This window comes from Mucilaginibacter dorajii (assembly GCF_024808255.1).
Taxonomy (GTDB): domain Bacteria; phylum Bacteroidota; class Bacteroidia; order Sphingobacteriales; family Sphingobacteriaceae; genus Mucilaginibacter; species Mucilaginibacter dorajii.
In genome coordinates this window covers 238,586-296,256 of the sequence record NZ_JANTYS010000009.1, presented here as the reverse complement: position 1 = coordinate 296,256, position 57,671 = coordinate 238,586, and the positions used below count along the sequence as shown (strand labels likewise).

44 protein-coding genes and 4 tRNA genes (2 of these 48 running past the window's edge) are annotated in these 57,671 nt (G+C 44.1%); 24 read left to right on the top strand and 24 right to left on the bottom strand.

Annotated elements, in window-relative coordinates; all coding sequences use genetic code 11:
- Both FHS10_RS14895 and FHS10_RS14890 read right to left on the bottom strand, forming a co-directional pair.
- Positions 1 to 663, bottom strand: partial view of a helix-turn-helix domain-containing protein gene (locus FHS10_RS14895; protein WP_259091760.1) — the 5' portion only. 243 nt of this gene lie to the left of the window's left edge; 663 of the gene's 906 nt are visible here — the first part of the coding sequence; the start codon lies at positions 661 to 663; its stop codon lies beyond the left edge, outside the window.
- A gap of 579 nt (positions 664 to 1,242) precedes the next feature.
- On the bottom strand, positions 1,243 to 2,016 hold the full coding sequence (locus FHS10_RS14890) for an SDR family oxidoreductase (protein ID WP_259091759.1): 774 nt from the start codon (positions 2,014 to 2,016) through the stop codon (positions 1,243 to 1,245).
- A gap of 161 nt (positions 2,017 to 2,177) precedes the next feature.
- Here FHS10_RS14890 and FHS10_RS14885 point away from each other — a divergent pair, with 161 nt between their 5' ends.
- Both FHS10_RS14885 and FHS10_RS14880 read left to right on the top strand, forming a co-directional pair.
- Complete coding sequence (locus tag FHS10_RS14885; RefSeq protein WP_259091758.1) at positions 2,178 to 3,122, top strand: helix-turn-helix domain-containing protein; 945 nt, start codon at positions 2,178 to 2,180, stop codon at positions 3,120 to 3,122.
- A gap of 78 nt (positions 3,123 to 3,200) precedes the next feature.
- Complete coding sequence (locus FHS10_RS14880) at positions 3,201 to 3,644, top strand: cupin domain-containing protein (protein ID WP_259091757.1); 444 nt, start codon at positions 3,201 to 3,203, stop codon at positions 3,642 to 3,644.
- 52 nt (positions 3,645 to 3,696) lie between these two features.
- Here the strand turns inward: FHS10_RS14880 and FHS10_RS14875 are convergent, their stop codons facing one another.
- Positions 3,697 to 4,668 carry a zinc-binding alcohol dehydrogenase family protein gene (locus FHS10_RS14875; RefSeq protein WP_259091756.1) on the bottom strand — a complete coding sequence of 324 codons (972 nt, stop codon included), beginning with the start codon at positions 4,666 to 4,668 and terminating at the stop codon, positions 3,697 to 3,699.
- 397 nt (positions 4,669 to 5,065) lie between these two features.
- Here FHS10_RS14875 and FHS10_RS14870 point away from each other — a divergent pair, with 397 nt between their 5' ends.
- The 3 genes from FHS10_RS14870 (at position 5,066) to FHS10_RS14860 (ending at position 9,390) form a co-directional block, all read left to right on the top strand.
- Entirely contained in the window at positions 5,066 to 5,272 is a 207-nt protein-coding gene (locus FHS10_RS14870; protein WP_259091755.1) for a hypothetical protein, read from the top strand.
- Entirely contained in the window at positions 5,262 to 6,344 is a 1,083-nt protein-coding gene (gene gwsS, locus FHS10_RS14865; RefSeq protein WP_259091754.1) for a grasp-with-spasm system SPASM domain peptide maturase, read from the top strand. The genes FHS10_RS14870 and gwsS overlap by 11 nt, the downstream gene beginning before the upstream one ends.
- Before the next feature lie 73 nt (positions 6,345 to 6,417).
- The gene (locus FHS10_RS14860) at positions 6,418 to 9,390 is read left to right on the top strand and encodes a lantibiotic dehydratase (protein ID WP_259091753.1); all 2,973 of its coding nucleotides are present in this window, start codon (positions 6,418 to 6,420) and stop codon (positions 9,388 to 9,390) included.
- Here the strand turns inward: FHS10_RS14860 and FHS10_RS14855 are convergent.
- Positions 9,325 to 10,083, bottom strand: coding sequence for a LytR/AlgR family response regulator transcription factor (locus FHS10_RS14855; RefSeq protein WP_259091752.1), 759 nt, complete (start codon positions 10,081 to 10,083; stop codon positions 9,325 to 9,327). The two genes, FHS10_RS14860 and FHS10_RS14855, sit on opposite strands and share 66 nt — an antisense overlap.
- On the bottom strand, positions 10,061 to 11,146 hold the full coding sequence (locus FHS10_RS14850) for a sensor histidine kinase (RefSeq protein ID WP_259091751.1): 1,086 nt from the start codon (positions 11,144 to 11,146) through the stop codon (positions 10,061 to 10,063). The genes FHS10_RS14855 and FHS10_RS14850 overlap by 23 nt, the downstream gene beginning before the upstream one ends.
- A gap of 137 nt (positions 11,147 to 11,283) precedes the next feature.
- On the opposite strand from FHS10_RS14850, the gene FHS10_RS14845 reads away from it, so the two are divergent.
- Positions 11,284 to 11,427, top strand: a complete 144-nt coding sequence (locus FHS10_RS14845) for a hypothetical protein (protein WP_259091750.1) — start codon at positions 11,284 to 11,286, stop codon at positions 11,425 to 11,427.
- Between the two features lie 363 nt (positions 11,428 to 11,790).
- Here FHS10_RS14845 and FHS10_RS14840 read toward each other — a convergent pair whose 3' ends face one another.
- Positions 11,791 to 13,017, bottom strand: a complete 1,227-nt coding sequence (locus FHS10_RS14840; protein ID WP_259091749.1) for a C1 family peptidase — start codon at positions 13,015 to 13,017, stop codon at positions 11,791 to 11,793.
- Positions 13,018 to 13,396: 379 nt separating this feature from the next.
- Here FHS10_RS14840 and FHS10_RS14835 point away from each other — a divergent pair, with 379 nt between their 5' ends.
- The 3 genes from FHS10_RS14835 to FHS10_RS14825 all read left to right on the top strand — a co-directional run bounded on the left by FHS10_RS14835 (position 13,397) and on the right by FHS10_RS14825 (position 19,384).
- On the top strand, positions 13,397 to 16,390 hold the full coding sequence (locus tag FHS10_RS14835; RefSeq protein WP_259091748.1) for a SusC/RagA family TonB-linked outer membrane protein: 2,994 nt from the start codon (positions 13,397 to 13,399) through the stop codon (positions 16,388 to 16,390).
- An 11-nt stretch (positions 16,391 to 16,401) separates the two neighbouring features.
- The gene (locus FHS10_RS14830; RefSeq protein WP_259091747.1) at positions 16,402 to 17,937 is read left to right on the top strand and encodes a RagB/SusD family nutrient uptake outer membrane protein; all 1,536 of its coding nucleotides are present in this window, start codon (positions 16,402 to 16,404) and stop codon (positions 17,935 to 17,937) included.
- Positions 17,938 to 18,028: 91 nt separating this feature from the next.
- On the top strand, positions 18,029 to 19,384 hold the full coding sequence (locus tag FHS10_RS14825) for a glucoamylase family protein (RefSeq protein ID WP_259091746.1): 1,356 nt from the start codon (positions 18,029 to 18,031) through the stop codon (positions 19,382 to 19,384).
- A 312-nt stretch (positions 19,385 to 19,696) separates the two neighbouring features.
- On the opposite strand, the gene FHS10_RS14820 is transcribed toward FHS10_RS14825, so the two are convergent.
- The 4 genes from FHS10_RS14820 to FHS10_RS14805 all read right to left on the bottom strand — a co-directional run bounded on the left by FHS10_RS14820 (position 19,697) and on the right by FHS10_RS14805 (position 22,794).
- Positions 19,697 to 20,512 carry a hypothetical protein gene (locus FHS10_RS14820; protein ID WP_259091745.1) on the bottom strand — a complete coding sequence of 272 codons (816 nt, stop codon included), beginning with the start codon at positions 20,510 to 20,512 and terminating at the stop codon, positions 19,697 to 19,699.
- A gap of 76 nt (positions 20,513 to 20,588) precedes the next feature.
- Positions 20,589 to 20,804: a DUF2442 domain-containing protein gene (locus FHS10_RS14815; RefSeq protein ID WP_259091744.1), complete on the bottom strand. Its 216-nt coding sequence runs from the start codon at positions 20,802 to 20,804 to the stop codon at positions 20,589 to 20,591.
- Between the two features lie 127 nt (positions 20,805 to 20,931).
- The gene (locus tag FHS10_RS14810) at positions 20,932 to 21,657 is read right to left on the bottom strand and encodes a YebC/PmpR family DNA-binding transcriptional regulator (RefSeq protein WP_259091743.1); all 726 of its coding nucleotides are present in this window, start codon (positions 21,655 to 21,657) and stop codon (positions 20,932 to 20,934) included.
- A 186-nt stretch (positions 21,658 to 21,843) separates the two neighbouring features.
- The gene (locus FHS10_RS14805) at positions 21,844 to 22,794 is read right to left on the bottom strand and encodes an NAD-dependent epimerase/dehydratase family protein (RefSeq protein ID WP_259091742.1); all 951 of its coding nucleotides are present in this window, start codon (positions 22,792 to 22,794) and stop codon (positions 21,844 to 21,846) included.
- Positions 22,795 to 23,086: 292 nt separating this feature from the next.
- On the opposite strand from FHS10_RS14805, the gene FHS10_RS14800 reads away from it, so the two are divergent.
- The 4 genes from FHS10_RS14800 to FHS10_RS14785 all read left to right on the top strand — a co-directional run bounded on the left by FHS10_RS14800 (position 23,087) and on the right by FHS10_RS14785 (position 30,434).
- Complete coding sequence (locus FHS10_RS14800) at positions 23,087 to 24,334, top strand: YdcF family protein (protein WP_259091741.1); 1,248 nt, start codon at positions 23,087 to 23,089, stop codon at positions 24,332 to 24,334.
- An 11-nt stretch (positions 24,335 to 24,345) separates the two neighbouring features.
- Entirely contained in the window at positions 24,346 to 25,221 is an 876-nt protein-coding gene (locus FHS10_RS14795) for a hypothetical protein (RefSeq protein ID WP_259091740.1), read from the top strand.
- 378 nt (positions 25,222 to 25,599) lie between these two features.
- Positions 25,600 to 28,881 carry a SusC/RagA family TonB-linked outer membrane protein gene (locus FHS10_RS14790; RefSeq protein WP_259091739.1) on the top strand — a complete coding sequence of 1,094 codons (3,282 nt, stop codon included), beginning with the start codon at positions 25,600 to 25,602 and terminating at the stop codon, positions 28,879 to 28,881.
- A 23-nt stretch (positions 28,882 to 28,904) separates the two neighbouring features.
- A complete protein-coding gene (locus tag FHS10_RS14785; protein WP_259091738.1) occupies positions 28,905 to 30,434 on the top strand; it encodes a RagB/SusD family nutrient uptake outer membrane protein in 1,530 nt (509 codons plus the stop codon).
- A gap of 50 nt (positions 30,435 to 30,484) precedes the next feature.
- Here the strand turns inward: FHS10_RS14785 and FHS10_RS14780 are convergent, their stop codons facing one another.
- Positions 30,485 to 33,496, bottom strand: a complete 3,012-nt coding sequence (locus tag FHS10_RS14780) for a ligand-binding sensor domain-containing protein (RefSeq protein WP_259091737.1) — start codon at positions 33,494 to 33,496, stop codon at positions 30,485 to 30,487.
- A gap of 657 nt (positions 33,497 to 34,153) precedes the next feature.
- Here FHS10_RS14780 and FHS10_RS14775 point away from each other — a divergent pair.
- From FHS10_RS14775 to FHS10_RS14760, 4 genes are all read left to right on the top strand, one after another.
- Positions 34,154 to 34,230, top strand: a tRNA-Pro gene (locus FHS10_RS14775).
- Positions 34,231 to 34,303: transfer RNA gene (locus tag FHS10_RS14770), tRNA-Ile, on the top strand.
- Between the two features lie 71 nt (positions 34,304 to 34,374).
- A tRNA-Cys gene (locus FHS10_RS14765) sits at positions 34,375 to 34,448 on the top strand.
- A 9-nt stretch (positions 34,449 to 34,457) separates the two neighbouring features.
- Positions 34,458 to 34,528 (top strand) — tRNA-Gln (locus FHS10_RS14760).
- A 352-nt stretch (positions 34,529 to 34,880) separates the two neighbouring features.
- On the opposite strand, the gene FHS10_RS14755 is transcribed toward FHS10_RS14760, so the two are convergent.
- On the bottom strand, positions 34,881 to 35,288 hold the full coding sequence (locus tag FHS10_RS14755) for a hypothetical protein (protein ID WP_259091736.1): 408 nt from the start codon (positions 35,286 to 35,288) through the stop codon (positions 34,881 to 34,883).
- Between the two features lie 116 nt (positions 35,289 to 35,404).
- Here FHS10_RS14755 and FHS10_RS14750 point away from each other — a divergent pair, with 116 nt between their 5' ends.
- A complete protein-coding gene (locus tag FHS10_RS14750) occupies positions 35,405 to 36,403 on the top strand; it encodes a hypothetical protein (protein WP_259091735.1) in 999 nt (332 codons plus the stop codon).
- 389 nt (positions 36,404 to 36,792) lie between these two features.
- Here FHS10_RS14750 and FHS10_RS14745 read toward each other — a convergent pair whose 3' ends face one another.
- The gene (locus FHS10_RS14745) at positions 36,793 to 37,023 is read right to left on the bottom strand and encodes a DUF4287 domain-containing protein (RefSeq protein WP_259091734.1); all 231 of its coding nucleotides are present in this window, start codon (positions 37,021 to 37,023) and stop codon (positions 36,793 to 36,795) included.
- 106 nt (positions 37,024 to 37,129) lie between these two features.
- Between FHS10_RS14745 and FHS10_RS14740 the strand changes: the two genes are divergently transcribed.
- Positions 37,130 to 38,152 (top strand): nucleoside hydrolase, encoded by a 1,023-nt coding sequence (locus FHS10_RS14740; RefSeq protein WP_259091733.1) that lies wholly within the window; start codon positions 37,130 to 37,132, stop codon positions 38,150 to 38,152.
- Between the two features lie 49 nt (positions 38,153 to 38,201).
- Here the strand turns inward: FHS10_RS14740 and FHS10_RS14735 are convergent, their stop codons facing one another.
- A complete protein-coding gene (locus tag FHS10_RS14735) occupies positions 38,202 to 38,426 on the bottom strand; it encodes a helix-turn-helix domain-containing protein (RefSeq protein ID WP_259091732.1) in 225 nt (74 codons plus the stop codon).
- 290 nt (positions 38,427 to 38,716) lie between these two features.
- Between FHS10_RS14735 and FHS10_RS14730 the strand changes: the two genes are divergently transcribed.
- The 3 genes from FHS10_RS14730 (at position 38,717) to cls (ending at position 41,474) form a co-directional block, all read left to right on the top strand.
- Complete coding sequence (locus FHS10_RS14730; protein ID WP_259091731.1) at positions 38,717 to 38,872, top strand: lmo0937 family membrane protein; 156 nt, start codon at positions 38,717 to 38,719, stop codon at positions 38,870 to 38,872.
- Positions 38,873 to 39,001: 129 nt separating this feature from the next.
- The gene (locus FHS10_RS14725; protein ID WP_259091730.1) at positions 39,002 to 40,027 is read left to right on the top strand and encodes a metal-dependent hydrolase; all 1,026 of its coding nucleotides are present in this window, start codon (positions 39,002 to 39,004) and stop codon (positions 40,025 to 40,027) included.
- A 1-nt stretch (position 40,028) separates the two neighbouring features.
- Positions 40,029 to 41,474, top strand: a complete 1,446-nt coding sequence (gene cls, locus FHS10_RS14720) for a cardiolipin synthase (RefSeq protein ID WP_259091729.1) — start codon at positions 40,029 to 40,031, stop codon at positions 41,472 to 41,474.
- A 218-nt stretch (positions 41,475 to 41,692) separates the two neighbouring features.
- Here cls and FHS10_RS14715 read toward each other — a convergent pair whose 3' ends face one another.
- The 7 genes from FHS10_RS14715 to FHS10_RS14685 form a co-directional block, all read right to left on the bottom strand.
- Positions 41,693 to 43,099: an efflux transporter outer membrane subunit gene (locus FHS10_RS14715; protein ID WP_259091728.1), complete on the bottom strand. Its 1,407-nt coding sequence runs from the start codon at positions 43,097 to 43,099 to the stop codon at positions 41,693 to 41,695.
- 18 nt (positions 43,100 to 43,117) lie between these two features.
- Complete coding sequence (locus FHS10_RS14710; RefSeq protein WP_259091727.1) at positions 43,118 to 46,285, bottom strand: efflux RND transporter permease subunit; 3,168 nt, start codon at positions 46,283 to 46,285, stop codon at positions 43,118 to 43,120.
- Between the two features lie 42 nt (positions 46,286 to 46,327).
- The gene (locus FHS10_RS14705; protein ID WP_259091726.1) at positions 46,328 to 47,533 is read right to left on the bottom strand and encodes an efflux RND transporter periplasmic adaptor subunit; all 1,206 of its coding nucleotides are present in this window, start codon (positions 47,531 to 47,533) and stop codon (positions 46,328 to 46,330) included.
- Between the two features lie 138 nt (positions 47,534 to 47,671).
- Complete coding sequence (locus tag FHS10_RS14700; protein ID WP_259091725.1) at positions 47,672 to 49,264, bottom strand: hypothetical protein; 1,593 nt, start codon at positions 49,262 to 49,264, stop codon at positions 47,672 to 47,674.
- A 113-nt stretch (positions 49,265 to 49,377) separates the two neighbouring features.
- A complete protein-coding gene (locus FHS10_RS14695) occupies positions 49,378 to 49,506 on the bottom strand; it encodes a hypothetical protein (RefSeq protein ID WP_259091724.1) in 129 nt (42 codons plus the stop codon).
- Between the two features lie 373 nt (positions 49,507 to 49,879).
- Positions 49,880 to 50,332: a MarR family winged helix-turn-helix transcriptional regulator gene (locus tag FHS10_RS14690; RefSeq protein WP_259091723.1), complete on the bottom strand. Its 453-nt coding sequence runs from the start codon at positions 50,330 to 50,332 to the stop codon at positions 49,880 to 49,882.
- 36 nt (positions 50,333 to 50,368) lie between these two features.
- Complete coding sequence (locus FHS10_RS14685; RefSeq protein WP_259091722.1) at positions 50,369 to 51,952, bottom strand: DHA2 family efflux MFS transporter permease subunit; 1,584 nt, start codon at positions 51,950 to 51,952, stop codon at positions 50,369 to 50,371.
- A 257-nt stretch (positions 51,953 to 52,209) separates the two neighbouring features.
- Between FHS10_RS14685 and FHS10_RS14680 the strand changes: the two genes are divergently transcribed.
- Positions 52,210 to 53,577, top strand: a complete 1,368-nt coding sequence (locus FHS10_RS14680; protein ID WP_259091721.1) for a DNA recombination protein RmuC — start codon at positions 52,210 to 52,212, stop codon at positions 53,575 to 53,577.
- A 434-nt stretch (positions 53,578 to 54,011) separates the two neighbouring features.
- Here the strand turns inward: FHS10_RS14680 and FHS10_RS14675 are convergent, their stop codons facing one another.
- Together FHS10_RS14675 and thiL are read right to left on the bottom strand one after the other, a co-directional pair.
- Complete coding sequence (locus tag FHS10_RS14675) at positions 54,012 to 54,458, bottom strand: hypothetical protein (protein ID WP_259091720.1); 447 nt, start codon at positions 54,456 to 54,458, stop codon at positions 54,012 to 54,014.
- Positions 54,459 to 55,505 carry a thiamine-phosphate kinase gene (gene thiL, locus FHS10_RS14670; protein WP_259091719.1) on the bottom strand — a complete coding sequence of 349 codons (1,047 nt, stop codon included), beginning with the start codon at positions 55,503 to 55,505 and terminating at the stop codon, positions 54,459 to 54,461.
- Between the two features lie 216 nt (positions 55,506 to 55,721).
- Between thiL and FHS10_RS14665 the strand changes: the two genes are divergently transcribed.
- A complete protein-coding gene (locus FHS10_RS14665; RefSeq protein ID WP_259091718.1) occupies positions 55,722 to 57,155 on the top strand; it encodes a DNA/RNA non-specific endonuclease in 1,434 nt (477 codons plus the stop codon).
- A gap of 480 nt (positions 57,156 to 57,635) precedes the next feature.
- On the opposite strand, the gene nadA is transcribed toward FHS10_RS14665, so the two are convergent.
- On the bottom strand, positions 57,636 to 57,671 hold the end of the coding sequence (gene nadA, locus FHS10_RS14660; RefSeq protein WP_259091717.1) for a quinolinate synthase NadA. It continues 957 nt past the right edge of the window; only the last 36 of its 993 coding nucleotides appear in the window; the start codon falls outside the window, past its right edge; the stop codon is at positions 57,636 to 57,638.

Sequence of the window (57,671 nt, the reverse complement as noted above, 5' to 3'; positions counted from 1 at the left end):
AGCGGTACGCAGTTTCAGCTTCTGGTTTGGCGATTCGATGGGGAACTGCCTTTCCAAAAGCTCGATAAACAGCGACGATACCCTTGCCGACGCGGAATGGGAAGGATACAGGGTGGTAGCCGGCTGTAGCTTTTGGCCGTAATGGATAAGTTCGAGGATGTAATTGCGCAGCAGATCGTACTTGTACGCGTAGCTGGACGACAGCTCTTTATGCATCTTGGCAAAAATGGCGGCGATCTCGGTGGCTTCTTCATCGCCGACTTCAAAAATAGGGTAGCCACCGGGGCGGAAAATGGGCAGATCGTCGAGCACCACCCCGCTTTTGGATTGCACCAGGAACTCATCGGTAAAAATGCAGAAGTAACCGTGTTGCTGCTGGTCGTTGGCCGGGTAAAAGTTATAGGGGATCTGCGGCGTGGCAAATAGCAGGGCGTTTTGTTCAATGTTGATCACCTTATCGGCATACTCGACAGTACTATGGCCTTTAATAATGCTGATTTTGTAATAGGTGCGCCTGTTATAGGGCATTACGCCTTTTTTGCTGCGTTTGGCGGCCAGGTCGTCAAAACCAAACACGTTAAAATGGCCTATTTCCCGGTTAATATCCTCGGGGATCAGCGTGGCGGTTTGCCGGTAAAACTCATCTAAAGTGGTTACTTCCATTGTACCGAAGTTAAGCAAAAGAACTGTGATAAATAATTCTCACAAAGCCGCAAAGGCGCTAAGATTTTAAGTTGCGTACGTTCACGGGCCACTTGAAAAAGTGCCCCTGCGCAGTTATGGTTTTCTTCCCCCCGTAGCTACTGTGTGTACACATCTTTCTAAAAAAGAAAAATGTCATTTCGATAGAGCTAAGGAGGGGGGTGTGGGGGGCGCGAAAGAGAAATCTTCTACGAGCGACAAGCAAACGTAGCCTGTCGTATAAGATTTCTCACCCTTGCCCTGCAAAATCCCTCCCTCCAAGGGTTCGAAATGACAACGTTTTTGTTTAGTGATACGATTCCAAAAGATGTGTACACACAGTAGCCCCCGTTAGGGGGAAAAGCTTTGTAGAAAGAACGAAGAATGTCCTCTGTGCCGTAGGTACGGAACCTTATGGGGCTCATTTAGGTATGCCACAAAGCTTTTACTCCGATAGAGCAACCTGCCAGGCTCTTAACTAATAACATTGCCTGCTTACACAAGGAAGGAATTGCACAGTCCCCACCGTTCTTCTATCTCAAACTGTCCTGTCCGCACTCGTTATTTCATCAAATTAGCGCCAACCTTGCTGGTTTGCCCCAATAAAAATTCCGGCGCCAGGCGCGACATGAATTTGATCGCTTTTGCCAGGCCGGGCAAAATCTCGTACTTATCCTGTTGCAGGCCTTTAATAGCTACATCAATGAGTTTTACCGGGTCCATCATCGCGTTTTCGTTGAAACCATCAACCTGGGCAAACTTGTCGTTAAGCGGTGTTTTGGCACCCGGGGCAACCAGCTCAAATACTTTAATGCCGGTATGTTTCAGCTGCACCCTCAACGATTTGGTGTATGACCGCAAACCCGATTTAGTAGCCCCATAAACCGGTGAAACCGGGAACGGAACCAGCGCGATGCCCGACGTTACATTTACAATAGCGGCGTGCTGCTGCTGCTTTAAATGCGGTAAAAAAGCCTGCACCATGCGGATAGGCCCCATCAGGTTGATCTCCACCTCGCGGGTAATATTATACAAATCGATAGTAGCATCATGCAGGTTGATTTGGCGCATTTCGCCCGCGTTGTTGATCAGCATATTCAGCTTAGGGAACTGGTTGGTAACCTGCCGGTGTAAGCGTTCAATTTGCTCCGGATCGCTCACGTCACTTTGTATGGTATGGATGCCGGGCAGGGCTTTGCGGGTTTCATCAAGGCGGGTTTGGTTTCGGCCGGTAATAATAACAGTATTGCCCAGTTCAAGCAGCCTGCGGGCAAGTTCATAACCCAGGCCGCTGGTGCCCCCGGTTATTAATATAGTATTGTTTTTTAACAGCATTTTGCGTATCTTTATAATTAACAGCACAAAGATGCGGCGACACTTCACCCTGCCGTTTGTAAACATCAATCTATTGTTTATCAAATTCAAATAACAACAGAAAAACAAAAAAGCCAGCGCAAGATTTGGGCTAAATTTGGATTGAAGATTAAAAACCAACTATGGCAATCACAACATTAGATGATTTTTATAAGGAAGCTTCGGAATTTGTGAATTGCGAGGTAAACCCGCTTATGCCGGCAGGATTTAACGCCAAAGAGATAGGCCATTTTAACGTATTTAACCTGGAAACCCTGATGAAGGGCCTAACCAAACTGCCCGATACGATGCCTTACAGTCGCAAGGCCTACTATAAAATTAGCCTGGTACGCGGCCGGAACGTTGCAGAATACGCCGATAAGGTGATCAACATTGAACAAAACGCGCTCCTGTTTGCCACCCCAAGGATCCCGTATCACTGGATTCCGCAGGATTTGGATCAAAAGGGATATTTCTGCCTGTTTACAGATGAGTTCCTGGTACAATCCAAAAGCGGGGTGATCCTGGATGAGCTGCCTATTTTTAAACCGGGAGGTTACCCGATATTTCAACTATCTGATGAGGAGGCCGACGAGGTAGCCGCGCTCTTTAAAAAGATGCAGAACGAAACCCGGTCGGATTACCTGTACAAGTTCGATCTCATCCGTAATTTTGTGATGGAGCTGGTACACTACGGGCAAAAGCTGCAGCCATATGCACCCAACAGCGCTACGCACAATGCATCGGCAAGGGTATCATCACTGTTTATCGAGCTTTTGGAAAGGCAGTTCCCGGTATCATCGCCACAGCAAAAGCTAAGCCTGCGCACCGCTAAAGATTATGCCGACCGCCTGGCCATCCATAGCAACCACCTCAACAAGGTTTTAAAGGAAAACACCGGCAAAACCACCACCGAGCATATTGCAGGCCGGCTGGTACAGGAAGCAAGGATCCTGCTCAAACAAACGGATTGGAATATCTCCGAAATTGCTTACAGCCTGGGCTTCGAGCAGCTGTCGCATTTTTCCAACTTCTTTAAAAAGCAAACGTCGCTATCGCCAATAGCGCTCAGGAGCCAGGCCGGGTAGGCCGGTTTAACTAATATAAAACCATTTGGTATTCATATTTAAGAATAATTACCTTTATCACATACCTAACACCACTTAATGATGTTCCCCAATTTTAAAGAAACCATCCGCATGGGTAGCCTTGAACTGAATTTTTTGCTTGACGGCCAGGATACAGACGGCACGCTGGTTCAGTTTGAACTGGTTGTACCGCCAAGCACGAAAGTGCCCGCACCGCATTTTCATGTTGAGGTAGATGAAACGCTTTATATATTAGAGGGAACGCTTACGCAGCTCATTGGTACCGAAACCCGCGAATTGAAACCCGGCGACCATTGTTTTATCAAAAGAGGTGTGATACACGGCTTTAACAACCTGCACACCGAAACGGTAAGGGCGCTATGTTCACTATCACCGGCGAATATCGGGCCGGATTATTTCCGTGAAATTGCTGCGGTGATCAATGCCGGCGGACCGCCGGATATGCAAAAAGTACTGGCCATCATGAAATCCCACGGCCTGGAACCGGTAAAACCCGCGTAACAAAAAAGCCCCTGATCTATCGACAGGGGCTGATATAATTGAGGCTGTTCAATTAAGATGTTAACACCACTATTTTGCCTTTGCTTTGGTTACTTTCCATATAGGCGTGAGCCTCGGCAACGTCATCCAGTTGGAATGCTCTGTCGATGTTTATATTGATAGCTCCCTTGGCAACATCATCAATAAAAGCCTGTAAAAGCTCTTTATTTATATTATTAGCATCGCCCATATAAACGGTTAAGCGGCCTAAAGAGGGGATATCGCCCATGGGGGTAAACTCAGGCATGGTCCAGGAGCCGCCTAAAATGCCGGTCATACAAACGATGCCTTTAGGGCGAATGCATTGCAGGGAGTCTTTAAGGGTTGCAATGCCAATCAGTTCCAGCACTTTATCAACTCCGTTGGGGAACAGCGCTTTCAGCTTTATGCTGATGTTGCCGTCGTCGAGCAAAACATGATCGGCCCCGTTTGCAGTAAGATGATCGGTTTTATCGGGATTACGGGTGGTGGCAATTACGGTTAAGCCCATACTTTTGGCCAGCTGGCAGGCCAGCATCCCGATGGAAGATGTGCCGCCGCGGATCAATAAGGTTTCGCCAGCTTTAACTTCCAGGGCCTCATTCAATGAACCGGATACCGTTTGAAACATTTCGGGAATAGCGCCCAATACATCCCAGGGCAGGTTGCTCTCAAATGGAAAAACAATATGGATAGGTACCGCTGCGAATTCGGCGTAGCCTCCATCAAACTCGCGCCCCATACCGCCCATAATGGCGGCAACTTTTTGGCCGGGCTGATAGGTCCCGGACGGATCTTCGGCTATTTCACCCACACATTCGATACCCTGAATGCGCGGAAATATTACACCTGGCGAGTGGCCTTGCCTGGTAAAGATCTCTGACCGGTTAAGGCCAAAGGCTTTAATTTTAATGAGCACCCAGCCGTCCTTTACTATGGGTTTGGGCACTTCCTGTATTTGTATCACATCAGGCTCGCCGGCCTTGGTTGTTACTGCTGCTTTCATCACGCTGTAATTTGATGGAGCAAAGATGGTGGTTATGGAGCCGGATATCCTATAAGGTAGATTAAGAAATAGACTTAAGATAGATTAAGGGTAGCATAAAAAAATGCCCTCTGCCATATTATCCCTCCTCAATAATTCCGGATACCGGGAGGCCACTATTTCCGGCAAAATATCATACCGATGGGTTCATCATTTTTACCGTACTGACGAATATTGACGTTCACATAGACAATATCAACGTTGGTGTAATAAGCTGCAAGTCGGTCGTTTAAGGGTATTTTTATGCATATTTTCGATTCAGGATAAGCATCTACCGGTGTTTTTATGGGTGTTTTTAGCAGATGAGGGCGGCAGTTAAGGCAACCGGCATTTACACAAACATCAAAAACCATTACCCATGAAAAAGAGCTACAGGAACCGTTTTAAACAGTTTGTAAAAAATGACAAACGGCAAAAAAACACCCTGAGCACCAATCGTAGGTACCGGTACTATTTTAGGTTTAAAAACACCCGGCTTGCTTTAAAATCCTATACGGATGGGGTTTATAAACCATTATCCACCATTATTGATCTTAACTCAATTGTAATCAAACATGGGCGATAATTATTTTAACCTGCATCCCCACTGTATCCCGGTAAGGGGTTACAAGCGCAGTTCGATATGCGACCTGCAGCGGGAAGAGATTTATTATGTACCTAACGAGATTGCTGATATCCTGATGGCGGATGATGGCCTTCCGTTGCAACTGCTCTTTGAAAAACACAGCGATCATAAAGATTTGCTTGATGAACATATTCATTACCTGATTGAGCGGGGCCTGGGATCAATCACCCTAAACCCAGTTACCTCGCTCAATCTGGATATTACCAGCACCGAGGCATCTTACATATCCAATGCCATTGTTGATATTGATGAGCGGCACGAGGTAAATTTCAATGTGATTTTTAAGGCGCTAAGCCTGGTTGGCTGCCGGAACCTGCAACTTCGGTTTTTCAGAAAAAGCACCGTCGAAGAGCTAACTGAAATGATGGCGTTGCTTAACCCAACATTGTTCAAATCCATCGAGATCATTGTTGAATATGCGCGGCCCATCAAGGATAGTTTTTTTGAATATCTTACTGATAAGCACCCTAATATTAAATCGGTATTTATTCATTCCTCACCAACCACACGCATCCTTAGGGCTTTTGAAGGGGTAATGGGCAATATTTTATTTACCGAGCAGCTGATTAAATCAAACGCCTGTTGCGGCATTATTGATCCATTTACGTTTGCCGTTAACGCCAAAACCTTTACCGAAGCACAACAATTCAACACCTGCCTTAACCGTAAGGTGGGCATAGACACCAACGGCGACATCAAAAACTGCCCTTCATCCACAACAGTATATGGCAATATTTACCGGGATAACCTGGAAACTGCATTGAGGAACCATCCGGCTTTTGAAGCCATGTGGCACCTTAAAAAAGACGATTTTAAAGCCTGCCGGGATTGCGAGCACAGGTATGTGTGTATTGACTGCCGGGTTTTCCTGGCCGACCCAACCGATAAGTTATCCAAACCATTAAAATGCAGCTATGACCCGTACTCGGCACTATGGGAACATGAAGACTGTGCCGATGAAATGTTTGGATATGACACCATTGAACCTTTTTACCAAACCATAGCACGGTAATGAGCTCAGAAACCCATTTGTTTACCCCTGATCATAACTCAAAGTGGAAGATATAACTGTATCCCCCTATTTTATGTTGAGAACCCCGGTTTTAAACATAGCAGATTTTAACGAAGAAGCCATTAAACAAAAGCTAAACACCGATTACGTAAAGGCCGCTATTTTTATGGCCAGCATTTCGCTATGGGAAGAGCTTGAAAAAGCCGGCTGGGACTGGGTGGCTTTGACCGAAAAACAAAAGTTTACCATTTTAAAATACTGGAACAGGATGTGTTTCAGGCCAACACCTTTTGGCCTGTTTTCTACCTGTTACAATGGTTCATGGAGCAATGATACCAATCACCAAACAGTAATAACACCGGGCGTAAATAACCAGGTGCTTTTACTGCCTGATTTTGCCTTATTGAGCTACCTGGCCGATGGCTTGCCTGCGGATGAACCCGAGGATCTGATTTACCATCTTAACAAAACCCTTTACAAAACCAATAACGATTACAGGTACATTTATAACCCGCGGTTACCTTCAAAAGAGCCTGCCGAGATATTATCGGTAGAAAATAATTACTTTATTGAAGATCTAATCGGATTCTTCGATAAAGAGCGGACAGGAGCAGAGCTGATTGATTTTTTATGCGCCTACGATGTAGAGCCGGAGGCATTACTGGAAACCTTAACAGACCAACAAATTTTATACACCGAACTTAGCGCCAACATATCGGGCGAATTTTGGGGTAGCAGGCTGAAACAACACGATAGCTCTGCTTTAAACTGCATGTTAGATCTTTTTGGCAATATTGGCTATCAACCATCGCAAAAAATAGCCGTTGATATTAGCCGGCTTGTCCCTCAAAAAGAGTTCAGGGCCCTGCCTTTTTTCAGGCATAATTATTATGCTATTTCTAAATCCGCTACAGATGTTAAAGTATTTGAGGGCATTCAGCAACCGATCTTAACAGCGCTACACGCGTTAAATAAGCTGGATATTGAACAGGAGCCGGCTGCGTTGGCTTTGTTTAAACAGAAATTCATTGGCAAGTACGATCAAAAAAGCATATCGCTGTTATTAGCCCTCGACCCGGAATATGGCCTGGGCTATAGCTCTCTGGATGCCGATATTAATGTTTGCTCCATCATGAGCGAACTTACTTTTGAACCAAAACCAGAACAACAAACCCTTAAATGGACTAATGTTCACCGGCTTTTGGTTAACAAGCTGACACATGCAAAACAAACCATTGAGTTAACAGATCGCGACCTTGAAAACATTGAAGGTTCAAAAACCAGCCTACCGCCTGCATTTCAAATGGTGGCAAAAAAAGTAGGCGAGAAATTACTAATTGAAGAAGCCGGTGGAGCAAATGGCTTTTATTTATATTCGAGGTTCTCTATTGAAAACCCTTCTCTTCAACAAAACTGCGAACAAGTAGCACGGGAAGAGCAAACAGCAAACCCTGATGTTGTATTCGCCGAAGTTTCCTTTATGCCCGATGAGCATGCCGCAAATATCAATGTAAGGGCTTCCTTTTATGATTATGAGATCCCCGTGCTGGTACATTCGGCAAGACCAAAAGAACAGGTATTAAATTTGAATGACCTCTATATCCGTGTATTCAACAACCAAGTGATCCTGTTTTCAAAACATCTTAATAAAAGAGTTATCCCCAGGTTTAATTCGGCCTATAATTTTACCCGGTCATCAAACGCCGTAATTCGCTTCCTGGGCGATTTGCAATTTCAAAGTATAAAAGGCAGCTTAACCTTCAACTTTCAACAATTGATCCCCGGGCTTGCTTTTTATCCCAGGATTGAATATAAAGACACCATATTATCAGCTGCCTTGTGGGCAATTTCTGATGAGGACCGGTTATTACTGGCTTCGGACGTGAATACCATGCTGGCCAGGTTGCAGGAATTGCATATACCTAACTATTTTGCGGTAGTTGAGCACGATAATCATTTGGTATTTAACCAGGCCAGTGCAAACGACATGAAAATGTTTTTGAACGTTTGCAAGCAAAGTAAAAAGCTAACTATAAAGGAAGCTTTTGTTGATAACGCTCAAGCCGCTGTGGCAAATGAAAATGGTGATGGGGTAGTCAATCAGTTTGTTTTTAGCCTGCTTAACGGGCAAGAGGTTTATAAATCGCCGGCCGATTTAATCAAAACAACTATTCCTGCGGTTTCTCAGCGAAATTTCAACCCTGGCGAAGAATGGTTTTATGTAAAGCTTTATTGCCATAAAAACACAGCAAATGAATTTTTAACTATTGGCTTACCGTTAATACTCAACAGGCTTAAAAAACAAAAAATAGCAGACGAGTGGTTTTTTGTACGCTATAAAGACCCCGAAAATCATTTACGAATCAGGATAAAATCGAACCAAAGCGACCTGATTCTCAAGGAGTTTAACCAGGTTATTAATGCCGATAGGTTTAAAGATAAGTTCAGTTCGGTTGTATTGGAAACCTATAACCGCGAACTGGAAAGGTATAAGTTTATTGAGCAGGCCGAAGCGATTTTCCAGGCAAGCAGTAACCTGGTTTTGAGCTATCTTACCGGAAAAGAAAAAGAAAAAATCCGCCTTACCGATCTTCAGTTTGCCGCCGTAAGCTGCTCCTTTCTGTTAGAAAGCATGGGAATGGATGCCGACCATGAAACTCATTTTTTAGAAGATATCGCATCCTATTTTTTAAATGAAAGCGGAGGCTCTAAAAACCTGAAGGTTCAAATGGATAAGAAATACAGGCTGGAGAAACAAAATATCATGTACGCATTTGATGCCAATTTGACTTGTCTTGAAAAAGACATCGTCGCGCTAAAAAACACAACAAGTGCCTATTATGATCAACTTATTCATGCGGGATATGAAAACATGGATGGTTATTATTCAAACATTCTGCACATGCATTTTAACCGGTTATTTGCCGACGATCAGCGTAAAAAAGAAGGTGTTATTTATTACCTGATGCACAAGCATAAACTATCCCTCATCGCCAGGCAAAGGGTTGTTGTTGCTCAAAGTTCGGCCGGAACTAATCGTTTTTAACCGGATTTGTTCAAAAAAAGCGTCTTTATACATTAAGCCAATATTCAATTCAATTTTGGGTTTAATAATCACTTTGCCCCGCTCAATTGACGATATTTTATCCAGGTTAACGATATAAGATTTATGGATGCGCTTGAAGTATTTAGTGCCGATACCTGCCTCAATTTCTTTCATGGTTAAGTAAGTAAGGTATTTATTATCGTCGGTATAAATCAGAATGTAGTTTTGCAGCCCTTCAATATAGGTTATATCTTTTAGATTGATCCTGGTCATTTTGCCCTTAATGCCTGGGTTAATGTAAATATGATCACTTTCGGACACGGGCACCGGCTCTTTGGGCTGGAGTTTAGCTTTTACCCTGTTTACGGCCTTAATAAACTTTTCAAAGGAAATGGGCTTTAATAAAAAGTCAGAGACGTTTTTTTCGAAAACTTCCAGCGCGTAGTTGGCAAACGCGGTGGTAAAAACAATGGCGGTGTGTTTGTTGATCAGGTCGGCAACCTCAAGGCCCGATAGCTCGGGCATGTCCACATCTAAAAAAGTAATATCAATATTACCCGCCAATACTTCATTAAAACCTATTAGCGGGTTTTGGGCAGTGCCGATCAATTGCAGATCGGGGCTTTTTTCAATATAGCTCTTTAATATTTCAATGGCATGTAATTCATCATCAATTATGTAACATGTGGTCATTGGCGGTTAAATTGATAGTTAAACTCAAATCAAAAACGGAATCGCGCCCTTCATAAAAAAACTCAAATTGACCTGGATAGTACGTCCTGAGCCGCTCAGTTACGTTTGTTAAACCTATACCATGACTTGAAACCTTTCTTTTTTTAATATGATTTTTAGTCTTAAAACTTAAAATACTTCCTGTTATGTTTATAATAATAGAAGCTGGGGCGGCTTCGTTGTAAAGGTCGCCGTATTTAAATACATTTTCAACTAAAGTTATAAGTAATAACGGATTTATCAATAATTCCTCTTCTTCTCCAGTTACTTCAAAGTTTAAAGCAAGCTTATCGTCGAACCGCAATTGGTTAAGTTTTATAAACAAGCGGATGTGTTCTATCTCGTCTTCAAGCTTAATTTTTCCCTCGCTACTTAAAGGCGTGATCGAAAAACGCATGATCTCTGATAACATAATAATACTATCGCCAATTTGGGGTGATATGGCGCTTACTTTATTATAGATCAGGTTTAAAGTATTAAACAAGAAATGGGGGTTTAGTTGCGATTGCCGCCAGGCGTTTTCTGACCTGATTACTTTATTCTCTAATATTTGTTGATCTAATAAGCTATTGATCCTTTCATTTTCCAGGGTGGCAATTTTTGTTTCTTGTTTAAAGGCAGTTTGTGCATAATAAACTGCTGCACTGATAAGTGTGAAATAGATATACCGAAATACATATCGTATATAATACATATTTACAAACTCGAATTTAGGGTCATTTATCTGGTATAAAAAATACGCAACGATCCGCATGGCAGCAATGTAGCACACAAGTTCTGCCAATATCAAAACTAGCATCAAAAAGTATTTTGAGGGAGCCTTCTTTTCAGCAGGATATGGGTACGTAAAATATATGTGGACATAAAAAAAAACAATATTGACTATATAATGAAATACATAATCCGATAACGTGAACGAAGAAACAGCTTTGCCAGAGGCCGCAAAACCTAAGAAAACTTCATAAGTAATAAAAAGCGCCCAACAAAAAACATGGAGGCGAATCGACTTAAAAAAAGGGCCCATTAAACTTAATCTATGTATAACTGGGATGAAAGATACAGATATTTCCCGTGTTGGTATAGGGTATTTTTGAGTTGGTAAAGGATTTTCTTTTAGGCTTTTTTATTACGGCAAATTGTGATCATAAAACCAAAACAATCATGAAAAAGAGCAAAACAACGAGCTTAATCAACGTAAAAAAAATCTTTAAATTTCAACCTAAAGACACTTTTACAGCTGATCGTCCAACCGATCCCACAGCAACGACAGTAACCATGACAAGCAGCGTAATGCAATTTAATTAAAAACTCCGAGGGTTTATTTTCAAAAAGGGTATTAAACAAAAAAGGAGGGCAAGCCCCCCCCATTCATAGTCGGAAGTTTTTTCTTCCGACTATTTGTTTCTATAACTTAAAATCCGACACCATCCAAACATATATGTGCCGGATAGGGTGGGGCAACTGACGGGGAAGATGAAACCTTCAGCTAAGATGCCGGGACATTCATTTACCGGATCCGAGAGAATAGAACGTTATTGGGCTACAATCATCTATTTAGTTGTTGTGCAAAATGAATGAAACCTTAACCGGCTGCTTACAAAGACCAGTCATAGCCACAGCTTATTCCGACTATGACTGAATTTCTTTTTACCTCGCCTTTTTATTCAATTAATAGGGCGCTATATTGCCGAAGCCTGTGGTATCATTTTCGCTGAAATAACCAGACCAACTAACTGTGCCACTGCTGGGCATGGTAAATGTTTGGGTAGTTGAGCCGTTTGATACATATAAGTTGTTGCCCATTGGTCCGCTAAGTGTTGCTCCCGTCAACATAAAATTAGTTATGTGCGATTTGGTAGATGAACCATATGCCGATACCGTTACATGCACCAGGGTGCCGGGCAAAGCTGTAATATTTCCGCTCGACGATCCGCTTGCACTCCATGCAATGTATTTGATGCCGTTTATCGCCAAGGGTTTTAATGGCGGATTAGCTACATATAACTCCCGCAATACCGAAGCATTGGTAAAAACATTATAATCTACCCACATGCAACCAGGGTAGGTACTATCTCCACCTCCGGTTCCCCATGAGTTTTGAATGAGTACGGCGTTCTTTGAATCGTCATACCCGATAATACAAACCGCATGACCTCCTAATAGCGTACCAAGGCTTGATCCTGTAGCCGCGCTGTATTTGGTGTGCGTGTTAAATGCACTTTGAAAATTTGAGTATACGTTAAAAGTCATTTCGACAGGAAGGCGCATGCTCAATGCGGTTTTAATATCCGTAATGTTAGCAACCGAATAATAGCTTGGGATTTTATCTAAGCCGGCATTATCGGTAACATCACTCGTTGGGGTATAACTACAAAAGCTTCCAAAAACAGGATCATAGCTTGAAGGAGGGATACCATTATTTTGAAAAATATTCATACCATCTGCTCCCGAACTCATGCCATTATCCGCACATACTCCCGTGGCGGTATGGTTAATCTGATAGATATACCAAGGACTTCTGTAAGTAGTTAAGCCAATCGGAAATTCATTGTTTAATGTGCCGGCCATTGCATAGCCAATAGACCACGATACACAGGTATTGGTTGTGCCCTGGTCGCCAATACTTGGGTGGTTTAAAATTACACTTGCCGGTAATGTGCCATTTACCTTTAGCTTGTTCAAATAGCCCGCCTGAATAAGCCGGGATCGCATTTCATCGAGGTTGGCCCGCGGAATGTTAGAGGGTATTTTCTGATCAACAATAATACCCATTCCATGCTCCGCTTTTACCGTGGGCTGGGGGTTAGTATCCAATTTTTGATCATTTGTTTTCTTGCAGGAGCCTGCAAACAGGGCTGCGGACAGCAGCAACGCCGTAGTTAACTTTTTGTTCATAAGATTTATTTTTGGTTAACTAAAAATACAAATATGTTTTACAATAAGAAAAATGGTGTTTAAAAACAGGTTGATTAAACTAATAGAATATCTGTTTTTCTTTTCACATATAGTGGCAAATACTACATCATTACCTCTCATGGTCGTTTTATTGCTTAGTGTTTTCAATGTGCCGTCTGTAGTATGTATATTTTACACTAAGCGTTATTTAATTGACTGTTTATCAATAAATTAAAAAAATAAAACTAAAGCGATGTGAAAGTGTTTAATTGGTTGATGTATTAATGTTGAGTTAATTTTTTTGATTTAGCTATAATATCTCCCCAGCTTTGGCTCGAAATAAACCAATTTTTCAAAACCGTTTTTACTTACAACCACTATGAAAAGAATCCTTACTATTTCAGTGCTGGTGCTTTCTTGCTTCTTTTTTGTTAACACTTCATTCGCGCAAAACGCGGCTGTAAAAGGTAAAGTTACCGATGCAGCTACCGGCGAATCCTTAATTGGTGTAAGTGTACTTGTAAAAGGAACCAGCACCGGCGTGCAAACCGATGTAAATGGCGCATTCAGCGTTCCGGCACCGGCCAATGCCACTCTTGTTTTTACGTATATTGGCTATACCACGCAAGAGGTGCCCGTTAACAACCAAACTACATTAGCCGTAAAACTTAGCCCCGAGGCTAAAGAATTACAGCAGGTTGTTGTTATTGGTTATGGTACTCAAAAGAAACGCGATGTAACCGGCTCGGTTGCCAGTGTAAATGGCGATCAGCTAACCAAGCAACCGGTACAAACACCAACTCAGGCTTTACAGGGTAAGGTAGCGGGTGTGCAGGTAATCTCATCTGGTCAGCCCAACTCCAATCCTATTTTACGCATCCGTGGTACCGGTTCGGTACTGGCAGGAGCTAACCCGCTTTATGTGGTTGATGGTGTACTTACCGATGATATCCGTAACGTAAACAACGCCGATATTGTGAGCATTGATGTGCTGAAAGACGCATCGGCCGCTATTTACGGTGTTCGTGCTGCAAACGGTGTGGTTATTATTACTACTAAACGTGGCAAGGCAGGCCCGGCGGTGGTTAGCTATGACGCCAACGTTGGTTTCAGGGAAGTAGCCAACCAAATTTTATTAGCCAACAGGCAGCAATATGTCGACTATCTGAATGTTGCCAGCCCAACCAAAATAGCCAGCGACGATAAATCGCCTTTAACTATCCCGGGCACTACCAACTGGGCGCAGGCGGTATCACAAAAAGCGTTTGAAACTAATCATAACGTATCCGTATCTGGCGGCGGCGAAAAAAACACCTACTTTATCAGCGCCAACTACATTGATGAAAACGGTGTTATAAAAACCAACAACTTTCAGCGTTTTACCATCAGGGCTAACAACGATATTCATATCTCTGATAAACTCCGTTTTTCAGACCAGATGTCGTTAAGCCGCAACACCGAACGGCCCGTTGATGTGGCCGGCATTTACGGCAATGTTTACCGCGCCGCACCAATTATTCCTTCTATTATTGATGGCAAATATGGTAACACCTCTGCCTGGAGCAATGTGGGTAACCCTTTATTGCAGTTAGATAAAAAAAATAATTTTACGCTGAACAACCGCATACAAGGTAACGTAGCATTGGATTACAACCCTGTAAAGTGGCTTACTTACCACTCTGCATTTAACTTAGATGCGCGCTTTAATAACCAGAAAAACTACTCTTACCAGTTTGCTTCAGACGCAAGCACCTTCACCGTAGGTGGTGGTAACCAACGCCAGGATAATAGTTCGTTATTTGTACAAAACGATAACGCGTACCAGTACCAATGGGATAACACCATTACTTTCGACAGAACTTTTGGCCAGCATCACTTAACTGTATTAGGCGGCATGGTTACAGAAAAGGGCCGGTCGAACTTTATAAATGGCACCAGGCAGGATGTTCCGGCTAATCCCGATCAGTGGTTTTTAGACCAGGGCAATCCTAACGTAAATACCATTGACCATAACGGTGGCGACTTGTTTACCCGCGAATCATTTGTAGGCCGGGTAAATTACTCTTTTGCCGGTAAATATCTGTTAAGTGGTAGCCTTCGTAGAGATGGCAGCTCAAGGTTCCAGCAAAAATGGGGCACTTTTTATACCGTAGGCGCGGGCTGGGTATTATCTGAAGAAAACTTTTTGAAAGAAAGCATTTTCACCAACCTTAAATTACGTGCGAGCTACGGCGAATTAGGTAATGATAATATTGGCTCATCGCTGTTTGTGGTAACGGGTACACCTTACCAGCCTTACTACTTCGGTAGCACATTGGTTGCAGGTACTGTGATACAGGATATCAAAAACACTAATCTTAAATGGGAAACTACCGATCAATTAGATATTGGTATCGACTATGGCTTTTTAAATAATCGCTTAACCGGTGAAGCTGATTACTATAACAAAAAGGTTAAAAACGCTTTAACCAATATCCCGCTGCCGGGCATCCTGGGCGACCCGGATAACCTGTTTATTACCAACGCGGCATCATACCGCAATAGTGGTGTAGAAGTTGCCTTAAGGTGGAACGATAAGATCAACAACCACATTGGTTATAATATTGGCTTTAACTTAAGCTATAATAAAAATGAAGTTATTGGCCTTAACGGAGGTCAGGCTATTAGCGCTGGCGGTGCCAACGGTCAAACCATTACCCGTACAGATAACGGGCACCCCATTGCCAGTTACTACGTGTTGCAGGCAACAGGCGTGTTCCAAACCGCGGCCGAAGCTGCAGCGGCACCAACCAATACTTTTGAAGCTAACCATGTAGGCGGCTTAAAGTATGCAGATATTAATAACGATGGTAAAATTGATGCCAGTGACAGGATCTATGCAGGCTCATACCAACCTAAATATTACGGTGGTTTTAACCTTGGTTTAAACTATAACAACTTTGATATCAGCGCCGATTTTTATGGCAATTGGGGTAACAAGATCTATAACGGCAAAAAGAATTCCCGCGGATCTGAAAACGATAACATTGAGGCAAGCTACGCCAACAGTCGTTTTACCACAACCAAACCATCAAGCACCGATCCAAGCACCATTACGCAAACTACCCCGCCATCAACCTATTTCATAGAGTCGGGCGCGTTTTTGAGGTTAAATAACTTAACCTTCGGCTATTCGTTGCCGGCAGATTTGCTTAAGCGTGCCGGTTTAGCTAAGGCCAGGATATTTTTAACATCGCAAAACCTGTTTACGGCTAAACGCTACAGCGGCCAATCGCCAGAGTTGTTCTCAACAGATATTTTATCGCAGGGTATCGATGCCACTAACTACCCTGTAACCCGCACGTTTGCATTAGGTGTAAATGTTCAATTTTAATTACCGCAGTTATGAAAAAGATATATAGCCTAAGATTAACCTTGCTTGTTGCCTGTGCCGCCGTACTATCGGGCACGCTGCATGCATGTAAAAACTACCTTGACGTAAAACCCCAGGGACAAATAACGCAAGACCAGATAGCATCTGACCCTAACCAGGCCAAAAACCTGGTGATTGGGATCTACAATGTATTTTATATTGGCGGGTTCGATCCGGATATCGATAGCTTCCAGTTTGTGATCATGACGGATATCGCGTCTGATGATGCCGACAAAGGTAGCTCGCCAGATGATTATGGCGATGCCAAGCAAATTGATAACCTGCAAACATCGGCCAGCAATGGTGTAGTAAACAACGTTTGGACAGGTTACTACCAGGGCGTTGCCCGTTGTAACCAGGCGCTTGATAAATTGCAGAACGCCCAGTTTGATGCTACCACTAAAAACGCCCTTATTGGCGAGGCCCGTTTTTTAAGAGCTTACTTTTACTTTAACCTGGTACGCCTGTATGGTGGAGTGCCGTTGATTGACAAACTGCCATCGGCAACAGAAGCCAATTCAGATAAATACCAAACCCGCGCAACCGCTGCCGATATCTATAAATTTATCATCAGCGACCTTGATTTCGCGGTAGCTAATTTACCGGCTAAGGGTGCTACAGATGTTGGTCGCGCCAATAAAAGCGCTGCCCAGGCATTAGAGGCTAAGGTTTACCTGTACACCAAAGATTACCAGAAAGCGTATGATCTTTCGCAGGCAGTGATCACCAGCGGTTTGTATTCATTGGTTAAGGATTATTCATTAATCTGGAGACAAAAAGCGGTTAATGGCGATGGCGGTAATAACAATGCCGAATCGATATTTGAAATTCAGGCGGGAATTAATAAAGATTGCTCGGCTGGGATTAACCTGTATACCGTATCACAGGGCCCGCGCGCCGGTGGTAAATACGGCTGGGCCGATTTGGGCTTTGGCTTTAACAACCCATCCACAAGTTTATTGAATGAATATGAAACCGGTGATGTGCGTAAAGCGGCTACAGTGATCTTCATTAAACCGGGTGGTACCATATTATTTGATGGCTTCCGCATTCCTGGTCAGGATTCGGTACAAAACAGCACTTACAGCTACAAAGCCTACCATAGCCGCAGTGCCGAAGATAATTGCGGTGGCAATACCGATAGACTACCCAAACAGGTTCGTATTTTACGCTACGCGGATATCTTGCTCATCAACGCCGAAGCTGCCGTGCAGATTGGCAAAGTTGGCGACGCCCAAAACGATTTGACCCTGGTAAGAACCCGTGCCGGTTTAACATCAACCGCGGCAACATTACACAGCATTTGGCATGAGCGCCGCATGGAGCTTGCTGAAGAACATGACCGTTTCTTTGATATAGTAAGGCAGGATGCTGTTGAGCCTGGTCGTGCCTCCGCCGCTTTTGCAGCACATGGCAAAACCTGGAAAGCCACTGCGGCTTTGTTTCCTATCCCGCAAACACAAATTGATTTGAGTGGTGCCCGTTTAACACAAAACCCCGGTTATTAATTATAAAGTATAAAAGAAACTACGGTTGATTGATTTATGAGGTTGTCGGTTTGGTAACTGCCGGCAGCCTTTTTTTCTAATCTGCATCTACATGAAAAAACTATTTATAACACCATTACTGCTCTTACTGGGCATGTGCTGTTTTGCGCAAAAACAGGCAAAACATACAGGCGAAGACGGGATTAAGCCCGTAGGGATTATCAAAAACCTGGGCGATAGCGCCTTACTCGATGTGGTACAGCGCCAAACCTTCCGTTACTTTTGGGATTTTGGTCACCCGGTAAGCGGCCTGGCCCGGGAGCGCAGCAATACTTCTTTTGACTACGGGCCCGAAGTAGTAACCACCGGCGGCTCGGGCTTTGGCATTATGGCATTAATTGTTGCCGATAGCCGTAAATGGGTAAGTCATGGCCAGGCTGTTGACAGAATGGTTAAGATCGTTAACTTTTTGTTTAAGGCCAATTCCTTCCATGGTGCTTTTCCACATTGGATGAACGGCGAAACAGGTAAGGTAATTCCTTTTGGCCGGAAGGATGATGGTGGCGATATTGTAGAATCGGCTTATTTATTCCAGGGTTTGCTGTGTGCCAAACAGTACTTTACCGCAAATACTCCCAAAGAACAACGCATTCGCGATGTGATCAGTTGGATGTGGGGCGAAATGGAATGGGACTGGTATACCCGCGACGGCCGTGACGCACTATACTGGCACTGGAGCCCAAACAACGGCTGGGCTATGAACTTCCCCATCCATGGCTTTAATGAATGCCTCATAACGTACGTATTGGCGGCATCGGCAGAAAGGTATCCTGTTAGTGCCAGCATTTATCACCGCGGCTGGGCACAAAGCGATTTCTTTAAAAACGGCAAAACCTTTTATGGTTACAAATTGCCATTAGGCTTTGATTTTGGCGGCCCGTTATTCTTTTCCCAATACTCATTTTTGGGTCTTGATCCGCGTGGATTGAAAGATGAGTATGCCGATTACTGGGAGCAAAACAAAAACCACACGCTTATCAATTATGCCTACTGCGTAGATAACCCTAAAAAGTTTAAAGGCTACGGCCCCAACAGCTGGGGACTTACCGCCAGCGATAATTTTGAAGGTTACAATGCCCACTCGCCAACAAATGATCTGGGAGTAATAACGCCTACAGCGGCCTTATCGGCTTTTCCTTACACGCCGGAGCAATCAATGAAGGCCTTACGCCATTTTTATTATGACCTCGGCGATAAGATCTGGGGCGAATACGGTTTTACAGATGCCTTTAGCGAACAACATAACTGGTACGCAAAATCATACCTGGCTATTGACCAGGGCCCAATTGTGGTGATGATTGAAAACTACCGCACCGGCCTGCTTTGGAAGCTATTTATGAGCAGCCCCGAAATTCAAAAAGGCTTAACCAAACTTGGTTTTGAAAGCCCGGCGATTGCGAAGAAATAGTTTTTGCCAGAAGCTTTATGAACATAAAATATCTTGTCATTGCGAGCGCAGCGCGGCAATCTCTTAGCCGTACAGAGCTAATGAGCATAGTCGCAATCCGACTTTAGTGATAAATTCCAGACTTACGAAGTTTTAAAAACTTCGTAAGTCTTCCCTAACGCCTCGCTGTTCGAATGTCTCTTCGAACAATTATGCCGTAGTTTCCAACTACGCGAAGCAGACAACAGAGGGCATACCTAAACGCGGGCCACAAGGCTCCGCCTTGCGGCCCGCGTTTAGGTATGCTTTATTAAGTGATGTAAATCAGAAAGTTTATTCCGAATCCGTTTTAGGTAGGATATTTTTAGCATTAAACCTCGGCTTAAATCCAAGCTTAGGTGCTTCTTCGGTCGGCGCAGTCGGCTCAGCGCTATCTTCGGGTTTTACAGCCTCAACTGGCTTTTCTTCTTCAACCACTTTCGGTTTCACCATAGCCGCATTGAAACGAGGCTTAAAGCCAATTTTCGGTACCGGTGCTTCTTCAGCAGGCTCAACGGTCGCCTCCGGTTGTACGGGCTCAACAGGCTTTTCTTCTTCAACCGATTTTGGTTTTACCATACCCGGGTTAAATCTTGGTTTAAAAGCCGGTTTAGCAACCGGTTGATCGGTTGATCCTTCTTTTGCTTCGGACTTCTCAGCCGGGGCTTCTGTATTTTCGACAGGTTTGGCTTTTGCCATTGCCGGATTAAACCGTGGTTTAAAACCTGGTTTTGGCGTAGCACTTTCCGTTGGTGTTGTCGGCTCTTCTGCTTTAGCCTCCTCTTGTTTTTCTTCAGCAGGTTTAGCCGCGGCAGTAGCCCTGAATTTAGGCGTGAAGCCAATTTTAGAGGGCGTTCCCGGCTCTATCAAGCTTTCGGTAATAGTTTGCTCCGCCAATGGATTGGCAATGTGTATGCGCTCGGTTTTTATTTCTATGGAGATAGGGAACCTTCGCCGGAGCTTATTGAACCAGTATTTTTTGGTATGGTCGAAACTTTTTTCGCCCATTTGTTCGAAGTGTTCTTTAAATTCCGAAAACAATGATCCCTCCGCCTGTTGTAAAGCTTCCAGATCAATCCTCTTCTTTTTAAAAAACTCTTCGAATACCATTTTTTGAGATTTGAGATATGAGACGTGAGATTTGAGATAAAACATCCTGTCTCAAATCTCACGTCTCATATCTGTGCTACAGATCAACGTTTACATCCAATTGATTGAAGTGGATGCCTTTATCGGTTTGTTTCCAGTCTTCACGCTCCTCCTCGGTTGCGTTCATCAGTTTTGGAAACCATTCCAACGGAAAAGCCTGTTGCTTGCCATCTGGTTTTTCAACAAAAAGCAGGCCGTTGGCAAATGTCAACTTTACTTTTTTTTCTTCCTTACGTGAGCTGAATAGTGGCATTTTTTTTTAATTTGAAGATTTGGTAATTTGAGGATTTGAAAATGGGAAAATACGGATGTCCCAAAACAGCATTTACTATTCAGGCATCTTCAAATTTTCAAATCCTCAAATTTTCAAATCAAGAAGATTACTCCGCCATATTATGGTAAACGGCCTGTACATCGTCGTCTTCTTCTAACCGGTCAATCAGCTTCATGATGTCAACAACCTGTTCTTCGGTTACTTCATGGAATGACTGTGGTACACGCTCTAACTTGGCCGATTTTACCTCCACTCCCGCTTCTTCCAATGCTTTCTGCATTTTGCCAAAGTCTTCAAAAGCGGTGTGGATCACGCCAATATCGTTTCCTTCCTCATCGGCCTCCACAAACAGGTCTTCCAAACCGGCATCTATCAGTTCAAACTCTAATTCTTCCAGGTCGCGTTCGCCCGGTTCAAAAGTGAAAACCGATTTACGGGTGAAAATAAAATCCAGCGAACCGGTTTTGCCCAATGAGCCGCCGTACTTGGTAAAATAGCTGCGCACATTGGCAACGGTACGGTTGGTATTATCAGTAGCGGTTTCAACCAAAACGGCAACGCCGTAAGGGGCGTAACCTTCGTAAACCAACTCTTCGTAATCTTTTTCATCGCGACTTGTCGCACGCTTAATAGCGGCCTCAACCCTATCTTTAGGCATATTAACAGCCTTGGAGTTTTGCACCGCCGTGCGTAAACGCGAGTTGGTAGTAATATCACCACCACCGGCTTTTACAGCCATTACAATCTCTTTCCCTAAGCGGGTAAACTGCACTGCCATTTTGGCCCAGCGCTTAAACTTTCTTTCTTTGCGGAATTCAAATGCTCTTCCCATAACTTATTAGTTCATTGTTGTTGGTTCATGGTTCACAGCAATTGTCAATGAATCAGAACGGCATACCCTGCTTTTTACAGAGGGGATAAATATAATATTTGTTTTTTAAATCAGGATTTCAAAAAGCAAGCAAAGCGTACCCTCTTGTCTTTGCTCCTTACTCCATAAATCCTTCATCCCAAAGTCCTAAATAATTTTCTTCAAATTCTCCAGCATATCTGCTGTCATTTTTGGCAGGTCATATTCCAGTTTCCAGCCCCAGTCTTGTTGAGCGCTGTTATCGTCAATTGATTTTGGCCAGCTATCGGCAATAGCCTGTCGCGGATCGGTATCTACATAACCCATTTCAAACGCCGAGATATGTTTTTTGATCTCATCGGCTAACTGCGCGGGCGTAAAGCTGATGCCCGCCAGGTTGTATGACGATCTTATTTTAATCTGATCTGCCGGGGCATCCATTAAACTAATGGTAGCTCGTATAGCATCTTCCATATACATCATGGGCAAGGTGGTATCAGCAGAAAGAAAACTTTCATATTTGCCTTTCTTCAGCGCCTCATGAAATATATGTACGGCGTAATCGGTAGTGCCGCCTCCGGGCGAAGCCTTCCAGCCAATTAAGCCCGGGTAGCGAATGCTGCGGATATCTAAACCATGTTTGACAAAGTAATATTCGGCCCAGCGTTCGCCGGCTAATTTGCTAAAACCATAAACTGTGTTGGGGTCCATTACACAATATTGCGGTGTATTAAACTGTGGCGAATGCGGCCCGAATACCGCTATAGAGCTTGGCCAGAACACTTTGGCGGTTTTAAACTCAACGGCAAAATCAAGCACATGAATAAGCCCGGTCATGTTTAAATCCCAGGCCATTTTGGGCTTTTGTTCGCCTACGGCAGATAGTATGGCGGCCAGCAGGTAAACCTGGGTTGGGCGATATTTTTCAAAAATGTGGTGCAGGTTATCTTTATCAAGCACGTTCACCAACTCATATGGTCCGCTGTTGCGGATGGCATAAGTAGGGTTGTTGATATCAGATGCGATCACTTTATCAACCCCATGAATACCCCGTAAAGCCACAACCAGCTCAGTCCCGATCTGGCCATTGGCACCTATCACTAAGATCTTTTCGCTCATGCAATTTTTGAGTTTACGCAAAGGTAAAAATTTCCCGGTTGCGGTGTGGTAACCGCAATATATTATTGATGAGTTTAACGGTATGCCGTATCTCAAGAAAAAACAATTGTAGAGACGCAATATTTTGCGTCTCCCGCGTGCAAATCAGATTTGCAAATTCGCCCTGCATAGCTGGAGACGCAAAATATTGCGTCTCTACACAAATGCCATGTTAACTAAATTTAAACGATATCCGCACCTTGTTAACCTGTAGTTTATTTTTAAAGGGTTTATTTGTAGCACAAATACTATTATGAAAAAAATGTTATCCATGGCGCTGCTATGCGCTACCTTTTTAAGCGGTTATGCACAAAAGCGTGCAGCCCATACCATTGTAAAAAACAACGTTGATTACGTACAGTCAAAAAACTATTACTTACTAACTCTTTTTGAACAGGATACCCCGATAAGCGCTTTACTTAAGCACGACGCTGAATTTGCTCAACTGAATCAAAATAAATTAAAGCAGCTAAGCGAGTCCCTTACCAATTGTAAAGATGCTGCATGTCTTATAGCTGCCGTAAAATTATCAGATGATGATATCGCGACAGTAGGCGCACGCCTAACCGCCCTTTACAAGCCCGGCAACGCGTTGGATGCCTTGGTGAAAACCAAACTAATCCCCTCCGGTACTTATAGCTTATATAAAAAACTATCACCCGGCGAATTATTGGTAAAAGCCTGGGAACAGGAAGCCAAAGGCATTAATTATACCATAGGTGTTTATGCCGAAGGCAATAAACCTAATTATCCAACAATAGACTCTATAAGCTATAACGTACACGCCAAAGCTTACTATACCTTAATGTATGATTTTAACGCGGCGCTTTTAGGCGATGTAAAGGGCAGCCATTTGTTTTTTGAGCCATCGTTAAAAGCAGCGTTACTATACCTGCAAATTAATGAGCGGCAAGATCCTGCGCATTATGAGCCAATGGAAGCCACTGTTAACAAGGCCGCGGTGGATAACATTAAAACCATCAAATGGGCTAACTACCCATACACCAATATTATGGTGCCGGGCGCTGGTCCCGAGAAACCCGAGTGGGCTTTAAGTAGCGAAGGGATGCTGCGCTGCCGCCTGGCCGAACAAGAATATAGGCAGGGCAAAGCGCCGCTCATTATTGTATCTGGCGGCAATGTGCACCCATACAAAACAAAATTTAACGAAGCCGAGCAGATGAAGATCTACCTGATGAAGGTACTGCACGTGCCCGAAAGCGCCATCATCATTGAACCGCATGCCAGGCATACCACCACCAATATGCGTAACAGTGCAAGGCTCATTTATAAATACGGCATCCCGGCCAATAAGCCCGGTATTGTGGTTACAGATAAATCGCAAACCGATTTTATCATGAACATGGCCTCCCGCTGCGAAAAAGAATTAAACTACGTGCCCTATAAATTAGATAAGCGGAACTCCGAAACCGAAGTGGAATATTACCCGGTTGAGGAAGCCAAACAGATAGATAACGACGAACCCCTTGACCCACGATAAGACCGATCAATATGCAAAAGATAACTTTAACAATTATAGCCGCGGCCTTAGGCATAGGCAGCCTGGTAACCTCATCTGTTGATCAGCAGCTTAATAAATCCATCACCGTTGATTCATTAGGTGCCTGCCAGGGGATCTCCTATCAAAAAGGGCGTATATTTTTATATGGCGATAGGGAAGTGGGGATGATTCGCGAGTTTAAAATGGAGGGTGATAGCCTGGTTTATCAGCATAAAGAAGTGAAGCTTACCAAAAACGGACAGGATGTGATCAATCACCCTACCGGGATAGCTTACAATGGAATCGGGCCTACATTTATAGGCAACTCCATCCGTTTAAATGCCGAAGGGACCAAATGGAAAGCGGTTATTTATTGTGTTGACTGGAAAGCCCTGTTAAAAACCGGCACGCTTGATGCCAGCCTGCTTAATACCATCGATGACGATGCCTGCATACAAGGTACCCGCCCCGAGTATGTTAAATATAATAATAAGTGGTACGTAGCCACAGCCGATTATGGCGACCACGGAAACGAAGTAAGATTATACGACCCCGAAAAACTGGCGAAAGCAGCCAATACTAAAGAGCCGGGTGTACTTTACAAAAAGTTTACATGCACGCCTTGGGTGCAAAACCTACACTGGGTAGCCGATAAGGGAGTGTTGGTGCTTATTCAAAATCAAAAAGAAGGCAGGCAATGGCAGTTTACTTATGTGGACCTGAAAAAATCAATTGAAGCCGGTAAGCAGGTAGTCATCAGCCAGGTTGACCACATTGATCGTGCCGATGAGCTGGAGGGTTTTTCATTTATTGGCGACGATGAGCGTGGAATCGCGGTAACCTCATCGCGCAAAAACAATGTGAATTTTACCAAAACAAACTGGTAAAATATGGTTGAAACGGGTTAAAATATGGCATGCCGGGTAAAAAAGCCCGGCATTTTTTGTTAATGCAAACTTAACATTTAAATAGCCCGTGCTTAAGATAGCTGGTTTAATTTTGTTGCCATCATTGCAATATTAATAACCCCTAATTAATATTATATTATCATAAGGCAATAAAAGTTATGATAATATTAAAATCTACCACGTGTTTTAATTTAAATGCCTATGTAACATTAATTTAAACTTAACATCGAAAACCGGCGATAAAACAAAGAAACCGGCGAATGCGCTAACATTCACACGGCTCCGGATTAATTGTCAAATAACTAAAAAGCGGTCGAAAGCTTTACTGTCATTTTCTAACAATCAACTTTTAAAAATATGAATAAAAAGATTACCCGTGATCTTTTTGGAAGGTTTTTGCTAAAACCTTTTATCTGCCTCATGATCATGGCAACCGCGTTTAACTCAAACGCTGCAACTCCCATTAAAATTGCGATTAACCAGGCAATTCAAATATCTGGTACCGTAACCGACGAAACCAACCAACCCCTGCCAGGTGTATCAGTAATGATCAAAAACACCAATAAGGGTACATCAACAGATGTAAGCGGTAAATACAGCATATCGGCAGAACCAGGTGCTGTACTTGTTTTTAAATTTATTGGCTATCTGCCACAGGAAGTAACCGTTGGCGACCAGGCCAAAGTAAATGTTAAACTGGTACCGCAGGCCAACATGCTTAACGAGGTTGTAGCCATTGGTTATCAAACCATCCGTAAAAGCGATGTTACCGGTTCTGTTGCCAGCGTAAAATCAAGCGATTTAAACCTTTCTTCTCCTTCATTGGGGCAGGCGCTTGTTGGTAAAGTATCCGGCGTACAGGTATCTCAAACTGGTGGTGCACCATATACCAGCCCTAAAATCAGGGTTAGGGGTATTGGCTCGTTCAACGCCAGTTCAGATCCCTTGTACGTTATTGACGGATACCCATCAAATGATATCTACATTAACCCTGACGATGTGGAAAGTATCGACGTATTGAAAGATGCTGCATCGGCCGCTATTTACGGTTCACGTGCATCTGGTGGTGTGGTATTGATCACTACCAAAAAAGGTAAATTGGGTAAAGGCCGTTTTGAATATGATGTGCAAACCGGTATGGATCAGTTGGCCCACAAAGTAAAACTGCTAAATGCCGATCAGGCTGCCCAACTGGTTATCGATGGCCGTAACAACGCCTATCATGATCTTTGGGTTAACACCGGCCATACCTGGAATGATGCTATGTACTCTGACCCTAATACTACCCGCGTAACCAATGTAGGTAACACTGGCAGTGTAAGCATCCCCAATGGGCTGTATGATTTTGCATCGCAAACCCCAATTAAGCAAACCGTAAATACCGATTGGCAGGATGAATTGTACCGCAACACATTTATGCAAAAACATACCTTGTCGTTTTCGGGTGCATCAAGTGATATCCGTTATTATGTGAGCGGCTCATACCAAAACCAGCCCGGTATTATTCAAAGTACCGGTCAGCAACGTTATAACTTCCGCGCCAATATTGATGGCGATGTAAGCAAGCGCATCCACATCGCGGCCAACGTAGCTTACACTCAAAACACCAACCAGGAAACAACTGAAGGCCGTTTTGACCACAGCCCTATTCTTGCAGCACTTATTTACATGCCTTATTTACCGGCTTATAATGCCGATGGCTCATTGCAAACTAACGTTGAGGCCGCCGGTTCAACCCAATATGGTTACCAGAGCATTGAAAACCCGCTTGCACTTGCCGAGCGTATTAAAATTAACAGGAAAGGGTACCGCAGCCATTATAACGCGGCTGCAACTTACCATATCTTCAAGGATTTGGATTTTAAAACAAACCTGGGTACAGAAACCTATACCGAAAAGTATGATTACTATTACCCAACTACCATAAGCAGTGGTGCTTTTCCTCCGGGCTCGCAGCAGGCAATTTTGGCGGCTAACGCCCAGGCTTCAAACCTGGTTAACGTTGATAAGCTTGCCGAGTTTACCTTAAACTACAACAAACAAATTGGCAAGCACCATTTTGACGCTTTGGCCGGTTATACCGCACAGATCACCTCAGCCGATTATATCAGCGTAAAGGCAAATGGTTTCCAGAATGACGCTATCCCCGAGATCTCAAACCATGGCGCTTTGGCGGCTAACTTTTCTTTAAACAACGCCTATAAAAGTGAATATACATTGCTATCATACCTTGGCCGTGCTAACTATAACTACGCTGGGAAATACTTTTTAACCGCGTCGTTCCGCGCCGATGGTTCATCACGTTTTGGTCCGGCAAATAAGTACGGCTATTTCCCATCGGTTGCTGCCGGCTGGAATTTGTCCGACGAAGATTTTTACCATAACTTCCTTGGCGATCAATCAACAGTTAAGATCCGTGCAAGCTGGGGTAAAAGCGGTAACTTCAACATTCCTAACTACGCCATTCAGCAAACATTGGCATCGCCAACAGGAACCGTGCTTGATGGTAGCACTGCTGCCGTAACAGCAACTTACCCGGGCGGCATAAAAGACAATACCCTAAGCTGGGAAACTACTTCACAGTACAATGTTGGTGCAGATATTTCTTTGTTTAAAGGTCGTTTGTCAATTATTGCCAACTATTATTTGAGCTACTCATACAACCTGTTGTATAACCAGCCAATTTCGGCAATATCGGGCAGCACCGTTATTTTAACCAACCTACGCGATTCTAAGATCCGCAATGGCGGGTTCGATTTCCAGGTGGATGGCAAAATTATCAACAATAAAGATTTCACCTTCGGTGCAAGCGGTAATATTTCATTAAACCGTAATAAAGTTGTTAAACTGCCAGCTAAGAATACGCTGATCATTAACGGTGCAGAGCGTTCATACCTTACCAGCATCACTACACAAGGCCAGCCAGTTGGTATGTTTTACGGATTTAAAGTTGGCGGTATAATTACTGCCGATAATTTGGGTAAAACAGCGCCATCGGCCTCACAAACCAATCCTGCCAAAATAGGAGACCTGTGGTTTGTTGATACCAACCATGATGGCGTGGTAAACGACGCCGATAAAGGCATCATCGGTTCGCCATATGCTAAATTTACTTACGGCTTTGCCTTAAACAGTACCTTCAAAAAGTTTGATTTTAATGCGGGGTTCAACGGATCGTACGGAAACCAGATTCTTGATGGACAGGACTATTACCTGTATAATGGAGAGGGCTCAGGTAATCAATACGCCAACGTAGCCGACAGGTACAGGAATGCACAAAACCCGGGCGATGGATCTTTTTACCGTGCTTCACGTGCAGGTACACAAAGTAACAGTACCCGTTTATCAACATTTTACCTGCAAAGCGGCTCGTACCTGCGTTGTACCAACTTAACATTGGGTTACACCTTACCTGGCTTTTTACAAAACACTTTAGGCTTAACCAAAGCCCGTGTTTTTGCAAGTGTAGTTAACGCGTTTACCATCACCAAGTATAAAGGTTATAACCCCGATGTGGATTATAACTACTCTGGTGCCGCATCAAACAGCACACAGCCAGCCAACCTTGCGCCGGGTATCGATTATGGTACCTACCCATTGGTTAGGTCATACAACTTAGGTGTAAATGTTACTTTTTGATAAATTTTTTAAGAGATATAAAAATGAATAAGAAATTTTTAGCCATTGCCTGCCTTGCAGCGGTTGTGGCCATAAGCCCGTCTTGTAAAAAAGACTTTTTAATTGAAAGCGACCCCAATGCGGTAACTGTTGATGCGAGCTATAAAACACCCAACGACGTATTGTTGGCCGTAAACGGCATTTATCAATCAATGCGCAGCGGTAACAATGTTGGCGAAGGCAGTGATTTGTGGACAGATCAACGGTCTGATGATACGGGGACCAACGATAACCAATCAAACTCCGGCGAACCATTCCAATTCAACAACTTTTCTATACTGCCAAGCAATACTTATTTAAAAGCCCACTGGGTATCATTGTATACTACCGTGAGCCGCGCCAATGTGGTGTTAGCACACATTGACCAGGTTAGTTTTTCGGATAATACATTAAAACAAAAGTATGCCGCGGAAGCCAAGTTTTTACGCGCCTTTACTTATTTTGAATTGGTACGCCTTTGGGGCGATGTGCCTTTGGTAACTAAACAATTATCCTCTGCAGCAGAAGTTGCAGCCTCAACTTTCCGTGTAAAACAGGATGTTGTTTACCAGCAAATAATAGCCGATTTAACTGATGTGGTTAACAGTCCGCTTCCAAACCTGCAGGCACCAACAGGCAGGGCATCAAAAGCCGCGGCTGATTTCCTATTAGGCCAGGTATACCTTACTATGGCTACTACTTTAGACCAGGCTAACCGTACTACTAATTTAAACAGTGCCAAAACAGCCTTAATGGCCGCGTATAACATGCGCACCTTTGGCGATTTGAGCAGCATTCCATATACCGATGTTTTTGATGTAAGCAAAAAAGCAAATTGCCCGGAGCTGATCTTCCAAATTGTGAACATCCAGGGCGATCTTAATTACAGTTCATCAATCGCTGCCAATAACCAGGCTAAAGGCGAAACCATTAACTCGAAAAAACCATCATCGGGTGTGGGATATAATGTTACTCACGATTTGATCAACGAGTACGAAACCAACGATCCGCGTATGACCTTCTCTGTTAAATTCGCGAACGACCCAATTGTGAAAGATTGGTTTGTTACCAAGTTCAGGGATGTTAGTGACGCTGCTGGCATTAATGGTTACGGCGGCAATGATTGGATTTTGATGCGTTATGCTGATGTGATCCTTTCACTTGCCGAAGTAAACAATTACCTGGGTGATGCTGTAACCGCTACCGGTTTCTTAGACCAGGTGCGCGTTCGGGCAGGCATGCCAACCTACGCGGTATCCATGACCAATAGCGATTATGCATCAAAATATCCAACGCTTAAACTGGCTATTTTACATGAGCGCCGTGTTGAGTTGGCCTTTGAGCACCACCGTTGGTTTGACCTGTTGCGTACCTTTACAACCGATGAGTTGGTAACCTACTTTAAAGCAAAAAAACAAGCCGATTTTGGTTTGGCGCAAGTAGCCAATTTTAGTACAAAAGACCGCTACTACCCAATTCCGTTTGATGAGTACAAGCTCGACCCGGTTAAAATGTATCAAAACCCAGGATATTAATATATCCACTAAATAATATACAGAAAAAAGGGGGGTTAGGCCCCCTTTTTTTATAACTCGATCAGAAACTCGGTCAGGTTTTTATCATGCTCTAAATTGAGTTTTTTACGCAGCCGGTAACGCCTGATCTCTACGCCGCGCAGGGAGATATTTAAAAGCGATGCCATCTCTTTACTGCTCATATTCATCCGCAGGTAAGCACATAGTTTCAAATCGTTTGGAACGAGGTCCGGGTGATCTGATTTCAGCTTTTTGAAGAAGTTTTCATGCGCCTCGTTAAAGCTGGTTTCAAAAATATTCCAGTCGCGCTCGTCATTCATACCCTCGTCAATTACCTTTTGAATACGGCGCAATTGATCGTCGGCCAGCTTTTTGCCACTGCCGTCTTTAAGCTGCAGGATCTCTTCACTAATTTTTTGCAGCAGTTCGTTTTTATAAACCAGGTTCATGGCCGAGTTGGCCAGTTCCCGGCTTTTGCCGGCAAGTTCGGCCTGTAGTTGTTCATTTTTAATGTTGATGATCTGCTGTTCGTTGGCTATAGCCTCTTGTTTCAAAAACTCTTCCTTTTCGTGTTGTAGTTTTTGGTGGATGCGTTGCTGATGACGCTTTAATTTAAGGCGATAATAATAGCGGATGGCGTAGTACGCCAATATAATCAGTAAAACATAAAACAACATAGCCACCTTACCGGCATACCACGGTGCCAGTATTACAAAAGAGAGCGTGGTTATTGCCGATACATTTTGATCGTTGATTTTGGCCCTTACGCCAAAATGATAGGTGCCCTGGTCAAGGTTGGTAAATTCCTTTTGGCTTTGTGACGTCCAATCGCTCCATTGTTTAGAGTAGCCATCAAGGTAATACTGGTACTTTATTTTTGCCTGTTTATAGTAAGGCAGCGAAAACGAAATGCGGATATTGTTTTGGGCGTAAGGCAGCGCTATTTCATCAACGCCATTGCCATTCTCGCTCAAGGTATAAACCTTATCTGTAATGTTTTCAACCTGGCGGATCAACACCTCCGGAATTTGCGTTTTATTAGGGACCAGCGCATCCTCATCATTCAATATCACAAAACCATCATCAATACTAATGAGATAAGTAGCATTGTTGATGCGGTTAATGGTTTCATAATGCTGCACCATTTGTCCGTTTAGTATGCTGAACCTGTTGGTATCGATACTTAACTTGCCAGGAACCGAAAAATCGGCCAGGGCAACACGGCCATGATTAACAAACCAGTATTTTTTACCAATGGCTTTAATGATCTTGCTTGATGTGGCAAACGTACCCAGTTTTTTGTTGAGCTGGGTGTATTTAAAAAACCGGTCTGTAATATCGTCATAAACATAAAAACCCGAATCGGACGAAAACACTACGCGGTTATCCAGGTCAAACACGTTTACGTTATAGCTGCCCGGCAGTCCGTATTTACCATCGTAATAAACTTTGGTTGTTACTTTTTTCAAATCGGCGCTCAGCATTATTTTGTAGATGCCTTTATAGGCATGGCTCACCCATATCTGCCCCTTGCTATCCTGCTCCACATAGCGCGATGGTTCGCCAAAACCTTCTACCTTATGATCAAAGAGCCAGTTACCCGCCGCGTCTTTTTTAAAGATCACCAGGCCGGTGTAATTTCCCTGGATCAGTTTATCCACACTTAGGCGCTTGGTTGTCCAGCCGCCGGTTATGTTCGATATTTTGGTGATGCTATTGCCGTTTACCTGGTAAGTTCCGTCGTTATGGCCGCAAAGCAACCGCCCATCCTGCAAACTCAATTCCCAAACCTGTCCCTGCGAGCCGGGGATCAGCTTAAAATCGAATGATTGGAAAAGCTTGCTGTTGCTATCAGGGTTCCAATCGCTGTAAAAAAGGCCCTGGTTGGTGCCCAGGTAAATTTTGTTATCAAATATGATACTGGAATAAACGGTACCAAACCTGCCGGTTTTATCAAAATAAAAATAAAGCGGCGAGTTGATCTCTATTCGGTCTATCCCGTTATCAAGCCCGGCCCACAGGTTTTGCTCGTTATCGGTATATAAACTTAATACGGTATTGTTTTGCAACCCGCTGGATTTGTTGATGTGCTGTATTAGGTTACCGGCCGTATCAATTACCACTATCCCATTCAATATAGTACCAAAGGCAAAGTATTTCCCGGCTACGGCAGCCCCATTATTAAGCTGGTAGGTTTTTAAAAAATCGTTCGCCTGGTTTGCCCATGGTTTTATGGTTTGGCCATCGTAAATAAATAAACCCTTTTGAGCCGTACCGATGATATATTTATTTTGCGGAAGGGGCAATATAGCCAACACCCCGCTTGGCTCCAATATATTGCTGCCGGGTATAAATTCAAGCCGGTTGTTTTTTAACTCAAATAACCCGGCCGATACCTGCTCAACAAAAAAGCGTTTGCCTACCTTAAACATAAACAGGTAGGGGCTGGGTGCTTTTATTACGCTGATCTTCCCGTTGGCATAAATGTATATTGCCCCGAATGATTGAAAAATCACCCGGTCGCCATCTATATAGATCTTCCAGATCTCTTCATTAACCGGGTTGAATTTAGCGGGCACCAGCCTGCAAAGCGAATGGTATTTAAGAAAGCCTTTTTTATCATCGGCCCAATAGCCAAATTCGCCGTAGGCACCAGCGTATATCTTTCCTTTACCATCGGCAGATACCGAGCGCACAATAAGGCCGTTGGGCATATGGTACTGCTGCCAGTATTTACCATCAAAGGCCAGCAAGCCTTCGGCATTACCAAAGTACATAATGCCATGTTCATCGCGGGTTACGCTCCAATTTTGGTTACCCCATTGGTACATGGCCTTAGTATAATTTTGCACATAAGGCACACCAATGCTTTTAATATCAACAGCCTGGCTTTGCTGGGTGGCAATAAAAAACAGGAAAGTAAATAGCAAGAGGGGTTTACGCATGGGTACAAATAGCATCGGCTTATCAAGCAAACCAATTTTACGAAAATAAGGTTTGCAATTCAATAAATAAAAATCAGGGAGTTGCGATGGGGCAAACGCATCTACTTGGGTTAACATAACTTAACACATTTCAGAAATATTCTTTATAAATATCTCACAATCAATGTCTTGTATTTTCACATGGTTAACATTAAACTGATGTATCGCGCAATTTAGTTCACCATGTCATCGCACGAAGCAATCTCATGCTGTACATGGCGGATTTGCATAGTTCGCGATTGCTTCGTGCCCACCCACGACAAGTCCACCATGTCATTGCGAGTAGTAAAATCCGCGGACTGTGAACGTGAAAATGACGTAACAAACTATCCTCTCCACCCTGTCATGCTGAGGAACGAAGCATCTATTCGCGAACTGGCAGAGCGAACAGGCATAGCGTAGAATAGATGCTTCGTTCCTCAGCATGACAGACGTTTTTAAAAGACGTCATGGGTAGGTACGAAGCAATCGCATGCTCTATATTGTCATTTCCACCTTCGAGTCCGCGGGATTTTACCACTCGCAATCACATGTTTTTTTATGAGCAAGAAAATAATTTCAAATATTTTTCTTGTTTAATAAAATATTTATGTATCATTGCATCATGAAAAATACAATATGTATACAAAGCCAATTCCCCCCACTGATTTATCAGAGGTGACGTGCTGCGTATTCATATAAATGATATAAAGTATTCAAATCCTCTTAGATAACCTAAGGGGATTTTTTGTTTTCAGGGTAGTATATCAATTGGTCAGATTACCACATTTGGAATGTGGAGGCTCCCGGTTCGAGTCCGGGTTACCCTACCAGGAAATATAGCTCAATGGTTAGAGCGCCCCCCCTATACGGTGTTGATTAAAGGTTCAATCCCTTTTATTTCCACATAGTTATGGTTTTTAAATTAAAATAAAGATGAAATGAATTTCGGGATAGTAAACTATCCCCGCAACAATGGCCGGTTGCCCGAGCGGACTAAGGGAGTCCTCTGCAAAAGGAATGTTCACAGGTTCGATTCCTGTACCGGCCTCCTGTTTATTTCCCTGTGGTGCAATGGTAGCACACCTGGTTTTGGTCCAGGTAATCGTGGTTCGAGTCCATGCGGGGAAACTTATGTTTAATATTTATTAAACAATATTAAATTGATATTTTATCGATTTATTTAGAGCCTGTTTAGAAATAAATAAAAAGACCGTCATTGTGAATATTGAAATCCGGCGGACTGTGAAGATGGAAATGACGTAGATCGCATGGCGGCGAAGACTCACCCGCCAGCGCTACGCGCGGCACCCTCTCTTCGGTTTCGCCGGAAAGAGGGGTTTGAACAGTGGATATTGTATACAGATAAAAGGTAATAAATTTTCAAGCCCCTCTTTCCACCGCAGGTGAAGAGAGGGTGGCGGGCGAAGCCTCGCCGGGTGAGTCTTCTGCGCCCGGTTTACGCCATGCTTTCCCTCAGGTTTTATTTTATTTTTTCATAATAAAGCTCAAGACCATCAGCGGCCGCAGGCACATCGCCATAAAAGGTCATTTTGGCGCCTTCTATTTTAACATTTGGCGGAATGTAGGCGGTATCGCTGCTAAAGCTTATCCTGTTCCTGGTTTCCCCGCCCGATGTAATCACGCTTATAGTATACGTTCCGCTTTTTTGAAGTGCGTTTTTCACATAGCGCTTATAGCCGTTGCCGGCAAAGGTTAAAATATTACCGTTGCCCGGCTTGGCTGCGTTTGGATCGGTAGCGGGCGTACAATAGCATGCAGCACCACGAAATTCCCAACTACCAGAAAGATTAGAGTTTAATGTGTTGTCTTTTTTACAGCCGATTGCTACAAGAGCAAGTATAAAACTAAGCAGGAATAGTTTTTTCATTGATTACCAGGTTTATAAATTACAATACGCCAAAGATGACCCAAATGCTACAGCTAAATTTTCCGAAAATGGCTAAAAATATGTATTATCGTAACAGTAACCTTTTACAATTTAAAATGAAATACATTAAAGCCCTAAGCACTATCACCTTTGTTTTATTAACTGCTTTTATTTTGCAAAGCTGCGACAGCGGCCCCGCCGGACCAGGCATCTGGAAAAACGAGCAGATAAGCTCAAGCGACCAAAGCAGGTTTCATGATCTTAACGATAAATTATTTGCCGCCCTTAAAACCAATGATGAAAACCAGCTGGAAAATATCATGTCGGAAGACTTCATCGCTGTAACCAATAAAAAACGCCAGGTTGAGCTGGTAAGCAATCGCTTTAAAGAAGACAAATACAAATTGCTGGACGAGTATTATGTTTCGAGCCGCTTTATTCACGGCGATACCATCAAAGGCGTTTTAAAGGGTGGTGGAAATTATTCCATCTACTGTCCGGGCGGCGTTAAAGAAATGTACATCGCTTGTTTTGTGCCTCAAAATATCCCCAACCAATATATGATCACCGCGGTATACTGCAAATTTGAATACGGCTGGAAATTAAACATGCTTGAAACAAGCGCCTATGCCAAAAACGGAAAAAACGCCTTTGAGCTATACAACGCGGCCAAGGCAAGCTACGCCAAAGGCTACCTGGTTAATGCCTTAAATTATGGCGCTTCGGCTATTAACTGTACCCGGCCGTCAAGTATCTGGAAGTACGACAATGAGGCAGAGATCAGCTATTTTTACAACCAGGTTTTAAACGACGTATCGGCCAAATACAGGGTACCGCTGGCTATAAAGGGTGCACCCATCCACCTGGAAATTATCCGGATCTTTAACCAGGAAGATGCTACCGGTACGTTCCCAATGATCTATTACCTTACTAATGTTAAGGTTAGCGATACCACGGCCATCAAAAAAGAAAACGAAGGCATCCGTAAAGTGATAGACCAAACGATTGCCGGGTTTGATAAGGAAAACAAATACGTGCTCTACTCGGCATTTAATGAGTGGCCAACAGGGGTTAAAACTGTCCAGCATTTTGATATGAGGCAGAAGATTAATTAAGCGGAAGGATAAACGGCGACCGCAACGATGTTATTACTCCGTGTCTACTCATGACGCGTATTGAAAAAAAGTTTGTCATGCTGAGTTGTAAAATTTCGCGAAATTCTGAAGGTGGAATGACAACATAAAACTATGTCGTTGCGAGGAACGAAGCAATCGCGAACTATGCAGATCCGCCCTGTAGAGCATGCGATTGCTTCGTGCCTCGCAATGACATGGTGGACTTGTCATGGGTAGGAACGAAGCATCTATTCTACGCCACGCATGTTCGCCCAGAAAGTTTGCGAATAGATGCTTCGTTCCTCAGCATGACAGGGTGGAGAGGATGGTTCTTACGTGATTTTCAACGTACGCGGGACTTCGTACCTCCTATAACATAATAAAGAGCCTTACTCGCTATCCTCATTCTTTATCCCTTTCAACAAGGCATAAATAGCCATAGCATGGCCATGGCCTAAGTCAAAATCGTCTTTAAGCCATTTTACAATATCGCCGGCTTTGGTGCCGGCTGCCAGTTCTCCACCCTTAGTAAATCCTCTTTCTTCGGCTATTGCCCTGAAATCGGCAGGGCCTTTGCCGGTTTTTTCTTTGATGGTTTTTAAATATCCCTGGAACGACATGTTTTTGCTTATTTGTTAAAGCAAGATAAAATGTTTTGTTTAAAATGCCTAATTGCCATCATCAAAAACAGCTATATTGCATTGCCAACCATTAAAGCTAAATTTTATGACCAGGATCAATCGCCTTGCTTATTTGCTGCTGTTTTTTGTTATCCCGTTTAACTCGTCTGCCCAAAATACGGTAATGAGCAAAGCTGTAACACCGCGGATGCGGGTTATTATCGACAATGATTTTAGCGGCGATCCGGATGGCCTGTTCGCGCTTACGCACCTCTTGTTATCGCCCTCGGTCGAGATCAGGGGCATCATTGGCTCGCACCTTAAAGTAGGGGATGGCTTTGATCACTCTGCAACACAGGCCGATAACGCTGCCAAAAAAGCAACGGAATTATTAACGTTGATGAAAATGGCTGGTAAAATTCCGGTTGTGGCGGGCTCCAATACCGGGATGCAGAATGATACTACAGCAATTAAAAGCGCCGGTGTTGATTTAATCATCAAAGAAGCGTCGCGCACGGATACCAATTTGCCCCTCTATGTTATCTGCGGTGCCGGCCTTACCGAAATTGCTTCGGCCGCGCTTACCGATTCTAAAATCGCATCTAAACTTACCCTGGTTTGGATAGGCGGACCAGAATATGCCGATCTTGCCCTGCCGCCGCCAAATTACTCCAGTCCCGAGTATAATTTAAATATCGATATCAATGCTGCCAGGGCCGTATTCAACCATACCCAGCTTAAATTATGGCAAATTCCGCGAAATGGTTACCGCCAGGCACTGCTGCCGTATTCAGAATTACTCACTAAAGTTAAACCACATGGCGAGATTGGCAAATATTTAACCACCACTCTCGAAAACCTGATGGGTCGATTGCAGCAATATCATCTTAACATTGGCGAAACTTATATTTTGGGCGATAGTCCGCTGGTATTACTTACCGCCCTGCAGTCATCTTTTGAGGCCGATCCTTCCTCAAGTGAGTACACGCTTAAGCCATGCCCTAATATTAACGCCCAGGGAGGCTATGATTACAATGCGGGCGGCCGCAACATCCGGGTTTATGGCCGCCTGGATATCAACCTGATGTTTAATGATTTTTTTGCCAAGCTGGAGTTAATGGATAAATGAAGAAAACCGGCTTTTCCATGCTTTTTGCTTTTAGCCTTAAGCTTTCCACCTAAAAACTGTCAAGTAATTCTTGCTCGCTGGCCTCTAATAGTCCGGCAATATTGATAAAATCTTCAAGGGAGATGTTGGTGTATCCTAATTCTATTTTACTATAGGCGTTTTGCGACATATTAAGCTTTGCGGCCATGTAATCCTGCGAATAGTTTTTTGACCGCCGGACCGTTCGGATCCTGGTAACAATGGCTTTAATTCTACTTTTAACAACGTTCGGCATATTTGTAATTCAATAAAATAAACAACGCCCCCCTCATCCAGCAATACCCAATCCATCATGGGGCGTATACTTCCATTTACGAATAAGCCGTTATTTTAGATTTCATACTCTACTAAAAATTAATAAATTATAGTTTTAATTTAAAAGTGTAGGTTTTAACACCAACAGTTGTATAGTATACTAATCTGTTTAGCCTGCTTTTTGGGTTAAATAAACGCAACAAAGGCATTGGCACCTGAATTGTAATGAATTTGTCATAATCATTTCAAAAACAACTAAAAAAATCTATCATGAACTCGTTACTTTATATCGTTGCTGTAATCCTGCTTATAGGATGGGCGCTGGGCGCATTTGTTTACTCGGTTGGTAGCTTAATCCACATATTATTGGTAATAGCTATTATAGCCTTAATATTTGGCTTCTTAAGAAGAGGCACCGCTGTATAACATAATTAAAAGGTTAATAACCTTTATAAAGGCCCGGTTTGCATATGTAACCGGGCCTCTATATTTAAACAACACCGGCCAAACTTTTTACGCCAATAACGCTTAATGTACTAACCCTTTTCATTATTAATGGATACAGTTACACATTTAGCTTTAGGTGCCTGCACCGGCGAAGTCCTCTTAGGCAAAAAGCTTGGTAAATCCGCCCTGGCCTGGGGTGCTGTATCCCAATGCCTGCCGGATATTGACACCGCCTTGCAACCATTCTTCCCAGCCGATAAAGCTTTTCTTATCCACCGCGGGTTAACCCACTCTTTCCTGTTTACTGCTATTACAGGTTTTCTATTAGCGTTAATTGCCCAACATATCCATAAAAGGCAAAACCTTGCGCTCATTTCCTTAATAGCATTCTTCTGTTTTGAGCTTTGCCTGCATGATCTGCTTGACTGCTGCAACAGTTATGGAACCGGCTTGCTTGAACCATTTAGTAACCATCGCTTCTCCGTTAACCTATTATACGTGGTTGATCCTTTATTCACGCTTGCTTTGCTGGCTGCAGCCGTCATACTTGTATTTAAACATAGCCACTATGCTAAACGGGCCGCCTGTGCTTATGCCGGGCTATATATTTCCGCGCTTTACCTGTGCTTTGCCGTTTACTGCAAAACATCCGTCAACAGTAAAATCCTGTCATCTTTAAATAGCCCTACAAGTAAATATTTTACCACCCCGGCTCCCTTCAATAGCATGTTATGGTATGTAGTAGTGCATAAAACCCAGGGCGACCTTACCACTTATAGCTCTGTTTGGGACGATAGCCAAAGCCCCATTAGTTTTGAATGGCATCCCCAAGCCGATAGCTTACTGAAAACAAAAAGCAGCGAACACCTGCGCCGGTTAATTGAATTTGCCGATAACGATTACATCATCACCAATCAAAATGGGCAAAGCTTTTTCAATATCCCCCGGTTTGAGCAGGTGCAGGGCTGGGCCAAACGCGATGCGCCGTTTTCATTCAGCTACCCTTTAAACAGCGATAAAACCAGCGCTGCACTGTTGCAAAAAGGCAGGCTAAGCGGCTGGAACGGCCAATCAATAAAAACTTACCTGCGCCGGATAGCCGGCCATCAAATTATCAATACCCAAACCCTTTAATATGCACTGGTATATCCTAACCGCCCTTTATATAGCACTCGTTGGCTTTGTTTGCCTCCGTATATTGTATGATACCGTATCAACCAGTAAAACTTTCGGTTACCTGCTTATCGCTATCCTTTTACCGGGCTTAGGCATGATCATTTACTTTGCCGTAGGTGCCAATTACCGCAAAAACAAGCTGTACAGTAAAAAGATAGTCCGTGATAACACATTGCTTGACGAGATCCTGAAAAAAATCCGCATGGAATCAAAAGAAGCCTGGGATACCGGCGAAAAAGAGGTAAAAACCCATAAAAAACTGGCGCGGCTGCTTGTTAATGACAACAGTCCGCTAAGTGGCCATAACGAGGTGAAGTTGTTGCTCAACGGCGAAGAAAAGTTTCCGCTTGTTTTAGAGGCCTTACAGGCAGCCAAGCACCACATCCACATAGAGTATTATATTTATGAGGATGATGTTATTGGGAACCTGGTAAAAGACGTATTGATCCAAAAGGCGGCCGAAGGCGTAAAAGTTCGGTTCATTTATGACGATTTTGGAAGCCGTTCCATCCGCAACAAATTTGTAGATGAGCTAAGGGCGGGCGGGGTAGAGGCTTATCCTTTTTATAAGATCTTTTTTGTCGCCCTATCCAACCGCACCAATTACCGCAATCACCGTAAAATAATTGTGATTGATGGCTGCACCGGTTTTGTGGGCGGCATCAACATCAGCGACCGCTATATCAACAAGCCCGAAAACGACAATCCGGTATTTTGGCGGGATACACACTTGCGCATTAACGGCCCGGGCACGTTTTACCTGCAATACCTGTTCATCTGCGACTGGAATTTCAGCGCCAATCAGCACCTGAAGTTGCAGGAGGATTTCTTTTGCACTACCAACAGCAAAAAGGGCAAAGCCATGGTACAGATTGCCGCCAGCGGGCCCGACTCGGCCACACCAACCATCATGTTTTCGCTAATGGAAGTAATTGGCCTGGCCGAAGAAGAGATCCTGATCACATCGCCCTATTTTATTCCCGGCGAAAGTATGATGGACGCTATTTGCATGGCCCTGCTTAGCGGGGTTAAGGTAAAGCTATTGGTGCCCGATAAATCAGATTCGTTTATTGTAAACGCCGCGGCCCGTTCCTATTACGGAACGATATTGGATTGCGGGGCCGAGATCTGGCTTTATCAAAAAGGCTTTGTGCACGCCAAAACCATGGTAGCCGATGGTAAGCTGGCCATCATCGGATCCGCCAATATGGACCACCGCAGTTTTGAACTCAATTTTGAAGTAAACGCCATGGTATACGATACCGAAATAGCGACCCAGCTCAGGGACGCTTTTTATAACGACATCAAAGACGCCAAAAAGATAAACCCCAAAACCTGGAAAAAACGCCCTTTGTTTAAGCAATTGCCCGAGAAATTTGCAAGGTTGTTTTCGCCGTTGCTGTAGGGCGGAATAAAAGATTAAACGAAACCCTTGTCATTTCGAACGAGCAAGCGCCGGGAAAAAGCTGGGCGCGAGGAGAAACTCTCTCTTGAGCGCAGCGAAAAATCTTGTACGCCTTGCACAGCCGATTGTCCGCTTTTACAAGATTTCTCCTCACCTCCGGCGCACAATACCCCACCGGTTCGTTCGAAATGACGACGGTTTCTTATAATAAATCCCCTCTACCTCCAGCCCCCACCCAAAGCCCTGTAAAGATTTACCACCGCCTGTAATTCCTGCAACCTGTCGCTTACACCACTCAATTGGGCTGATAAGAGGTTTTGCTCAGACGTTAATACATCGGTATAATTGGTGGCCGAACTGTAGCGCAATAACTCCTGCGTGTAATCAACAGATTTTTGCAGGGCTATTATTTGCTTGCTGCGGGCGTCCTGTTTTTCTAAGGCAGTCTGGTGGGCGTAAAGGGCGTTTGAAACCTCCTGCCCGGCCACCAGTAACGTTTTCTGGAAACTGTTTAACGCTTCCTGCTGCTGGGCCTGCGCGGTGCGCAGGCGGGCTTTATTGAGGCCCTGGTTAAAAATGGGCTGGGTTAAACCAGCGGCTATGTTGTAAAATATGGAGTTAACAAAAAAGTCTTTCAGTTGCAGGGTTGATAAACCACTCGACGCCGTAATGGTAAACGAAGGATAAAAGTACGACCGCGCCACATTGGTGTTTTCAAAAGCGGCTCTAAAAGCGTATTCGCTTTGCTGTACATCCGGGCGGTTATTTAGTAACTGCGTTGGGATGCCTGCCTGTAATTCGCTACTTATCTTTTCATCAGCCAGGCTGGCTCGGCTTATTGGGCCGGGGGCACGAGCAAGGAGCACATCTAAAGCGTTCTCGGTTTCCCGGATGCTGCGTTTCAGATCGGGGATGGATACTTCAGCAGCGTAGCGGTTGGCTTCGCTTTGCACCACAGCGGCACCGGTAACTACGGCTCCCGCTTTAAGCTCCTTCATGGTTTCTACATCCTTAATCCTGTTTTTAAGGGTTTCGCGGGTTATCTCCATTTGCTTATCCAAAGCAAGCAGCGTAAAATAGTTATTGGCAATATCGGCTATCAGCTGGGTTTGTACGGCACGTTTGGCGGCATCGGTTTGTAAATAGCCCGCTAATGCAGCGCGTTTGGTGCTGCTTAATTTGCCCCATACATCGGCCTCCCATGAGGTAGTTAGCCCGGCCTGGTAATTTGTGGTTAGGGTATTTACAATGGTACCCGCCGGGTAATTTAACCCTGCCGATGATTGTTTTGACCGTGTTACGTTAACATTACCGCTTAATGACGGGTAAAACGCGGCCTTGCTTTGCTGCAACGTTGCCTGCGATTCCAGGATGCGCTGAACGGCTGTTTTCAGGTCGAGGTTATTATTTAACCCTTCCTGGATCAGTGATCTCAGCGCGGTATCAGCAAACAGGCTTTGCCATGGCAATGAGGCTATGGTTGTGGTATCACTTCCTTGCCCGTCACGGTATAAACCTGTCGTGCCCACTTCGGGGTGGTTGTAGGTTTTGGTGATCTTACAGGAAAGCAGCACGCTCAAAGTGAGCGTAAAAAACGAGATATATTTTATGGTCAGTCGGTTCATTTCAATTTCAATTATACATTAATGAGCGGATGGTGTGATGATCGGGTCATCGTTTTCATCCTCATCATCATGTTTCCCTTTAATGCTGATCTTTTCCTGCAAGGCCTGGAAAATGATGAACAGCACCGGGATCACAAACACCCCGAACACCGTACCAACAAACATACCCCCAACGGCACCAGTACCTATCGAGCGGTTACCATTAGCACCGGCACCTGTTGAAACCATCAGCGGCATAATCCCAAAAATGAAAGCGAAGGAGGTCATCAAAATTGGGCGTAAGCGGGCTTCGGCACCGGCAATGGCTGCTTCAACCAAACCCATGCCGCTGCGGCGGCGCTCCAAGGCAAACTCCACAATAAGGATGGCATTTTTGGCTAATAAGCCAATGAGCATGATGAGCGAAATTTGCAGGTATATATTACTGCCTACCCCAAAAATCTGGGCAAACAGGTAAGTACCCGCCAAACCCACCGGCAGGGAAAGCAATACCGCGAAAGGCAAAATATAACTCTCGTACTGTGCGCACAATAAAAAGTATACAAACACCAGGCAAAGCATAAATATATAGGCCGATTGTGTACCGGTGCTCAACTCCTCGCGGGTAAGGCCCGAAAATTCAAAATCGTACCCGGCAGGCAGGGTTTGTTTGGCTACTTCCTGAATGGCCTTAATGGCATCGCCCGTGCTATAACCCGGGTTAGGCGAACCGGATACCGATATAGCAGTAAACAAGTTAAAGCGCGAAATAGACTCTGGCCCAAACACCCTTTTCAATGAAATAAATGAGGTGATAGGCGCCATGATACCTGCCGTGTTGCGCACAAATATCTTGCTCAGGCCAATTTCATTGGCGCGGTAATCATAATCGGCCTGCACCATTACCCGGTATTGCTTGCCAAACTGGTTAAAGTTTGAAGCATATAAGCCGCCATAATATCCCTGCAAGGTATTTAACACCGCGTTTACGGTTACGCCGGCCTCTTTACATTTAGCCACGTTAACATCAACCTGGTATTGCGGAAAGTTGGGATTAAATGATGAGTTAAGGTTTTGGATTTCCTTCCGTTTTTTCAACGCCTCCTGGAAAGTATTGCTCACCTTAAACAGCTCATCAATGGTATGGCCTCCTTTATCCTGCAACTGAAACTCAAAGCCATCGCTGTTCCCAAAGCCCTGTAGGGTAGGCGGCGAAAAGTAAAATACATTAGCCTCACGCAAACCCGCTGTTTTAGCGGTAAGCCTGCCAATGATACTTTGCAGACTTTGTTCTTTTTCTTTACGCTGATCCCAGGTTTTCAGTTTCATGATCACCATGGCGTAGGCGCTGCCAGATCCGGCTATGAAGTTAAAGCCAACCAATTTCAATGTATTTCTAACCTCTGGAAAAGTATGCCCAATGCTGTCAATTTTAGATGCAACCGCTTCGGTACGTTCCATAGATGATGCCGGCGGCAAACTGATAGCGGCGAATACCGTACCCTGGTCTTCATTAGGGACAAAGCTGGATGGGGTGGTTTTCACCAGGTAAATGAGGATGCTGGCAAATACCGCTACGGCCGCCAAAGCAATCCATTTACGCCCGGCCAAAAAGCCTATTGATTTTTTATACTTGCCGCTTACCGCATCAAAAGAGGCATTAAATACCACGTAAAAATGATTGATAAACCCATGCTTTTTTGTTCCCTTTTGATGGGGTTTTAATAATAACGCGCACAATGCCGGGCTCAGCGTTAAGGCGTTCACTGCCGATAGAATAATAGCTACCGCCAGCGTGATACCAAACTGTTTATAGAAAACACCGGTAGAGCCGGTAATAAACGTAACCGGCAAAAACACAGCCGACATTACCAGTGTGATAGAAACAATAGCGCCTGAAATCTCGTTCATCGCATCCACAGATGCCCGCTTTGCCGATTTATAGCCTTGATCAAGTTTGGCATGCACGGCCTCCACCACCACAATAGCATCATCCACCACAATCCCTATCGCCAGCACCAACGCGAACAGCGTGAGCAGGTTGATGGTAAAGCCAAACAGGTTAAGGAAAAAGAAGGTCCCCACAATAGCCACCGGCACCGCGATGGCCGGGATCAGGGTCGATCTGAAATCCTGTAAAAAAACAAATACTACGATAAAAACGAGTACAAATGCTTCTATCAGTGTGCTGATCACTTTTTCGACCGAGGCATTTAAAAACTCGTTGGCGTCAACCAGGTAGGTGATCTTCATCCCCTTCGGAAACTTTTCTGCCGCGGCGTCCAGGATCTTTTTAGTTTGATCGATCACATCATGCGCGTTTGAACCCGCCGTTTGGCTTACCGCCGCGCCTACAGATGGCAAACCGTTGGTCTGGATCCTGAACGAATAATCCAACGAACCCAACTCTATCCGCGCGATATCATTTAGGCGCAGCAGCTGCCCGTTCCCAACCGACTTAATGATGATATCACCAAACTCCTTGGCTGTTTTTAAGCGGCCTTTGTAGCGGATAACATACTGGAATGCCTGCTTGCTGTTTTCGCCAAACTTTCCCGGAGCCGCTTCAATGTTTTGTTCGTTAAGCGCATCGGTAATATCATCGGGGATCATGCCGTATCGTGACATTACATCCGGTTTCAGCCAAATCCGCATCGAATAATCTCTTGATCCAAAAACGTCTACGTTACCCACGCCGGTTACACGCTGAATCTGCGGAACCAGGTTGATCTTGGCATAGTTTTGCAAAAAGGTTTCGTCGTACGTTTTGTCCTCACTGTAAAGCGAAAAGATCACCAGGTTACTGCTCTGGCTTTTAGCAACGGTAACGCCCGATTGAGTAACAACCAAGGGCAGCAAGCTTGTTGCCCGCGATACCCGGTTTTGCACATTCACAGCAGCCAGATCGGGGTTGGTACCCACTTTAAAATATACTGTGATGGAGGCCGAGCCATCGTTACTGGCAGATGAGGTCATGTAGGTCATGTTCTCCACCCCGTTAATCTGCTCCTCCATCGGGATGATCACACTTTTCAGCACCACATCGGCATTGGCACCGTTGTAAAATGCCTGTACTTGTACGGTTGGCGGGGCTATGTCCGGGTATTGTGAAACCGGTAAACTTACCAGGCCTAAAATGCCCAGTATGAGTAACAAAACCGAAATTACGGTAGAGAGTACCGGCCGTTCTATAAATTTTTTAAGCATAATATTGCTTTTCTAATAATTGCAGGAATAAAAAAGATAGGGTTATTTAAGGTTGCCATAAACCGATGCAGCACTCACTACATTGGTTTTAATAACGGTGCCATCCTGTAAATTGCCAGAACTTTCCAATATGATCTTATCGCCGGCTTTTAAGCCCTGGGTAACCACATAAAATAAACCCGCGGTATTATCCATCACCTGTATAGCCACATTTTTGATCTTATTTTGCGCGTCAACCACGTAAACAAAACGCTTGTCCTGTAATTCGTAGGTAGCGCTTTCGGGTACTAATAACGCGGCTTTCACTAAATTAGGAATGCGCACAACCGCGCTGCTGCCACTGCGGATCAAACCCCGTGGATTAACAAAATCGGCCCGCACATTGGCTGCGCCCGTTGCGGTATTGATTAACCCGTTTACCGTCTCCACCTTGCCGGCATGCTCATAAGTAGTGCCATCGGGCAAAATAAGTGATACAGGCGGCAGGCTCGCCAGCTTGGTTTTAAAGGATGTTTTATTCAAACTATCGCGACTAAAATCTAACAGCTGCTTTTCATTAAGCGCAAAATAGGCGTAAATATTGGCTGTGTTATAAACCGTAGTCAACGGGTCTGTGGTACTGCTGGTAACCAGGCTGCCCAATTTATAGGGCAACGCGCCAATAACCCCGTTTACCGGGCTGGTGATGGTGGTATAATTTAAATTTACTTTGGCATTGGCCAGCGAGGCTTTTGCCTGGGCTAATGCAGCTGCTTTAGTTTGTTCGGTGAGTTGGGCCGATTCCAGTTCATAAGCACTGATGATATCTTTTTCTACCAGGGGCTTTACTTTTTTTACCTGCATTTTAGCAAGGTTCAGGTCAGCCTCGGCTGTTTTAATGCCAGCCGCGGCAGTACGTACATCCTGCTCATACTGGGGCGCGTTTATTTTAAACAGCAGCTGCCCTTTGGTGACGATGGCTCCTTCATCCACATAAATTTTTTCTACATAGCCGTCAATCTTCGGCCTGATCTCAATATTTTGCTGCCCCTGGATACTGGCGGGGTAATCAACATTTAGGGTTGCCTGCCGCGGCTGCAGCTCCATCACTTTATAATCCAAAACCTGCGCGGGCGCACCCGCAGCAGCTTGTTTATTACTGTTACCACACGATGAAATTACAGCGGTGAACGACACCGCAATGATAAGGCCGGCGGCATGGGGCAATAAAGAGAGAGTAGATTTTTTGCAGGAAGAGTTAAAAAACATGAGTATGTGTTTATCAAAAATAAATGCAGGGCAAACCGAACGCCGGTTTTCAGCATTTATTGGGTATAGACGCAAAAGAGGGGCGGTTTGTTACAACGGCGGTGGATTTAAAACCTACCACCTGTGTGTTTAGGGTCATTAATCCTTTCTTACAATGGAATTGTTCACCTCAATCTCGTTCAGTAAACCGGGGTTACTTTTTGAATTAAAAGGGTAGGGGTTATCGCTTTTAGCCCGGGTAATTTTATCAAGGTCGGTATCAACCTGGTTTAGTTGTTTAATCAGGTTATCTATTGATGATAAGTGGGCATTGTAAATTTTCACCTTGGTATTATAGGCGGTAACCTGGTCGTTTTTAGCCAGCGCAACGGTAGTTTTCGCGGTATCTGTCAATTGATAATTGTACGGACTTAAGTTGGCCACAGTAGTTACCACAGGCAAAATGGCAGAGGAGTCGGCCCTTGATAGTTTGGCAAGGCTGAGGGCGGCCGGGTTGGGGTTATAGCTGATCAGGTTTTGATATTCGCCCAATATAGATGATTCCAGCTGGTGCTCATGAGCATAGGTATCATTGATGATATTGTTTTTGGTATTATTTTTAAAGCCATTGAACAACAGCGATGTAAAATCATATGCCTTGGTACGCATCACCGCGTTTTGAACAGAATAATAATTGCTAAGCGTTCTGTCTTTGGCGTACAACAGCCCAAGGTTTGAACTGATGAGCTGGAAGCCCGGGTTACTGCTGATAGAAAGATCTGTTTGGTTGCCAAAATTATGGTATTGTTTGCCATAAACTTCCAAATCATCTATACGCTCGTAGGAACATAAAAAGTACAGGCGGTAACGCTGATATTCCTGGTCGGGATTATCAATTTGCGCGTAACAACGTTGGATGAATGATTTTACCGCCTTATCATCAAAAACCTGGTAAATATTTGCGGTTGGAGTAGGTTTCCAGCGCAACAGGGAAAGCTTCCCTTTAAAATCAAGTTCCACCGTGTTGGCGTTCGAAAAATTATCGCACAGCTTACCTAAAAAATAGGCCACCTGCGCGCCGGCCTGTACCTCGTGTTTGGTATTTACCAGGGCATAAAGACTATCCTGTATGGTTAAATAGTTTTCATTACTGTTCCAAAACGAAGGCTCAAGCGGTGGTAACAATAGCCGGTTTGTTTTGGTATCTACAAAAATGAACGTGCCTAAGGGATACACGTTTTGAAAGTTGTTCTCCAACAATGTAAAACCACTTACGGCCGTTGAATCCATTTTAAGCAAAAAATTTAATACTTTGTTGTTTTGCAGTTGCAGGCTCAGGTTTTGTAACGATTCAAAACTGGCGCTTTGCTTTTCGGGGATAAGCACGGGGATATAAAACAGCTGGTCTTTATGCTGATCAAGATACTGGTAATCCCGCTTTACAATGGCCGATGTTTGATCCTGCTGGTCTTGTCCGTAAAAGGCTATAGTGTCCCCTTTGCTTACCGTAATTCGCCTGATATCCTCCTCATCGGCCTTAAAGCGGCCCAATGACTTTACTTTAAAATTTCCTGATCTTTTTGAGACCCTGTAAAAAACAGTCAATGCGTTTTTCGACGTATTTTTGATCTTAAACTTTATGCCATCGGCTTTGGCCCCTCGGGGAAGAAGGGTTAACAGCAACAGGGCGATCAATAAATAAACAGGATTTGAAGTTTTAGTAACACCGGGGTTTTCAGCGGGCAAATACATAGGTACAGATTTAAATACTACCGGCTATCTTAATTGGTTTTTTTGCCGATAGCATAGCGAGTTATACCTATACAACAATAGTTTACCCCCGTAATTGTTTTGCCACAGCAATTTTACGATTGGGTTTGTTTTGCCCCGATTACTCCAACAGCATATTCAGCTCCTGCGCGTTGGCCGGCCTTGGGTAAACGCCGGGTCAACTCGCGCCAGTTGGCATCTTTAGCATAGATCTTTTTAAGCATGGCTGCCGCTTGCGGTACGTGTTTATTGTTGGTCAGGGAGATGACATGCTATTCTGAGTTATAAAATTTCGCTAAATTCTGAAGGTGGCATGACAATCGACTTTACTCCCACTGTCATGCCGAACTTGTTTCGGCACCCCACATGCTAAGTATACTTCATGCTGGCAAACCGCCCTGTGGGGTCCTGAAACAAGGAGGATGACTTCCTTTTTTATAACTTGTCACGGGTAGGAACGAAGCAATCTCATGCTCTATAGGGGGCGGATCTGTGCAGTTCGCGATTGCTTCGTGCCTCGCAATGACATTGCTTTATATTGCCATTCTACCTTCAGAATTTAGCGAAATTTTACAACTCAGGATGACAAACAGTTTCTTAAATAATCCCCTCGGCCAGCGAGTTGTTCATTTTTGCCAGCATTTCAATGCCGGCTTTAATATCGGGGTCGGCAATATCCCGGGCAATGGTGAGGTAGCAGTGCATGGCCAGTGGCTTCAGCTGGTTTTGTAATTCGCGGGCTTTATCGGTTAGCAGGATAAGTTTGTTACGCCTGTCGACTTCATCTTCCTTGCGTACAACAAGGCCGCCCTTTACCATGTTATCAATCAAATAGGTCATGCTCGATTTATCTTTAAAAAGCAGATCGGCAATTTCCTGCTGGTTGACCCCCTCGTGTTGAAGCACTTTCATAATTTCAAGCACCTCAAAACTGATATTGATATCTGCTTCTTTTAATTTAAGCTGAAACATTTTGCGCAGCCTGTACTTCAATTCGTAAATCGACTGGCAAAAATCAATCACAAGCTCCACTTTTTTATCGGGTTCCATAAATGCAAACTTAACGTTTTTGATGCTTTAAATAGGTTAATGCGCGGCATCCGCCAGGCTTACTTTTCCGCCCGATTTTTTGATCGCGATCAGTACTATCGGCACAAAAACAACAAACACCAGGCCCACCATCATAAAAATATCCATGTAAGATAGCAGGGTTGATTGTACGTAAACCGAATTATCAATCATTTGGTAGGCCGTTTTTCGCGCTGCCAAACTATCCAGTCCGTGGCCGCGCATACCGGCAGCCAATTGGCTAACCCGGTTCTGAACCTTCAGGTCATTTACATCCAAATGGCTGATCACATCTACCCGGTGAATGCTGGTTTCCCTTGATAAAAAAGTGGAGATTAAAGCCACCCCAAAAGAACCACCCAACTGGCGCATCATCCCGGTAAAAGCCGCGCCCTGTCCAATTTCCTGCCCTTTTAGGGTAGATAGCGACATGGTACTAACCGGTACCGATAGTAAACCCATTCCCAGTGCCCTTACCATCAGCGGCCAAAAGAAATCGCCGGCGCTGGTATCGGGCACAATGATCCGGTAGCACATCATACAAAAAATGTAAAAGATAAACATGCCCATGGCTATGAGGAATTTCTGCTGTACCCCTTTTTGAATCAGTATGGCCACCAAAGGCATCATTACCGCCACAAATAAGGTGCTGGGCAGCTGCAGTAGCCCGGCCTGTTGGGCCGTCCACCCTAATAAAGATTGCGTAAACAGGGGGATCACAAATGTGGAACCAAAGGTACCGAAGCCCATTACAAAGGATAAGATAACACCCATGCGCAAATTGCCGTTTTTTAATACCCGAAGGTTAACCACCGGAAACTTGGCTTCCAGTTGCCGCCATATAAAAAGATACAGCCCCAGGAACGCGCTTACACATAGGGTGATGATCAGCTTACTGTTAAACCAATCGTCTTCCTGCCCTTTTTCTAACACATATTGCAAAGATGAAATACCTACTGTCAGTAAAAAGATACCCAGCCAATCAACCTCGCTGGCCGATCTTTTGGCACCATATTTGGGGCTGCGCACATATTGGATAGTAAGGATAGCCGCCAATACACCCACCGGGATATTGATATAAAAAATAAAAGGCCAGGAATAATTATCAACTATAAAACCACCAAGCGGCGGACCCAAAGTTGGCCCAACAATAATGCCCAAAACATATATAGCCTGTGCCATAGCCCTTTTATGTGGCGGCCAGCTTTCGGTAATAATGGTTTGCGATGTAACCAGGAGGGCACCACCTCCCATACCCTGCAAAAACCTGAAAATTACCAGTTCGCCAATGGAATGCGCGTTACCGCACAGAAACGAGCATACCGTAAATATAACCACCGATGCAGCGAAATAATTTCGCCTGCCAAACTGCTGCGAAAGCCAGCTGGTTAACGGGATCACAATAACGTTGGCTAATGAATAGGCGGTAATAACCCAGCTAATCTCGTTCAGGGTGGCGCCTAAACTGCCACGCATATTATTAAGGGCAACGTTTACTATGGTGGTATCAATAATTTCAAGCAGGGCGCAAAAAACGCATGTTATGGTAATGATCACTAAGCGGGGCCCATGCTCCACTAATGATTCCTGTTGATTTTGCATCAGTAAAATATTTTGCAACAAAGTTAAAATTCAAACAGTTTAAATTCAAACCAATATTATAATCTGTTTGTAAAACCACAACGGTTTTTCACGCAAAGCTCGCAGAGGCGCAAAGCAAAAGCTGAAATACCTGGCGGCTTTGCGCCTCTGCGTGAAAAAGATATTAGTTCATTGTCACCTTATTATTTGTTCTCTGCCCTAAAACCTTATCTCTTTACTAAAAATATTACTTTAAATTTGCTAATATTTTTATCAAAATGAGTGCTGATATCCTAATGATCGCGTCGGTTATTATCCTGCTGATAGCCGTTTTTTTATTCATCAAAAAACCGAAAGGCATTGAGCTGATCTCACCCGAAGAACTAAACAAGCTTAGGAATGATCAGGACCTGCTTAAAATATCTTTGGCCAAGGCCGAGGAAAAAGCCAGCGGCCTGGCCAGCGAAAAGGAAAATATCACCCAATTACTTAAGGACGAGAAAAATCGTTTGTTAGACGAGCTGCTGTACGAACGCACACAACTGGCCGAGGCTAATAAATCATTGGAGAGTGCCCGGGCGTATTACCGGTCGCAACAGGAAAAGATGCAGGAGCAGAAGGTTGAGATTGAGCAGATCCGCGTGCAGTTTCAGCGTGAGTTTGAAAACGTGGCCGAAAAACTCTTGAAGGAAAAATCAAAAGAGTTTATTGATGTGAACCGCAATAACCTCGATATGATCCTTAATCCGCTTAAAGAAAACCTGAAAGCTTTTGAAGATAAGGTAGAAAAGGTTTATAACATGGAGGCCGCCGAGCGCAACACCCTTAAAGGTGTAATTACTCAACTGATGGACCTCAACAAACAGATAAGTGATGAGGCACAGAATTTAACAAAAGCCCTCAAAGGTGATAACAAAAAACAAGGCAACTGGGGCGAAGTTATTTTAGAACGTGTATTGGAACGATCTGGACTCGTGAAAGACCAGGAGTACCGCATCCAGGCGGCTATGCAGGCCGCCGATGGTACCCGTTATCAGCCCGATGTGATCATCGATCTGCCGGATGAAAAACACCTCATCATCGACTCCAAAGTATCCTTAATCGCTTATGAACGCCTGGTAAATGCCGAAACCGAAGAAGACCGTAAGCTTTTCGCCAAGGCCCACGTGGAGTCGATCAAAAACCATATTGGCGGCTTATCGGCCAAAAAATACCACGATCTGTACAAGATCAACTCGCCCGATTTTGTGCTGCTTTTTGTGCCGATAGAATCCTCTTTCAGCATAGCTGTTCAGCTGGATGGCGAATTGTTTAATTATGCCTGGGATAAAAAAGTGGTGATTGTAAGTCCGTCTACCTTGCTGGCTACCCTGCGCACCATCGCCAGCATGTGGAAACAGGAGCGCCAAAACCGCAATGTGCTGGAAATTGCCCGCTTAAGCGGCGATATGTACGATAAATTTGTTGGTTTCCTGGGCGATATGGACAGCATTGGCCGCAACATTAACCAAACCCAAACGGCCTATACCAGCGCCATCAATAAATTATCAGAAGGCCGTGGTAATTTAACCACCACTGCCGAGAAGATCAAGAAACTTGGGGCTAAGGCTGATAAGCAAATTGATGGGAAGTATTTGGAGGAGTAGGCGAAGCCCCCCAACCCCCTAAAGGGGGAGTGTTGTAATTGAACTGCTTTTAGACCTCATGTCATTGCGAGTATCCATCAAGGTATCCTTGAAAGAAAGAGTTATGACGTCGCCAATGCGCTTGTGTAGAGACGCAATATTTTGCGTCTCCCTCCTGCAAATGCACCACGCAAATTTAAAATCTCACAAATCCGCTCTGTATAGCGGGAGACGCAAAATATTGCGTCTCTACAAAAAAGCAATACTGGAAATCAATAACTTACATGGACGTCATTATAAGGTACGAAGCAATCGCATGCTCTACAGGGCGGATCCGCATAGTTCGCAATTGCTTCGTTCCTCGCAATGACATAGCTTTATGTTGTTATTCCACCTTCAGATTTTCGCGAAATTTTACAACTCGCAATGACATGGTGTTGAATTATTTTGAACATTTAATTCACCACCGTCCGCACCCTGTTAAACCAGGGTTTTGCCTCTTTAGAAAAAACCAAAGCCATCGCCAAAAGCTCAATAATAACCTCCGCAACAAATATAGTAAGTAATACCGCCGGGGTTTTGTAGGTCGCTACCGTCTGTGTTTGCTTCACAACAACTGCCGGGTGTGTAATATTAGCCACCAGGGCATAAGAGTTTAGCAAAATCAATATCAGCAATACTACCCTTGCCCATTTGCGGCCTTCGCCGGTTACAAAAACCAGGTAGATCAAAAAGAAGGCGATAAAAATAAACGCGGCCAGGTTAATACCATCTAACAGGTTGCTTGCCATTTGCAGCGCTACGGCCAGGTAAAGCAATAAAGTACCAATAACCACCTTTTGCGGCGCTTTGCCATCGGGGTGGTTATTGAGGTAAAAACTATCCAGTAATTTATTGGGCATTTATTCTGATTTTTTGAACGCGTTCCATCCCTGGGCTTTCAATGGGTGCGAATTACCCGATGCAGTGACCAGGTTACAGCCTGCAGAAGCCTCGGTAATATGGCCTATGATGGTGATGTCCATTTTAAACTTGATCTTGTCGTAGTCGGCTTGTTTAACAGTGAAAAGAAGCTCGTAGTCTTCACCACCACTCAGCGCGCACACCGTTGGATCAAGGTTAAATTCGCGGGCTGTTTCGTAGGTCATTGGGTCAAGCGGGATCTTTTCTTCGTATAAATTACAGCCTTTATCGCTTTGCTTACAGATGTGCAATATCTCGGACGCCAAACCGTCGGATACATCGATCATCGCCGTAGGTTTTACATCGATGTTTTTCAGCAGTTCCACAATATCCCTGCGGGCTTCAGGTTTTAACTGGCGTTCTACGATGTAATCCTTGCCTTCCAGGTCGGGCTGAATATTGGGGTTTTCCAGGTAAACCAGTTTTTCGCGTTCCAGCAATTGCAGACCTGTATAGGCTCCGCCCAGATCGCCGGATACGCAGATCAGGTCGCCTTCGCCGGCACCGTTGCGGTAAACCACATCGGCCTCATCGGCATAACCTATCGAGGTTACGCTAATCACCAAACCTTGTTTTGATGATGTAGTATCGCCACCAACCAGGTCTACTTCATATTTTTCGCAGGCGATGTAAATGCCTTCGTACAATTCTTCAATAGCTTCTAAAGGAAACTTGCTCGACATCCCGATAGAAACCGTAACCTGCGAAGCCGTGCCGTTCATGGCATAAATATCGCTCAGGTTTACCTGGATGGCTTTATAGCCCAAGTGTTTCAATGGGGTATAAGCCAGGTCGAAATGGATGCCTTCCAACAACAGGTCGGTACTGATCAATGTTTTTTTACCTTCAAAACTCAATACCGCGGCATCATCGCCTACACCTTTGATGGTGCTGGCCTGGCCCAGTTTTATATTTTTGGTAAGGTGACTGATCAGCCCAAATTCGCCTAAATCTTCCAAATTGGTTCTATCCTGGTTTTCAAACATATCTTTTTATGATTACACCCCAATACGGGTTGCGTAGATGATCTTTTTATTTAGCGTGCAAAAATACAAATTACTTTTTGCTATTGTAAGGCCATATCATGTACAGCCCCCTTCTGTAAATATTTTGATAGATAGCGCCTTAATCTACCCCAACTACAAAAAATTAACATTTAGTTAATCTACAATAAAGAGATTTGCTTCACAAAATATTCATATATGAAAATCAGAAATTTATTTATCGTTTTAAGCTTATTGCTGGTTGTTGCCAGTTGTAAAAAAGACCTGCAATCGCCTCATAATCCAACCAAAGGGAGCGATAGTACCGGCACTACCCCAACTCCTGTTCCGTACACGATTACCGAAAACTTTGAAACCGGCAGTAAAGCCGCTTACGCTATAGCCAACGTTCAGTTAACCACCGGACTCTGGAGTTTCAATGACGCCGTTATTGGCAACCTGGCAACCGATGTTAAGGATGGCGCAAAAGCTGTAAGATTACGCGCAGGCGATATCACCATGAAATTTGATATCAAAGGCGTTACCCAAATAAGTATTAAACACGCCAAATATGGTGCCGACGCTGCATCAACCTGGCAGTTAATGATGTCGACAGATAGCGGTACTACCTTTACTCAATTAGGTACCGATATTGCCGAAAATAACACCAGCCTGGTAACCGATTCTTTTAAAGTTACCACCACCGCGAAAGTGCGTTTCCAGATCAAAAAGCTGGGTACTACCCGTATCAATATCGATGATATCACCTTCAAAGGCCTTGGCGATCCGGGTTTAACGGTTGGTACCCCTGATGGCGGTGGTCCCGATACTACCGGAAATACCGGCACAGCCGCACCGGATAGAGGTGTTACAGCCGGTGCCGATGCCCCGCCTGCAACAGGCGATAATAGTAATATTTTGTTAGGCAATCCATCTGATGCACAGCCAACTATCGCCATGAATAATAATTACCTGATAGATCAGAAATATTATGAAGAGTCATACAGCAGCACCCGTGGTACACCCAATTGGGTAAGCTGGCATTTAGATGCTACCAATATTACCAACGCCAGTGCCCGCCTAAATAATTTTGGAGGATTTAACGGCCTGCCAACCGGATTTTATGAGGTTGAAAGTAACAGCTATTCCGGATCTGGTTTTGATAGAGGCCACAATTGTCCGTCAGCCGACAGGACAAGTTCGACCGACGCTAATTCAGCAACTTTCCTGATGACCAACATGATACCGCAGGCACCGCAAAATAACCAGCAAACCTGGGCCAATCTTGAAAATTATCTGCGCGAGCAGGTGGTAGCCGGCAACGAAATTTATATTGTGATGGGCAGCTACGGCACCGGTGGCACAGGCTCAAGCGGATCGGCCAATACCATCACCAGCGGCCATGTTACCGTACCAAGCAACGTTTGGAAGGTAGCCGTTATAGTACCCACCGGTGATGGCGACTTAAATCGCATAACGGCCACAACCAGGGTTATCGCTGTAAACACACCCAATATCAATACCATCAATTCCGATTGGAAACAGTACCGTGTAACCGTGCGTGATATTGAAAAAGCCACCGGTTACAATTTGCTTTCTAATTTGCCACAGGCGGTGCAGGATGTGGTGGAAACGAAGAAGGATGATTTGTAAATAATATGCTCTAAATCATGTCATTGCGAGGTACCTACTCATGACAAGTTGTAGACCCAGACTTACGAAGTTTTAAAAACTTCGTAAGTCTCTCGTCGTTTGGTCATTTCCACCTTTACAGTCCTCCGGATTTTAAAACTCGCAATGACATTTTAATATAACTTTTTCCGCGGCGCAACCCCAACGTGACCCAACATACTGCCGAAGGCAGAAAATTTTTGAGAATTTAGGTGGTCTTTTTAAAACCGGGGCAATCTTTATGCTCCATACCGCCGGAGGCGGGAAAAATTTTAGGATTTTTAGCTGTTTTCACAATTACAGGAGTTTAAAAAAGATCCGGCGCAACAATATATTTATATCCGCCTTTGGCGGAAAAATTTTTTGAGTTTTTAGGGGTATTATTAAACAAATAATTTATCCAGCGTCATTGCTTCGTACCTCGCAATGACGTTTATTTATATTGCTGTGTTGAAGATAACCTTATAACCCCAATCTTGCCGAAATCTCCAGCATGCG

Excerpts from the sequence above, each read along its gene's own strand:
- FHS10_RS14890 (WP_259091759.1), bottom strand. The coding sequence starts at position 2,016 with ATGCTGTTAAAAAACAATACTATATTAATAACCGGGGGCACCAGCGGC.
- FHS10_RS14885 (WP_259091758.1), top strand. The coding sequence starts at position 2,178 with ATGGCAATCACAACATTAGATGATTTTTATAAGGAAGCTTCGGAATTT.
- FHS10_RS14880 (WP_259091757.1), top strand. The coding sequence starts at position 3,201 with ATGATGTTCCCCAATTTTAAAGAAACCATCCGCATGGGTAGCCTTGAA.
- FHS10_RS14875 (WP_259091756.1), bottom strand. The coding sequence starts at position 4,668 with ATGAAAGCAGCAGTAACAACCAAGGCCGGCGAGCCTGATGTGATACAA.
- FHS10_RS14870 (WP_259091755.1), top strand. The coding sequence starts at position 5,066 with ATGAAAAAGAGCTACAGGAACCGTTTTAAACAGTTTGTAAAAAATGAC.
- gwsS (WP_259091754.1), top strand. The coding sequence starts at position 5,262 with ATGGGCGATAATTATTTTAACCTGCATCCCCACTGTATCCCGGTAAGG.
- FHS10_RS14860 (WP_259091753.1), top strand. The coding sequence starts at position 6,418 with ATGTTGAGAACCCCGGTTTTAAACATAGCAGATTTTAACGAAGAAGCC.
- FHS10_RS14855 (WP_259091752.1), bottom strand. The coding sequence starts at position 10,083 with ATGACCACATGTTACATAATTGATGATGAATTACATGCCATTGAAATA.
- FHS10_RS14850 (WP_259091751.1), bottom strand. The coding sequence starts at position 11,146 with ATGGGCCCTTTTTTTAAGTCGATTCGCCTCCATGTTTTTTGTTGGGCG.
- FHS10_RS14845 (WP_259091750.1), top strand. The coding sequence starts at position 11,284 with ATGAAAAAGAGCAAAACAACGAGCTTAATCAACGTAAAAAAAATCTTT.
- FHS10_RS14840 (WP_259091749.1), bottom strand. The coding sequence starts at position 13,017 with ATGAACAAAAAGTTAACTACGGCGTTGCTGCTGTCCGCAGCCCTGTTT.
- FHS10_RS14835 (WP_259091748.1), top strand. The coding sequence starts at position 13,397 with ATGAAAAGAATCCTTACTATTTCAGTGCTGGTGCTTTCTTGCTTCTTT.
- FHS10_RS14830 (WP_259091747.1), top strand. The coding sequence starts at position 16,402 with ATGAAAAAGATATATAGCCTAAGATTAACCTTGCTTGTTGCCTGTGCC.
- FHS10_RS14825 (WP_259091746.1), top strand. The coding sequence starts at position 18,029 with ATGAAAAAACTATTTATAACACCATTACTGCTCTTACTGGGCATGTGC.
- FHS10_RS14820 (WP_259091745.1), bottom strand. The coding sequence starts at position 20,512 with ATGGTATTCGAAGAGTTTTTTAAAAAGAAGAGGATTGATCTGGAAGCT.
- FHS10_RS14815 (WP_259091744.1), bottom strand. The coding sequence starts at position 20,804 with ATGCCACTATTCAGCTCACGTAAGGAAGAAAAAAAAGTAAAGTTGACA.
- FHS10_RS14810 (WP_259091743.1), bottom strand. The coding sequence starts at position 21,657 with ATGGGAAGAGCATTTGAATTCCGCAAAGAAAGAAAGTTTAAGCGCTGG.
- FHS10_RS14805 (WP_259091742.1), bottom strand. The coding sequence starts at position 22,794 with ATGAGCGAAAAGATCTTAGTGATAGGTGCCAATGGCCAGATCGGGACT.
- FHS10_RS14800 (WP_259091741.1), top strand. The coding sequence starts at position 23,087 with ATGAAAAAAATGTTATCCATGGCGCTGCTATGCGCTACCTTTTTAAGC.
- FHS10_RS14795 (WP_259091740.1), top strand. The coding sequence starts at position 24,346 with ATGCAAAAGATAACTTTAACAATTATAGCCGCGGCCTTAGGCATAGGC.
- FHS10_RS14790 (WP_259091739.1), top strand. The coding sequence starts at position 25,600 with ATGAATAAAAAGATTACCCGTGATCTTTTTGGAAGGTTTTTGCTAAAA.
- FHS10_RS14785 (WP_259091738.1), top strand. The coding sequence starts at position 28,905 with ATGAATAAGAAATTTTTAGCCATTGCCTGCCTTGCAGCGGTTGTGGCC.
- FHS10_RS14780 (WP_259091737.1), bottom strand. The coding sequence starts at position 33,496 with ATGTTAACCCAAGTAGATGCGTTTGCCCCATCGCAACTCCCTGATTTT.
- FHS10_RS14755 (WP_259091736.1), bottom strand. The coding sequence starts at position 35,288 with ATGAAAAAACTATTCCTGCTTAGTTTTATACTTGCTCTTGTAGCAATC.
- FHS10_RS14750 (WP_259091735.1), top strand. The coding sequence starts at position 35,405 with ATGAAATACATTAAAGCCCTAAGCACTATCACCTTTGTTTTATTAACT.
- FHS10_RS14745 (WP_259091734.1), bottom strand. The coding sequence starts at position 37,023 with ATGTCGTTCCAGGGATATTTAAAAACCATCAAAGAAAAAACCGGCAAA.
- FHS10_RS14740 (WP_259091733.1), top strand. The coding sequence starts at position 37,130 with ATGACCAGGATCAATCGCCTTGCTTATTTGCTGCTGTTTTTTGTTATC.
- FHS10_RS14735 (WP_259091732.1), bottom strand. The coding sequence starts at position 38,426 with ATGCCGAACGTTGTTAAAAGTAGAATTAAAGCCATTGTTACCAGGATC.
- FHS10_RS14730 (WP_259091731.1), top strand. The coding sequence starts at position 38,717 with ATGAACTCGTTACTTTATATCGTTGCTGTAATCCTGCTTATAGGATGG.
- FHS10_RS14725 (WP_259091730.1), top strand. The coding sequence starts at position 39,002 with ATGGATACAGTTACACATTTAGCTTTAGGTGCCTGCACCGGCGAAGTC.
- cls (WP_259091729.1), top strand. The coding sequence starts at position 40,029 with ATGCACTGGTATATCCTAACCGCCCTTTATATAGCACTCGTTGGCTTT.
- FHS10_RS14715 (WP_259091728.1), bottom strand. The coding sequence starts at position 43,099 with ATGAACCGACTGACCATAAAATATATCTCGTTTTTTACGCTCACTTTG.
- FHS10_RS14710 (WP_259091727.1), bottom strand. The coding sequence starts at position 46,285 with ATGCTTAAAAAATTTATAGAACGGCCGGTACTCTCTACCGTAATTTCG.
- FHS10_RS14705 (WP_259091726.1), bottom strand. The coding sequence starts at position 47,533 with ATGTTTTTTAACTCTTCCTGCAAAAAATCTACTCTCTCTTTATTGCCC.
- FHS10_RS14700 (WP_259091725.1), bottom strand. The coding sequence starts at position 49,264 with ATGTATTTGCCCGCTGAAAACCCCGGTGTTACTAAAACTTCAAATCCT.
- FHS10_RS14695 (WP_259091724.1), bottom strand. The coding sequence starts at position 49,506 with ATGCTTAAAAAGATCTATGCTAAAGATGCCAACTGGCGCGAGTTGACC.
- FHS10_RS14690 (WP_259091723.1), bottom strand. The coding sequence starts at position 50,332 with ATGGAACCCGATAAAAAAGTGGAGCTTGTGATTGATTTTTGCCAGTCG.
- FHS10_RS14685 (WP_259091722.1), bottom strand. The coding sequence starts at position 51,952 with ATGCAAAATCAACAGGAATCATTAGTGGAGCATGGGCCCCGCTTAGTG.
- FHS10_RS14680 (WP_259091721.1), top strand. The coding sequence starts at position 52,210 with ATGAGTGCTGATATCCTAATGATCGCGTCGGTTATTATCCTGCTGATA.
- FHS10_RS14675 (WP_259091720.1), bottom strand. The coding sequence starts at position 54,458 with ATGCCCAATAAATTACTGGATAGTTTTTACCTCAATAACCACCCCGAT.
- thiL (WP_259091719.1), bottom strand. The coding sequence starts at position 55,505 with ATGTTTGAAAACCAGGATAGAACCAATTTGGAAGATTTAGGCGAATTT.
- FHS10_RS14665 (WP_259091718.1), top strand. The coding sequence starts at position 55,722 with ATGAAAATCAGAAATTTATTTATCGTTTTAAGCTTATTGCTGGTTGTT.